Annotated in this window: 54 protein-coding genes and 4 pseudogenes (1 of these 58 cut by a window edge); 27 read left to right on the top strand and 31 right to left on the bottom strand. The window is 58.1% G+C overall.

The window, feature by feature from the left end; genetic code table 11:
* The 5 genes from RBB80_RS10485 to RBB80_RS10465 form a co-directional block, all read right to left on the bottom strand.
* Window positions 1-1,179, bottom strand: partial view of a TonB family protein gene (locus RBB80_RS10485; RefSeq protein WP_433968123.1) — the 5' portion only. 171 nt of this gene lie to the left of the window's left edge; only the first 1,179 of its 1,350 coding nucleotides appear in the window; it begins with the start codon at window positions 1,177-1,179; the stop codon falls past the left edge of the window.
* The gene (locus RBB80_RS10480; protein ID WP_433968122.1) at window positions 1,176-1,556 is read right to left on the bottom strand and encodes a BlaI/MecI/CopY family transcriptional regulator; all 381 of its coding nucleotides are present in this window, start codon (window positions 1,554-1,556) and stop codon (window positions 1,176-1,178) included. The genes RBB80_RS10485 and RBB80_RS10480 overlap by 4 nt, the downstream gene beginning before the upstream one ends.
* Window positions 1,557-1,694: 138 nt before the next feature.
* A complete protein-coding gene (locus tag RBB80_RS10475) occupies window positions 1,695-2,129 on the bottom strand; it encodes an LIC_13387 family protein (protein WP_433968121.1) in 435 nt (144 codons plus the stop codon).
* Window positions 2,126-2,653, bottom strand: coding sequence for an SRPBCC family protein (locus RBB80_RS10470; RefSeq protein WP_433968120.1), 528 nt, complete (start codon window positions 2,651-2,653; stop codon window positions 2,126-2,128). The genes RBB80_RS10475 and RBB80_RS10470 overlap by 4 nt, the downstream gene beginning before the upstream one ends.
* Window position 2,654: 1 nt before the next feature.
* On the bottom strand, window positions 2,655-2,960 hold the full coding sequence (locus RBB80_RS10465; RefSeq protein WP_433968119.1) for an ArsR/SmtB family transcription factor: 306 nt from the start codon (window positions 2,958-2,960) through the stop codon (window positions 2,655-2,657).
* 181 nt (window positions 2,961-3,141) lie between these two features.
* Between RBB80_RS10465 and RBB80_RS10460 the strand changes: the two genes are divergently transcribed.
* From RBB80_RS10460 to RBB80_RS10445, 4 genes are all read left to right on the top strand, one after another.
* On the top strand, window positions 3,142-3,363 hold the full coding sequence (locus tag RBB80_RS10460) for a hypothetical protein (protein WP_433968118.1): 222 nt from the start codon (window positions 3,142-3,144) through the stop codon (window positions 3,361-3,363).
* Window positions 3,364-3,425: 62 nt separating this feature from the next.
* Window positions 3,426-4,442 (top strand): arginase family protein, encoded by a 1,017-nt coding sequence (locus RBB80_RS10455; protein ID WP_433968117.1) that lies wholly within the window; start codon window positions 3,426-3,428, stop codon window positions 4,440-4,442.
* Window positions 4,436-5,398: an ABC transporter ATP-binding protein gene (locus RBB80_RS10450; RefSeq protein ID WP_433968116.1), complete on the top strand. Its 963-nt coding sequence runs from the start codon at window positions 4,436-4,438 to the stop codon at window positions 5,396-5,398. Before RBB80_RS10455 ends, RBB80_RS10450 begins: the two co-directional genes overlap by 7 nt.
* Entirely contained in the window at window positions 5,391-6,422 is a 1,032-nt protein-coding gene (locus tag RBB80_RS10445; RefSeq protein WP_433968115.1) for an ABC transporter permease, read from the top strand. Before RBB80_RS10450 ends, RBB80_RS10445 begins: the two co-directional genes overlap by 8 nt.
* 807 nt (window positions 6,423-7,229) lie before the next feature.
* On the opposite strand, the gene RBB80_RS10440 is transcribed toward RBB80_RS10445, so the two are convergent.
* The 5 genes and pseudogenes from RBB80_RS10440 to RBB80_RS10420 form a co-directional block, all read right to left on the bottom strand.
* On the bottom strand, window positions 7,230-7,364 hold the full coding sequence (locus RBB80_RS10440; RefSeq protein ID WP_433970152.1) for a hypothetical protein: 135 nt from the start codon (window positions 7,362-7,364) through the stop codon (window positions 7,230-7,232).
* Window positions 7,365-7,408: 44 nt separating this feature from the next.
* Window positions 7,409-8,262 (bottom strand): annotated as a pseudogene (locus RBB80_RS10435) (IS110 family transposase); the annotation flags it as partial.
* 234 nt (window positions 8,263-8,496) lie between these two features.
* Window positions 8,497-9,297, bottom strand: coding sequence for a hypothetical protein (locus RBB80_RS10430; RefSeq protein ID WP_433968114.1), 801 nt, complete (start codon window positions 9,295-9,297; stop codon window positions 8,497-8,499).
* 160 nt (window positions 9,298-9,457) lie between these two features.
* On the bottom strand, window positions 9,458-10,210 hold the full coding sequence (locus tag RBB80_RS10425; RefSeq protein WP_433968113.1) for a hypothetical protein: 753 nt from the start codon (window positions 10,208-10,210) through the stop codon (window positions 9,458-9,460).
* Window positions 10,211-10,613: 403 nt separating this feature from the next.
* Window positions 10,614-11,774, bottom strand: a complete 1,161-nt coding sequence (locus RBB80_RS10420; RefSeq protein ID WP_433968112.1) for an IS30 family transposase — start codon at window positions 11,772-11,774, stop codon at window positions 10,614-10,616.
* Window positions 11,775-11,958: 184 nt separating this feature from the next.
* On the opposite strand from RBB80_RS10420, the gene RBB80_RS10415 reads away from it, so the two are divergent.
* The 13 genes and pseudogenes from RBB80_RS10415 (at window position 11,959) to RBB80_RS10355 (ending at window position 23,290) form a co-directional block, all read left to right on the top strand.
* The gene (locus RBB80_RS10415; protein WP_433968111.1) at window positions 11,959-13,164 is read left to right on the top strand and encodes a DUF2252 family protein; all 1,206 of its coding nucleotides are present in this window, start codon (window positions 11,959-11,961) and stop codon (window positions 13,162-13,164) included.
* Window positions 13,165-13,619: 455 nt separating this feature from the next.
* A complete protein-coding gene (locus tag RBB80_RS10410) occupies window positions 13,620-13,775 on the top strand; it encodes a hypothetical protein (protein WP_433968110.1) in 156 nt (51 codons plus the stop codon).
* A complete protein-coding gene (nadC, locus tag RBB80_RS10405) occupies window positions 13,739-14,503 on the top strand; it encodes a carboxylating nicotinate-nucleotide diphosphorylase (protein ID WP_433969611.1) in 765 nt (254 codons plus the stop codon). The genes RBB80_RS10410 and nadC overlap by 37 nt, the downstream gene beginning before the upstream one ends.
* A gap of 7 nt (window positions 14,504-14,510) precedes the next feature.
* On the top strand, window positions 14,511-15,329 hold the full coding sequence (locus RBB80_RS10400; RefSeq protein ID WP_433968109.1) for a biotin--[acetyl-CoA-carboxylase] ligase: 819 nt from the start codon (window positions 14,511-14,513) through the stop codon (window positions 15,327-15,329).
* A gap of 26 nt (window positions 15,330-15,355) precedes the next feature.
* Window positions 15,356-16,176, top strand: a pseudogene (locus RBB80_RS10395) (type III pantothenate kinase).
* A 57-nt stretch (window positions 16,177-16,233) separates the two neighbouring features.
* Window positions 16,234-16,692, top strand: coding sequence for a hypothetical protein (locus RBB80_RS10390; RefSeq protein ID WP_433968108.1), 459 nt, complete (start codon window positions 16,234-16,236; stop codon window positions 16,690-16,692).
* 55 nt (window positions 16,693-16,747) lie between these two features.
* Window positions 16,748-16,948, top strand: a complete 201-nt coding sequence (locus RBB80_RS10385; RefSeq protein ID WP_433968107.1) for a hypothetical protein — start codon at window positions 16,748-16,750, stop codon at window positions 16,946-16,948.
* Window positions 16,945-18,237 carry a 23S rRNA (uracil(1939)-C(5))-methyltransferase RlmD gene (gene rlmD / locus RBB80_RS10380; protein WP_433968106.1) on the top strand — a complete coding sequence of 431 codons (1,293 nt, stop codon included), beginning with the start codon at window positions 16,945-16,947 and terminating at the stop codon, window positions 18,235-18,237. The genes RBB80_RS10385 and rlmD overlap by 4 nt, the downstream gene beginning before the upstream one ends.
* A gap of 235 nt (window positions 18,238-18,472) precedes the next feature.
* Window positions 18,473-19,750: a ComEC/Rec2 family competence protein gene (locus tag RBB80_RS10375; protein ID WP_433968105.1), complete on the top strand. Its 1,278-nt coding sequence runs from the start codon at window positions 18,473-18,475 to the stop codon at window positions 19,748-19,750.
* A gap of 23 nt (window positions 19,751-19,773) precedes the next feature.
* Entirely contained in the window at window positions 19,774-21,114 is a 1,341-nt protein-coding gene (locus tag RBB80_RS10370) for a ComEC/Rec2 family competence protein (protein ID WP_433968104.1), read from the top strand.
* Window positions 21,115-21,140: 26 nt separating this feature from the next.
* Window positions 21,141-21,416, top strand: coding sequence for a hypothetical protein (locus RBB80_RS10365; protein WP_183791313.1), 276 nt, complete (start codon window positions 21,141-21,143; stop codon window positions 21,414-21,416).
* A gap of 70 nt (window positions 21,417-21,486) precedes the next feature.
* Entirely contained in the window at window positions 21,487-21,996 is a 510-nt protein-coding gene (locus tag RBB80_RS10360; RefSeq protein ID WP_433968103.1) for a GNAT family N-acetyltransferase, read from the top strand.
* 103 nt (window positions 21,997-22,099) lie between these two features.
* The gene (locus RBB80_RS10355) at window positions 22,100-23,290 is read left to right on the top strand and encodes a glycoside hydrolase family 27 protein (protein WP_433968102.1); all 1,191 of its coding nucleotides are present in this window, start codon (window positions 22,100-22,102) and stop codon (window positions 23,288-23,290) included.
* Window positions 23,291-23,369: 79 nt separating this feature from the next.
* Here RBB80_RS10355 and RBB80_RS10350 read toward each other — a convergent pair whose 3' ends face one another.
* The 16 genes and pseudogenes from RBB80_RS10350 to RBB80_RS10275 form a co-directional block, all read right to left on the bottom strand.
* Entirely contained in the window at window positions 23,370-24,788 is a 1,419-nt protein-coding gene (locus tag RBB80_RS10350; RefSeq protein ID WP_433968101.1) for an NHL repeat-containing protein, read from the bottom strand.
* Window positions 24,707-25,312 carry a hypothetical protein gene (locus tag RBB80_RS10345; RefSeq protein ID WP_433968100.1) on the bottom strand — a complete coding sequence of 202 codons (606 nt, stop codon included), beginning with the start codon at window positions 25,310-25,312 and terminating at the stop codon, window positions 24,707-24,709. The genes RBB80_RS10350 and RBB80_RS10345 overlap by 82 nt, the downstream gene beginning before the upstream one ends.
* A gap of 44 nt (window positions 25,313-25,356) precedes the next feature.
* Window positions 25,357-26,556: an exosortase J gene (xrtJ, locus tag RBB80_RS10340; RefSeq protein ID WP_433969610.1), complete on the bottom strand. Its 1,200-nt coding sequence runs from the start codon at window positions 26,554-26,556 to the stop codon at window positions 25,357-25,359.
* Window positions 26,544-27,014, bottom strand: coding sequence for a hypothetical protein (locus tag RBB80_RS10335; protein ID WP_433968099.1), 471 nt, complete (start codon window positions 27,012-27,014; stop codon window positions 26,544-26,546). Before RBB80_RS10335 ends, xrtJ begins: the two co-directional genes overlap by 13 nt.
* Before the next feature lie 61 nt (window positions 27,015-27,075).
* The gene (locus RBB80_RS10330; protein ID WP_179636531.1) at window positions 27,076-27,267 is read right to left on the bottom strand and encodes a PExPT-CTERM protein; all 192 of its coding nucleotides are present in this window, start codon (window positions 27,265-27,267) and stop codon (window positions 27,076-27,078) included.
* 257 nt (window positions 27,268-27,524) lie between these two features.
* Entirely contained in the window at window positions 27,525-28,349 is an 825-nt protein-coding gene (locus RBB80_RS10325; RefSeq protein ID WP_433968098.1) for an ERAP1-like C-terminal domain-containing protein, read from the bottom strand.
* An 8-nt stretch (window positions 28,350-28,357) separates the two neighbouring features.
* On the bottom strand, window positions 28,358-28,588 hold the full coding sequence (locus tag RBB80_RS10320) for a hypothetical protein (protein WP_433968097.1): 231 nt from the start codon (window positions 28,586-28,588) through the stop codon (window positions 28,358-28,360).
* On the bottom strand, window positions 28,582-30,216 hold the full coding sequence (locus RBB80_RS10315; protein ID WP_433968096.1) for a M1 family metallopeptidase: 1,635 nt from the start codon (window positions 30,214-30,216) through the stop codon (window positions 28,582-28,584). The genes RBB80_RS10320 and RBB80_RS10315 overlap by 7 nt, the downstream gene beginning before the upstream one ends.
* Before the next feature lie 62 nt (window positions 30,217-30,278).
* The gene (locus RBB80_RS10310) at window positions 30,279-31,109 is read right to left on the bottom strand and encodes a methyltransferase domain-containing protein (protein ID WP_433968095.1); all 831 of its coding nucleotides are present in this window, start codon (window positions 31,107-31,109) and stop codon (window positions 30,279-30,281) included.
* A 244-nt stretch (window positions 31,110-31,353) separates the two neighbouring features.
* Window positions 31,354-32,403: a glucokinase gene (glk, locus tag RBB80_RS10305; RefSeq protein WP_433968094.1), complete on the bottom strand. Its 1,050-nt coding sequence runs from the start codon at window positions 32,401-32,403 to the stop codon at window positions 31,354-31,356.
* Complete coding sequence (pgl, locus tag RBB80_RS10300; RefSeq protein ID WP_433968093.1) at window positions 32,404-33,201, bottom strand: 6-phosphogluconolactonase; 798 nt, start codon at window positions 33,199-33,201, stop codon at window positions 32,404-32,406. It abuts the gene before it with no gap.
* A 167-nt stretch (window positions 33,202-33,368) separates the two neighbouring features.
* The gene (zwf, locus tag RBB80_RS10295) at window positions 33,369-34,916 is read right to left on the bottom strand and encodes a glucose-6-phosphate dehydrogenase (protein WP_433968092.1); all 1,548 of its coding nucleotides are present in this window, start codon (window positions 34,914-34,916) and stop codon (window positions 33,369-33,371) included.
* Between the two features lie 136 nt (window positions 34,917-35,052).
* On the bottom strand, window positions 35,053-35,679 hold the full coding sequence (locus tag RBB80_RS10290) for an HAD family hydrolase (protein WP_433968091.1): 627 nt from the start codon (window positions 35,677-35,679) through the stop codon (window positions 35,053-35,055).
* Complete coding sequence (locus RBB80_RS10285) at window positions 35,676-36,611, bottom strand: oxidoreductase (protein ID WP_433968090.1); 936 nt, start codon at window positions 36,609-36,611, stop codon at window positions 35,676-35,678. The genes RBB80_RS10290 and RBB80_RS10285 overlap by 4 nt, the downstream gene beginning before the upstream one ends.
* Before the next feature lie 214 nt (window positions 36,612-36,825).
* On the bottom strand, window positions 36,826-38,823 hold the full coding sequence (tkt, locus tag RBB80_RS10280; RefSeq protein WP_433968089.1) for a transketolase: 1,998 nt from the start codon (window positions 38,821-38,823) through the stop codon (window positions 36,826-36,828).
* Window positions 38,824-38,932: 109 nt separating this feature from the next.
* Window positions 38,933-41,322, bottom strand: a pseudogene (locus RBB80_RS10275) (glycoside hydrolase family 15 protein).
* A gap of 264 nt (window positions 41,323-41,586) precedes the next feature.
* Here RBB80_RS10275 and RBB80_RS10270 point away from each other — a divergent pair.
* Window positions 41,587-42,204, top strand: coding sequence for a superoxide dismutase (locus RBB80_RS10270; RefSeq protein WP_433968088.1), 618 nt, complete (start codon window positions 41,587-41,589; stop codon window positions 42,202-42,204).
* A 189-nt stretch (window positions 42,205-42,393) separates the two neighbouring features.
* Here the strand turns inward: RBB80_RS10270 and RBB80_RS10265 are convergent, their stop codons facing one another.
* On the bottom strand, window positions 42,394-43,461 hold the full coding sequence (locus tag RBB80_RS10265; RefSeq protein WP_433968087.1) for a hypothetical protein: 1,068 nt from the start codon (window positions 43,459-43,461) through the stop codon (window positions 42,394-42,396).
* Between the two features lie 307 nt (window positions 43,462-43,768).
* On the opposite strand from RBB80_RS10265, the gene RBB80_RS10260 reads away from it, so the two are divergent.
* From RBB80_RS10260 to RBB80_RS10245, 4 genes are all read left to right on the top strand, one after another.
* On the top strand, window positions 43,769-44,347 hold the full coding sequence (locus RBB80_RS10260) for a hypothetical protein (RefSeq protein WP_433968086.1): 579 nt from the start codon (window positions 43,769-43,771) through the stop codon (window positions 44,345-44,347).
* Window positions 44,348-44,785: 438 nt separating this feature from the next.
* Complete coding sequence (locus RBB80_RS10255) at window positions 44,786-45,166, top strand: MarR family winged helix-turn-helix transcriptional regulator (protein WP_433968085.1); 381 nt, start codon at window positions 44,786-44,788, stop codon at window positions 45,164-45,166.
* Between the two features lie 79 nt (window positions 45,167-45,245).
* Window positions 45,246-45,494, top strand: a complete 249-nt coding sequence (locus RBB80_RS10250) for a hypothetical protein (protein WP_433968084.1) — start codon at window positions 45,246-45,248, stop codon at window positions 45,492-45,494.
* A complete protein-coding gene (locus RBB80_RS10245) occupies window positions 45,494-46,861 on the top strand; it encodes a chloride channel protein (protein ID WP_433968083.1) in 1,368 nt (455 codons plus the stop codon). Before RBB80_RS10250 ends, RBB80_RS10245 begins: the two co-directional genes overlap by 1 nt.
* Before the next feature lie 688 nt (window positions 46,862-47,549).
* Here RBB80_RS10245 and typA read toward each other — a convergent pair.
* Window positions 47,550-49,382 (bottom strand): translational GTPase TypA, encoded by a 1,833-nt coding sequence (gene typA / locus RBB80_RS10240; protein ID WP_433968082.1) that lies wholly within the window; start codon window positions 49,380-49,382, stop codon window positions 47,550-47,552.
* Window positions 49,383-49,701: 319 nt separating this feature from the next.
* Between typA and RBB80_RS10235 the strand changes: the two genes are divergently transcribed.
* From RBB80_RS10235 to RBB80_RS10215, 5 genes are all read left to right on the top strand, one after another.
* Complete coding sequence (locus RBB80_RS10235) at window positions 49,702-49,842, top strand: hypothetical protein (RefSeq protein ID WP_433968081.1); 141 nt, start codon at window positions 49,702-49,704, stop codon at window positions 49,840-49,842.
* A 115-nt stretch (window positions 49,843-49,957) separates the two neighbouring features.
* Window positions 49,958-51,424, top strand: a complete 1,467-nt coding sequence (locus tag RBB80_RS10230; RefSeq protein ID WP_433968080.1) for a circularly permuted type 2 ATP-grasp protein — start codon at window positions 49,958-49,960, stop codon at window positions 51,422-51,424.
* Between the two features lie 12 nt (window positions 51,425-51,436).
* Window positions 51,437-52,423, top strand: a complete 987-nt coding sequence (locus tag RBB80_RS10225; protein ID WP_433968079.1) for an alpha-E domain-containing protein — start codon at window positions 51,437-51,439, stop codon at window positions 52,421-52,423.
* Window positions 52,424-53,434 (top strand): acyltransferase family protein, encoded by a 1,011-nt coding sequence (locus RBB80_RS10220; protein WP_433968078.1) that lies wholly within the window; start codon window positions 52,424-52,426, stop codon window positions 53,432-53,434.
* 39 nt (window positions 53,435-53,473) lie between these two features.
* Window positions 53,474-54,469, top strand: coding sequence for a transglutaminase family protein (locus tag RBB80_RS10215; protein WP_433968077.1), 996 nt, complete (start codon window positions 53,474-53,476; stop codon window positions 54,467-54,469).
* Between the two features lie 499 nt (window positions 54,470-54,968).
* Here the strand turns inward: RBB80_RS10215 and RBB80_RS10210 are convergent, their stop codons facing one another.
* From RBB80_RS10210 to rplT, 3 genes and pseudogenes are all read right to left on the bottom strand, one after another.
* Window positions 54,969-55,739 (bottom strand): SDR family oxidoreductase, encoded by a 771-nt coding sequence (locus RBB80_RS10210; protein ID WP_433968076.1) that lies wholly within the window; start codon window positions 55,737-55,739, stop codon window positions 54,969-54,971.
* A gap of 18 nt (window positions 55,740-55,757) precedes the next feature.
* Entirely contained in the window at window positions 55,758-57,110 is a 1,353-nt protein-coding gene (locus tag RBB80_RS10205; RefSeq protein WP_433968075.1) for an FAD-binding oxidoreductase, read from the bottom strand.
* 87 nt (window positions 57,111-57,197) lie between these two features.
* A pseudogene (gene rplT, locus RBB80_RS10200) lies at window positions 57,198-57,598 on the bottom strand (50S ribosomal protein L20).
* Between the last annotated feature and the right edge of the window lie 73 nt (window positions 57,599-57,671).

Raw genomic sequence — 57,671 nt, 5'->3', positions numbered from 1 at the left:
CACAATCACGTCAAGAACGACGGGCCCGTTCAGCGTATCCTTCTTCTCCTTCGCCTGCGCCGGGTACACCGGAGGCCTTTTATAGACAGCGTCCATCTTTTGCGCGGGTATCGTCACCCTCGCTGAACTCGCGTCCTGTGCCACTGCCGCAGGCGCAGGCGCCGACACCTCCATCCGCAATCCCAACGCGGATGCGCATGTCACCAGCCCCACGAACCCACAAGCCGAGGCTGTCAACAACCTCCGCACTCCTCGCAACTCCGCACGTCTTTCGCTCAGTCGCATAACTCTCCTCTCAAAGCTGTTGGCATCGAAGATTCCGATGGCGTGTAGTGTCTCGTCCTGCGCGCCCTTCACCAGCAGCGATGCCAGCCGCAGCAGCGATCGTGCATATCTCTCACTCCCTGCGACAGCCCCAGCAGCCATCGCATCGCAAACCATCTCACGGCTCTCCGCAACCCGCGCTCGTGTCAACCAAAGCGCCGGATGATAAGCCACCGGCAGCGACAACATCTCATACGTCAGGTTCTTCACAAAGTCCCGTCGCCGCATATGCGCAAACTCATGTGTCATCACCACGTCGAGATCTTCCTCTGCAATGCTGTCGATGAATCCAGGCGGCACCAGCATCACATCGCTCCAAACACCGACCGTCACCGGCCCGCCGATCACCTCCGACTCCGACACTCGCGCCGACGCGCAACCAAAAACCCGCCCGCATCGCTCCCAACGCTGCATCGCATCGCCAGTCAGCATGACCGCCTTCGCCTGCCGCTCCATCTGCCAGGTCCTGACCATCCTCCATCCCAGCCTTGCCGCAAAGTACAGCACGCTGCACCCGTAGGTCACCGCCACAACAGCCAGCACCTCATTCGAAAGCCACGCCATGCTCAGGCCACTCGTCACACCGGCACCAACGGCAACCCGTACCTCCCCGCCAGCCCCGCTCGATCGGCGCAGAATCAACCCAACGATCTCGTGAATCAAGCCTCCTGGCCGAAACCGGCATGCAGGCAACACCACCTGCAACAGGAGAGCGATCACCCACACGCGATGCTCCAGATCTGGTCCGCTCCGTCGCGCCATTCGCGCCGCGATCCACCCCGCTGCGAAGATAACAGGCACCTGCCACAACGAGTTCAACAGATACCCCAACACCCATCCCCCAGGTGCGCTCATCCCTCGCCTCCTTTCTTCTCCAACATCTTGCTCAGCCGTGCAATCTGCTTCGCATCGATCTGTTTGGTTTTGATCAGACTCATGACCAGCTCTTCGCTCGACCCGCCGAACATCCGCTCCACCAGATCCCGCACCGCATGGCCCGACGCCGCTGCTTCACTCACCGTCGCGCTGTACTCGAACGACCGTCCCACGAGAGTGCGCTTCAGCTTGCCCTTCTTCTCAAGAATGTTCAGCATCGTCTGCACCGTGGTGTAAGCCAGCCGCTGCTTCAGGCTCTCCTGCACCGCGCTTACGTTGCTTGCCCCCAGCCTCCAGATCGCCTGCATGATCTGCAGCTCCAGCTTCGTCAACGTGTCCTTCTTGCCTCGGCCCATCGCCTATCTCCTAAGTAATTAGGAAAATAGGCCGCGTGTCCGGACCTGTCAACTAAAAACTTAGGATTTAGACACAGATTGAGAGGAATAAACCTCGCGTATCCCCGAAGCACTCATCCTTCACACATTCAACCGCATTCACCCGGCCGTGATCTTCGCTGGCCGCACCGACACAGCCGCCACCAGAAACAAAAGAGCAGCCACAGCCGACAACACCGCAGGCACAATCGAAAAGTACCGCAGAGACAGCACAAAACCCACGCACTGCAGCACGAACATGGCCCATCCAATCGGGCGCGCTCTCATCTCACCAGCGCCAGCCATCGACCCCAGCGTCCAGGCCAGCCACGCGCTGAAAACATCGAACGCGGAGATAGACAGCCCAAAGCCGGTATAGAACCCGCCATAGCTGAACGTCTCGCGACCCGCAGATAAACGCACACTGTTCATCGCCTCCCACACGGCGCGGCCCTCCGCCGTATCCGGACGGAAGGCCAGAAAGCCGTACGTATGACCCACTGCAAACAGCAGCATCAGCACAGCCGCAGCGCGGAACCACACTACCGCTCTCACGACGCCTCGTCCGCCTTGGCTCCAAACATCCCAAGCAGAGCTCCCCATCCGCCCTCGGCGTTCACCTGTTCGCGCATCTTCGCGCCTCCCACGCCGTGGCGATGCAGATTGCGATGCTCCAGTTCCACCAGCGTCGTGCCGTCATCGGCCGGGGTAAACCTTATCTCCACCTCGCTGCACCTGCTCAGATCCGGTTCGAACTGCCAGTCCGGCTTTATCTGCCACGCCATCACAAACAGGTGAGGCGGCTCCCACGTCAGCACCGAGCCCCACGGACAGTTGGTCCCGTCCTCCTGTTCGCTATAGATGGCGCCCATCGGCCTGCCTTCGATCACAACGCGCTTCAAGGGCGAGCTGCCGATATGGTGCGTCCTTGGCCACCAGCTGTCCATCTCCTCGGTAAAGACGCGGAAGGCGCGGGCTGCATCGGCTCGCACGCGAATACTCTTGCGTACAGGCTCGATCACCTGAGCCTCTACCTCCATCGTCATCGTGTCCTGCGTATTCAGTTGTCTCTCCGGCATATTATTTCTCCTCTACCTTCGCTTGAAATGCTTCCAGGGCCTCGCCCCAGAAGTTGTCCAGATACGATCGCAGCGCAGCAAATCCCTTCGGATCCAAACTGTAATACCGTCGCGTTCCTGCCGCCTCATCGCGCACCAGCTTCGCCTCCTTCAGAACCCGCAGATGCTGCGAGACCGCCGGCCTGCTCACCGTCAAACCTCGCGCCAGCTCTCCCACTGGCAGCGGACCCCGGCGGAGCCTCTCCAACAACAGTCTCCGCGTCACATCGCCAAGTGCATCCAGCTGCTGTTGTCCGTAAGTATTCACTTACGGTAAGCTAATACTTACATAGACAAAGAGTCAAGCCTATTTTCTAAGAAATTTTCACTCCCTTATACCTTCCAGAACTGCACCCTCCTCCAACGAATCTTCCCCGGCGGCATTGTCACAATAAAGCCATAGTGGGGCAGTCTTTTCACCAGAACCCCAGCGATTTATCATGGAGGGTATGCCTTTTCCGATCAAAGTCTGCGCCATCTGCTCCGAAGAGTTCGAGCTAAAGCCGGATAAGCCCGGCTTCGCCAATCGTTGTCCGGAGTGCAGCGCCGAAGAGTCAACCGACCCCGTCACCAGGCAACGCATGGACGCCGACGAGCGCAAAAACCAGACCGAAGCCAACGCCGCCCGTCGCCAGGCGATGCGCGAACTCCTCTATCGCAAAGACAGCTAACGCTTCCCGCTTTTATCAGGTAAAACTTGTCTTCAGGACGCTTTGCTGCGACGAGGTGCTGAATGAAGCGACGAGAGTTCCTGACCACCGCGGGCGCAGCAGCCCTTGCGCTCACCCTGGACAGCACGTACGCCGATGCGCGACCAGTCCCTACCCCAGCTTCCCCGCTCCAACCGCCCCCTACCGCACAATCAGCAACTCCGACATACGTGATTCTCGGCGTTCCCCTTCGTGCGGGTTCGCTCTATCCCGGAAACGAGAACGACGCTCAGGCCTACCGCGACGCCGACCTGGTAAAGCGGCTCAACGATGCCGGTCGCAACGCCATCGACGCCGGCAATCTCCCGATACCCAGCTATCTTCCCCATCACTCCGTTCCTCCCATCAGAAACTGGCCAGCTCCGCGAATCGTCTGGGATCTCCTGAGCGAGCATCTGACCGAGATACTCAAACAACCCGGACAAACTCCGCTCTTGATCGGTTGCGACTGCAGCGTCGTCGTAGGAACCGCACAAGCCCTAAGCAAAGCCACATCAAACGACATCCACGTCCTCTACATCGACGGAGATTGCGACGACGCCGCGCCCATCTCTTCCCGCAGTTCGAGCGCCGCCACCTGCGCGGTCTGGTTTCTCACTCATGACTCCGCGTTCTGGAACGGTCCCCCGCTCAAACCTTCGCAGGTGTCCTTCGTGGGATGGACCACCCCTTCGCAGTCGCCGCAAACAGGCATTCAGTCCACCTCTCTGGCCGATCTGCGGCGCATCGGGATTCGACAATCGGCGCAGCAGATCCTCGCAGCGATCCCACCCTCCGCAGCAATCCTTTTGCACCTGGACATTGACGTCTTCCGCGGAAGCGACCTGACTGCCATCTACTTCCCGCACGAAGAGGGACTCAGCCTCGAAGAAGGCAAAGAGTTGATCGGCATACTGCTTCACGATTCCCGCATTCGTCACATCGAAATCAGCGAATATGCTGCTCTCCGGGACGTCGGTCAGAACTCCGTACACCAGCTGGTCCAGATCCTCGTCGACAAGCTGCCTCCCTCGAAGCCAAAGGCGACCTCTCCATGCTGACCGCGAAGCCGCAGGCCAACAGTCCATCGCTGCTATTGCGCGGAGTCCGCAAAACGTTCGCTGACGTCGTCGCCGTCAACCGCCTCGATCTCGAGGTCACACCCGGCGAGTGTTTCGGTCTGCTCGGCCCCAACGGCGCGGGCAAGACGACTACGATCGAGATCTGCGAAGGCCTCACCGCGCCCGACAGCGGCGTCGTCGAGCTCCTCGGCCTCAACTGGCGCACCAACGCAGACGAGCTTCGTCAACGCATCGGCCTGCAGTTGCAAGAGACCCAGTTCTCCGAGAAGATGACTGTCGAAGAGACTCTGCGCCTCTTCCGCAGCTTCTTCCGCCGCGGCATCACCGTCGAAGACTCCATCAAAACCGCGCAACTCGAAGAAAAGCGCACCGCCCGCGTCGGCACCCTCTCAGGCGGCCAGAAGCAACGCCTCGCCATGGCCTGCGCCCTCGTCGGCGATCCGGAGCTGCTCTTCCTCGACGAACCCACCACCGGACTCGACCCCCAGGCGAGGCGCAACCTCTGGGACCTCCTCGACCGCCTCAAGCAGGAGGGCCGCACCATCATCCTCACCACGCACTACATGGACGAGGCCGAGCGCCTCTGCGACCGCGTCGCCATCATGGATCACGGCCGCATCATCGCGCTCGACACCCCGCCGAAGCTCATCGCCTCCGTCGGCGGAGAGCACATCGTAGAGTTCGCCGCCATCAGTCACGACCACGGAGCTGGTCAGGTCGACCCAGCTCTCCTGACTGCGATTGAGGGAGTAGCCTCTCACCGCCTCACTGCCGGCATCCATCAGATCTCCGTACGCGAGCTGCATACCGCCGTGCCGAAGATCTTCTCCGTGCTCGCCTCGCAGGGGCTCCATCTCAGCGAGTTTCGCACCCACTCCGCGACACTCGAAGATGTCTTCGTAGGCCTCACCGGAAGGAACCTGCGCGATGAATAAGCTGGAGTTCAGCAGCCTCTATCAACTCACGATGATGCGCTTCCGTCTCTTCCTGCGCGAGCCCGAGGCGATCTTCTGGATCTTCATCTTTCCCATCCTCCTCGCCGCCGGCCTCGGCATCGCCTTTCGCAACCGCCCGCCAGACGTTCTTCAAGTCGGCGCAACCACGCTGCAACTAACTCAGGCGCTCAACACCGACAACTTACTCACGTCCACCACAATGGACGAGGCCACAGGCACGCAGGCGTTAGCCACAGGACGCATTCTGCTCCTCGCCGTTCAACGACCCGACACGACCGTCTACCAGTACGACTCCACCAACCCGGACGCGCGAACCGCCAAACTCCTCGCCGACCGCGCCATTCAAACCGCAGCCGGCCGACACGACGCCCTCCCCGCCAAAGAGGAGTTGGTGCACGAGACCGGCTCACGCTACATCGACTTCGTAGTCCCGGGCCTGCTCGGAATGAACCTCATGGGATCGGCCATGTGGGGCATGGGATTCGCCATCGTAGACGCGAGACAAAAGAAACTCCTCAAGCGTCTCGTCGCCTCGCCCATGCCTCGCTGGCAGTTCCTCGCATCGTTTCTCCTCTCGCGTCTGGTCATGCTCGTCATCGAAGTCGCCGCCTTCCTCGGCTTCTCCCGCCTCGTCTTCGGAGTGCCCTTCCGCGGATCGATCGCACAGCTCTCCCTCCTCTGCGTCCTCACCTCCCTTGCCTTCTGCGCCATCGGCCTGCTCACCGCCTCCCGCGCCAAAACCATCGAAGCCGTCTCCGGACTCATGAACCTCGTGATGTTTCCCATGTGGATCTTCTCTGGATGCTTCTTCTCCTCCACTCGCTTTCCCGCAGTCGTCCAACCCCTGATCCGGGCCCTGCCTCTCACCGCCGCCATCGACGCCATGCGAGGAAACATGCTCCAGGGCATGACCCTGCAACATCTCCTCGCCCCGGTAGCCATCCTCCTGGCCTGGCTCATCATCCCCTTCGCCATCTCCCTCCGCATCTTCCGCTGGCGCTAGTTATCGAGGGACGAAAACTATACGGAAAAACCGGTGGTGTGTCAGCTTCGAGTCCGGCCCAGAAGCTGCCGAAAACCCGTTTTGCGGGAAAAGGGTTTGGTAGGCTGTGCCTATGCAGGAGTCGAGTCCATCAAGATCAGCCATGCAGCCGACGAGAATGTCTGTTGGCGCGCAACCGATAGCATTTCTTGTCGCGAGTGTAGTTGGAGCGATTCTTTACGTGTTCGCGGCGTCGCGCGGTAGCTGGGCAATTCCAGAGGAACGGGCGGCGGGAATAAACACGACGACGGGCGAACCATTTGTCTGGTTCCTCAGCCTTCTTCCGATTGTCGCAATATTTTTGGTGATCAATATCGCTTGGACGATCATTCTCGCGCACCGACATTGGAGCGGTGGCCGCTTTTGCTGTTGGCAGCGGTCGTCTGGCTAGCGGCCATTGTGATCGATTTCGCACACCACTGAGCCGACATCCCGGGAAGTCTTAGTGCAAGTCCGCCTTCCGGCAAGCTCGAAACTGATCGGGTGCCCTGGTAGTCGAAGTTGCCGCAATGTATGGTCCGCCGTCTGACTGCAAGGGAAAAGTTGGTGGATGAAGAAAGTCTGCGTCAATGTATCCGACCTGTTGTGTGGAGAGGTGTCTCCTGGCCATGATGAGATACGCCGCGTACCTGTCCTTCGAAACCCCTCGGCCGTGTAAGGGCCATTTGAGCAAACAGGCTTCAGGTGCGCCGTTTTGACTGTTCTTTCATCCTTACTTGTCCGGTGCAGACCTCGGTGGGAGAACTTGATCTTGATGGTTACTCTTGCCTACGCAGCAGCTGGCTCTTGAACTGCCCGATAGTCCTGGCCACTCGATAGCACCGCCCATGCGATCCGCGCGAGCTTGTTGGCTGCCGCGACGATGAGCACGTTGCGTGGGGCTCTCGTTTCAAGAGCCGTCATCCACGCTCCCATGGGAATCCGCTCTCGCTTGCAGCGTAAGACCACGGCGCGTGCTCCATGGATGAGGGATCTTGCGTAAGTAGCGATTGCCTCGCTTACTGATGCCGTAGAGCTTTGCTTTGCCGCCAGTCGAGTACTGCTTCGGCACCAGTCCCATCCAGGCGGCGAACTCTCGCCCCTTGTGGAACGCAGCGCCGTTGCCGATCGAAGCCACGATCGCTGTTGCGACCAAAGGGCCGATGCCTGGGATCTGCCTGAGCCGTAGGCATGCCGCATCACTGGAAGCGATCAGCTCCACTTCATGGTTCAGATCGACCACCTGCTGCTCAAGATCCTTCCACTCGTTCCAAAGCAGAGCGAGCAGGTTACGCATCCGCGGAGTGAGATCTTCTTCGGCGTTCTCAAGGATCTCAGGCATACGCTCGCGCAGCTTGGCCGGGCTCTTCGCGAACACTAGGCCGCGCTCCAGCAGGAAGGCACGCAACTGGTTGATCACGGACGTTCGTCGTGTGATCAAGCGGTCGCGCACACGATGCAGCGCCTGCAGATCGAGCTGGTCATCTGTCTTGATCGGCACGAAACGCATGTTCTGTCGATCGACAGCCTCCGCGATAGCTTCTGCATCCAGGAAGTCGTTCTTGTTGGACTTCACAAATGGCCTCACGAACTGAGCCGGAATGAGCTTCACGTCATGGCCCTGTTCACGCAGAGCACGACCAAGAAAGTGCGCTCCGGCACATGCCTCCAAGCCGATCAGCGAGCTCTGCAGGTTCGCCGTGAACGTGATCAGCTGCTTCTGGGTGAACTTCTTCTTCAGCAGCACCTTGCCGTTATCGCCGAGCGCCACCAGGTGAAAGGTCGTCTTGCCAAGGTCAATCCCTACCGAACGAATCTGCATATCGATGATCCTCCTTGAACCTGCCTACAAGATCTTCCACCCTACGGTGAAGTTCAAGCGGCGGACCATCTCAGTAACCCCGTTTTCGTGAACTGAGGCTTACGTCTAGATCGGGAATTGGCCCTTGTCGTCCCGTGGGCTTTAGGGCAAGAGCACGTCACGGTAGGAATGCAAATGTTCGAATCGCAAGTGTCCCGAACAGCGAACCGAGGGCACTTGCTTGATGCGGAGTGGCTACTTCACGATAAGTGTCGCTGTAGTCGAATGCGATAGAGAACCGGAGGTTGCGGCAATAGTGAGTGTGTAGGTTTGCGCCGACGAACCTGAACCACCGCTGCTGCTGCACCCCGTCAAGCCTGCAATCATGGCCACGCTGGATAAGCCAAGTACTATCATCCAGCTCATCCTGTTCATGCGCCCCGCAGCTTTGCGCCAGTTACCTGCAAATGGGAGCACGAGCAGACCCAGTGCCACCGGCAACGCGCCTCTGCCAAATGGACTTCTGAGCGGGTGCGCCGCCGATTGGGTTGGCAAGGTGACCAGCAGAATCGCATTTGTGGTTGCAGCACCGGCCGATACTGTAGATGGAGAGAAGACCGCCGTTGCTCCCGTAGGCAACCCGGTCACGCTAAGGCTGACTGCTCCCGGCATTCCCGTGCCACCGAGCGGTGAAATCACGAACGGATAGACCGCCTGTCCACCGGCAGAAGAAGTCACCGAGGGTGTTCCGCTACCGGGCGAGGTGATTGCGAAGTCGCGACTTACCCCACTGGCCTGCCCCAAGCCCTGCACGGAACCCGAGGCAATTACGCTTCCTGAGTTACTCACAAGCTCCACGGAACCGTTGCGAGTTCCTGCCGTCGTCGGTGTAAAGACAACATCCACTGTGCATGTGTCGCCGATGTTGTACTGGGATGATGTTCCATTCGTAGTGCAGCTTCCCGTGCCCGCATCGGCAAAGTCCAGCCCAGTTGCACCTTGGTTAACACTACCGGCGTGCCGATTGTGCCAGCCGTGTCGAAAGTGAAGATCCACGACATCTTCGTGCTGGGGCTGCCAACATTCACCGTACCGAAGTTTCCACCCGACGGCGTCTCCTTCAGAACACGGTCATTAAAGGAATCGGCGATATAAACATTTCCGCTTCCATCCACAGCAACAGCAGAGGGATAATCCAGGTCGTTGCCGATCGTGCTTACGGTGTAGCTTCCCCCGATAGCGTCTCTTTGAACACGTGGCCATTGGGTGAAATTGGTTCTGTAAAATACAAGTTACCGCTGGAGTCTATAGCCAATGGTCCTTCGCTGGCGTAGGTGGAGACAGCAAAGAGTTTGCTCTGGATAAAACTTCCGTTCGACGGCGTCTCCTTCAGTACTGCCAAAGCGATTCCATCGACAAAATAGACGTTCTTGTTTCCATCAACCGCGATGCCTCGAGGGTAAATGGAACCGCTGACTACAACGCTCTGCGTGTAACCGCCCGATGACGGGGTCTCCAGCAGCACCCCATTGCCTGGAACTGCAATATAGACGTTGCCGCTCCCGTCTACTGCTACCCCCGATGGAAAACCCAAATTACTGGCTACTGTGCTTTGGGTGTATCCGCTGCTCGACGGCGTTTCTTTCAATACCGAGCTGTTTTGTGTGTATTCGATAATATAGACGTTGCCGCTTCCATCGACCGCAAGCCCAGTTACGGCGTTAAGGCCGCTGGCAACAGTACTTTGAACATAGAGTCCATTGGCCGTCGGGGTCTCCTTGTAGACCGCGTTGTGGTCTTCATCACTGATATAGACATTTCCGCTCGCGTCCACCGCAACCCCGCCGGGTTGATATTGACCGCTTGATCCAACGATGCTTTGGACACCAGTGAAGTGGGCCGTCTGTGCCGCGGCGACAGCCCCGATGCAGCACGTCAGCGCAACCAGAACACCGCAGCGCGTGGTCATCTGACCGAGTTGGGATCCACGGTTGGAAATACGAGAAGAAATGGTGGAAGGAAGAATAGAACAGACAGACGAATGAATTGAAAGCACCGCAGTATTGCCCCCGGGGTCAAGATAGGTCGGTTTGCCGATCTACCTTTGTTATTTAGTAAATAAATAGCAATCAGTGCAGAATACGGAAGCCTGCATGACTGCAAACATCCGGGATCACTTGTTGTTTGAGAAACATGCAAAGACTACCATAAGCAGATGATCGCGTCTTCAACTGAACTTCTTCCGGTTCCACTGATCTGCGATTGCGAATTACGTCATGACATTCGTATATTCATGGATCACCTTCGAAATCAATAATGTGAAGTTCGCTTGGCGGAAGTGATCTTCGTAGTTCCTGCAAAGTCAGGCGGGCTCAACCGGTCGATGCAACACTGGCTTGCAGTTTACTCGCCGGAGTTTCAAAGCCCAAAGTTTGTCGCGGGCGTTGATTGAGGCGCAGAGCTACCTTGTTGAGATCGGCTTGAGAGTGGACGGACAAGTCGGTCTTCTTGGGGAAGTACTGTCTTAGTAGGCCGTTGGTATTTTCATTGGTGCCGCGCTGCCAAGGGCTCTGCGGATCACAGAAGTAGACCTTTACATTGGTGTCTACCGTGAAGCTCTTGTGTTTTGCCATCTCGTGCCCCCGGTCCCAGGTCAAGGAGCGCCGCAGGGTCGCGGGGAGTTTAAGCACATGCTTGCTCAGCGCGGCGACGACCGTCGCGGTGTCTTTGCTGGGCACTTTGACCAGCATGGTGAAACGCGAATGCCGTTCCACCAGGGTTGCGATATGACTGTTTTTGCTGCCTGCGAGCAGATCGCCCTCCCAATGACCGGGAATAGCGCGGTCTTCAACCTCGGCAGGTCTTTCGCTAATAGAGATGGCATCGACGATCTGACCTCGATACTGTCCCGCAGCCCGCGAGTGCCGTGAGCGACGTATAAGCCGCTTGGACCTGAGGTGCTCAACCAGCTCTTTTTTCAGCACTCCGCGGGCCTGGATGAATAAGCTGCGGTAGATGGTTTCGTGGGACACACGCATGCTCTCGTTGCTGGAATAGTGGACCTTCAGCCATTTCGAAATCTGTTCCGGCGACCAGTCCAGGATCAGTTTACTGGCCACGATCGTCCGCAATGTCTCATGGTTCGCAAGAAGACACACCTTGGGTCGCAGAGCCGACTCCCAGGCCTGACGATCGGCTTCACTGGCTCGATAGAGTGGCCGCCCGCCATGACGCACCACCTCCCGGCTCACTGTCGACACAGGCCGTTGCAACCCGCTGGCTATCTCCCGAATCGACGAACCGGATGCAATTCCACGTGAGATGTCTTCCCGCTCGGCCAGCGTCAGCGTTCGCGGTGAACGCCGACGAGCAGCAGGAACGATCCCGCCGCGCTGCGTCAACAGGAACCGAATAGAACCATGCCCCTTACCGAAGGCGCGCCCAATGTCATGCAATGACTCGCCCGACTTCCAACGGCGCCACATGTCGATCCGCTGCTCAGTGGAAAGCCTGTTCCGTTTTCCTTGTGCCATAAACACCACCTTTAGAAAATGAATTCATATCAGATGGTGTTGCACCGACCGGTTGAGACCGCCCAGGTTTTCGGCAATTTGAGACGTTCACATCAAACTGACCAACTATCGAAAAACTTTCACTCAACGCATATCTCGGCCGCAAGACACACTACGAATGTTAATTTTCTGATAATACTGGTAGATGCGGAAAAAAGTAGTTCAGATCAACCCAGCCGACCGCCAAGCCATCCTCGAAGAACGTCGTCGCCTCAAGATGGCACGCTCCGCCCACGCCTATGTTCGTGGAAACACCCTCAAGTTCTACGAGTGGCTCAAGGCAGACTCCGCCCGCAAGCTCCCCCAGGGTCCTCCCGTTTGGATCTGCGGCGACTGCCACCTAGGTAACCTAGGCCCGGTCGCAAACTCCGAAGGCAAAGTCGAGATCGAGATCCGCGACCTCGACCAGACCGTCATCGGCAATCCAGCACACGATCTCATCCGCCTCGGCCTCTCCCTCGCCACCGCCGCCCGCGGCTCCGACCTCCCCGGCGTCACCACCGCTCTCATGATGGAGCAGATGGTCCAGGGATACCGCAGCGCCCTCATCCCGCAACGCGCGAAGAAGATAAAGAAGGACCCTGAAAACCTGCGCCCCGTCGAGACCGTGCTTCATCAGGCCGTCAATCGCGAGTGGCGGCACCTGGCACAGGAGCGCATCGAGGACGTCAAACCGACCATCCCCCTTGGCGACCGCTTCTGGGCACTCTCCGACGAAGAGAAGGCGGAGATCACAAAACTCTTCGAAACCGAAGACGCACGCAAGCTCATCACCTCGCTCAAACATCGTGACAACGACGCCAAGGTCCGCGTACTCGACGCCGCCTACTGGATGAAAGGCTGCAGCTCCCTCGGCCGCCTTCGCTACGCCGTTCTGCTAGGCGTAGGCTCCAAGAAGGACAAAGAGTACTGCCTCGTCGATATCAAGGAGGCAGTACGAGCCGCCGCACCCGCAGCCAAGAACGCCGACATGCCCAAAGACTTCGCCCAGCGAGTCGTCACCGGCGCATCGAACCTCTCGCCCTTCCTCGGCGAACGAATGCTGGCCGCAAAGTTCCTCGGCCGCCCCGTCGTACTGCGCGAACTCATGCCCCAGGACCTCAAGCTCGAGATCGACCGACTCACCCGCGAAGAGGCCGTCAACGCCGCAAGCTACCTCGCCTGCATCGTCGGCAAAGCCCACGCCCGCCAGATGGACACCGCCACCCGCAAGCGCTGGGCCGCAGAGCTGACCAAAAACCAGTCAAAGACCCTCAACGCCCCAAACTGGATGTGGACCAGCATCGTCGAGCTCATCGCCAGCCACGAAACCGCCTACCTTGAACACTGCCGTCTCTACGCCACGGCCTAAGTGAAGAATGACCTTGCGGGCAGCCCGCTACGCGCGGTGCGGTCACTTCGTGACGTGTATACCCCTTCGGTTGGCGCTCCCGTTGGTCGCGATGAAATATCAGCCGACCATCGGGAGGCAGGGCGAAGCCGGTATACACCCCACGAAGTGGCGCCGCCCGCGCAGGGCAACCCAAGGCAGATCTCGATCTTGAGAGGTAGGCTTTAGCACCCGCACAAATCTTCTTCTCTCCCAACCAAAGATTTTCCACAGAAAAATCTCTAAAAGTTGGCGTATTCTCTGCCTCCCAAAAACACGCATCCAAAGACACCACGTTTCACCACCCATTCACCACGATCTCGCCAAAACATCCACTTTTCCCAAAACCCCTCGAAAACAGCCCAAAAACGGCAGAAAACTCCCCGCCACCACGCCCAGATTTTTTTCTAAGAAAACAAGAGGTTTAGGATTAGAGAATGGACTGGAAGAGCAAACGGATTCGCACCATCCTTGAAGCTGCCCTGGCTGAAGACAAAGTCGCCAACGACGTCACCACCGCTCTCACCATCCCCCCAATCTCCGCGCCTCCGGCACCATCATCGCCAAGCAGGCCTGCGTCGTCTCCGGATTAGGCTGTATCCCAGTATTTCTCGATATCTTCGCAAAGATGTCCCCCGCTCCCGTAGGCCGATTCGAGGTCATCAGCCACCCCGAGATCTTCGACGGAGTAAGCGTGAAGAAGGGCCAAACCCTTGCCGTTATTCGTCATAACGCTGCAGCCATCCTCTCCTGCGAGCGCGTCATCCTCAATCTCATGCAGCGAATGAGCGGCATCGCAACGCTTACCAACGAGTTCGTAAAAGCAGTCGCCGGCACCAAGACAAAAGTCCTCGACACCCGCAAAACCATACCTGGCCTTCGCGTTCTCGATAAGTACGCGGTATGCTGCGGCGGCGGTGTAAACCACCGTCTCGACCTGCAGGACGGAATACTCATCAAGAACAATCACATCTCACTCGGCGGGGGCCTCCCAACAGTGCTCGAACGTGCACTCCAAGGCCGCAAGTCTGGCCAGGTCGTACAGGTGGAAGTCCGTAGCCAGACCGAACTGGATCAAGCCATCACCGGTGGCGCGGAGTCCATCCTGCTCGACAACATGACGCCATCCCAGGTAAAGAAAGCGATCAAGCAGATCCGAGCCACCCGGTCCAACGTTCCCATCGAGGCGTCCGGCAACATGAATCTAAAGACGGTGCGCGCCTACGCCTTAGCCGGAGTGGACTTCGTCTCTGTCGGCGCGCTCACACACTCAGCCGCGGCAGTCGACCTGAGCATGCGCATCACAGCAGACATCTACTGAGGGCTGAGTGGCCGATTCGTTCGATCTAACCTCTGTTGAAGCTGCACTCGTCCGCACTCCTTTCGCAGGCCATTTGCAGCACCTTCCAACGGTCGGTTCCACAAATCTGCTGGCGCTTGAAGCCGCACAAGCAGGCGCATCGCATGGTAGTGTGTGGATAGCGGATGAGCAAACGGCCGGGCGAGGACGTGGCGGCCACGTCTGGCATTCCATACCCGGTGATGGCCTCTACCTCAGCGTGCTTCTGCGCCCGAGGATGGCTCTGATCGACGCACTCTGGCTGTCCCTCGCAACCGGTCTCGCGGCACGAGCGGCCATCGCTGCCGTCAGTGGCCTGCAACCTGACATTCGCTGGCCCAACGATCTTCTGATCCACGAAAAGAAATGTGGCGGCATCCTCGTCGAAACCTCCGCCATCCCTTCCCAGGCGGACGCCCCGACGATGCTGCGGTACGCCGTCATCGGCGTCGGCATCAACGTAAACCACCGCACCTTTCCAGAAGAAATTGACCCCTTCGCCACGTCTCTACGCCGCGAAAGCGGAGATCCGTATCCACGCGAACGCGTACTGATCGAACTCTTAAGCGCTTTCGATCAAGAGATTCATCTTCTCGAAGACGAGCTACGCGGAGCTTCCACTCGCCCCCGGCTGTTAGAGAGATTTGAGGGAGCCTCAAGCTGGGTGCGAGGCAGACGCGTTCGAGTTGACGAGGCCGGCGGCTATACTGGCGTGACGACAGGCCTCGACCCGCGAGGATTTTTGCGTGTCGCAGGAGACGATGGAGAGCTGCATACCGTACTCTCCGGTGGAGTTCGTCCGTTCTAGACGGAACAGGGTGGGAGACTCAAACCATGCTACTGGCAATGGATGTGGGCAATACCAACACGGTTCTCGGGCTCTACCGGTTAGCAAACGAAGCAGCGCCACCGGCAACGGGCCCAGAGTTGGTGGCGAACTGGAGAATCACAACGCCCTCGTCGAAGCAAACCAGCGATGAGTTCGGCATTCTCCTGCGCAATCTTTTCGGCTTGAAGGGACTCGAGATCGGTGTCGTCGACGGCATCGCCATCTCTTCGGTGGTGCCTCCCCTAGACTCGACTCTGCGTCAGGTCTGCGAACTCTACTTTCATGTGAGACCAGTCTTCGTCGAACCCGGAGTGAAGACTGGTATCCCTGTCTTGACTGATAACCCCGCGGAGCTCGGTGCCGACAGGATCGTCAACTGCATCGCGGCCTTCGAGCGTTTCGGAGGACCCTGCATCGTAGTGGATATGGGTACGGCAACGACCTTCGATGTGCTCTCAAAAAAGGAGAGTTCCTTGGTGGCGCCATCGCACCCGGACTTGGCATCTCCGCTGACGCATTATTCTCGCGTGCCGCCCGGCTACCGCGAATCGATATCAAAAAACCCGCGAAGGTCATCGGAACAGGAACTGTCGACAACATCCAGATCGGCCTTTATTACGGCTACATCGGACTCGTCGACGGCATCCTCGAACGCATGATCGCCGAGATGGGACCCGAGACTAAAACCGTTGCCACCGGCGGCCTCGCGAAGCTCATAGCCAGCGGATCGAAGTACATCGGGGCAGTGGACGAGATGCTGACCCTTACCGGTTTGCGCCTGATCTACGAGCGCAATTTCGACCGACACAAAAAGCGTGTGACCTAACCGGAAAGTACGTTTAGGCACAACTTGTCCGCATTGGCTTAAGCTATAGAAGAGCGAATGCAGAACTACTTCAATTACTTTACTGAAATCGAGGAGCGGTTTCAGCAGCGTCGCGGCTCGCTCCTGATGCTGTCGACCCTGGACTGGGCGCTGATCGAGACATGGCGCGAGGCTGGCGTCCCTCTAGAGGCGGTGTTACACGGAATCGACGACGCCTTCGACAAGCATGACGCGAAGGCTCTTCGCGGCACAACAAGAACACGCAAGGTGAACGGCCTGGCGTGGTGCGCACAGAGCGTGATGGAGGCCGTCGAGCAGGCGATGGAAGCCTCTGTCGGTGCCCCTTCCATCGCTGCGGCCCAAGCGGCAGAGACCGGCTTCGAAGCGGAGCGCGTCGGACGTTACCTGGAAGATAATGCTGTCTCTATCGAGTCGGCGAAGCTGTCCCCCCGCCGATTCAACAGCAGCAGAAGTTGCAGGCAGACTTCGAGCACTGGCCGTAGGCCTTCGGGTTGAACCGGCGCATTCTCTCGAAGAGCTCGACCGAACCCTTAGCGTCCTCGAAGAGAAGATGTTTGCAGCTCTAATGACGGCAGCACCGGAGGATGAGTTGGTGGCTCTGCGCGAACAAGCTACTCGCGAACTCGCACCCTACCGAAGCAAGATGAAGGCCGTTCAAATTAAACAGGTGCAGCAGCAGTTTCTCCAGAAGCGATTGCTGGAAGCGCGAAAACTACCTCGACTAAGCCTGTTCTATATGAGCCACGGATGAAGTTACAGATTGAAGGAGCGATCTATGGCGGAGCCGGCCTTGCTCATCAGACCGATGGCGAATCTATCTCTGTACCTTTCGTTCTGCCCGGCGAACTGGTCGAGGTCGATATTCGTCATAAAAGAAAGAACTTTGAGGAAGCTTCGTTACTGCGGGTGTTGAAGGATTCGGAAGACCGTGTCCAGCCAACATGCATACACTTCGGAGAGTGCGGTGGATGTCAGTACCAGCACTCCCAGTATCCCGCACAACTAAAGATGAAGGAATCCATCCTTCAGGAGACACTCGAACACGCTGGGTTGAAGACACTGCCTGTGATCCAGAGCCATACCGCGTCTCCCTGGGCGTACAGAAACCGTGTGCGTTTGCGGCTTGAAGAGGTGGGCTCCACCTTGAGAGCTGGCTACAACCGGCGCGGCACCAATGAGTTTCTTGCGATTCAAGAGTGTCCCATCACCGCGCCGTTGCTGTGGCGCGCGGCCCAGAGCCTCTTGCAAGTAGCGGCCGAGAACCCTGCCAGTCGAAGATGGCTTAGCAATGCCGTAGAGATAGAGTTCTTCACAACAGGCGACGAAAAGAAGTTGCAGATGACCGTGCTGGTCCGGAAGGATCAACCGGGGCTGGCCGCATTGTGCGAGCGTATGAGACGGTTCGTGCCAGAGCTTGTAGGGGCTGGCAGCGCTCTTCTCAAACGCGCTGGCCCACAAAGGCAAATACAGAAGCCGCGTCCCCTGGAAAATTGGGGAACGCGGGGCCTGAGTTATCAAGTAGGAAACGAAGACTATTGGGTGAGCCGCGGCGGTTTCTTCCAGGTCAACCGCTTTCTCATCGATGAACTTATTAGAATTGTCGCAACCAATCGCCAAGGGTTACTAGCGTGGGATCTGTATGCCGGAGTGGGATTGTTTTCTCGAGCACTGACGAACGGATTTCAGCAAGTCGTGGCAGTCGAGGCCGCCGGCGCTGATCTGATCAACTCCTTCAAAGGAGCAGGCAGACGCGCTGTCGAATCCACCACAGTGGAATTCCTGCGGAAGGCAGTCGTGCAACGGGAACGCCCTCAGTTGATCGTCATGGACCCTCCACGGGCGGGCGTTGGGGCAGAGGTTTGCTCGCTCCTGGCGAAAGTTTTGTCTCCCCAGATCGTCTACGTCTCCTGCGATCCTGTGACTCTGGCTCGCGACCTTAAGCTGCTGGTAGACGTGGGCTACAGGCTGGATGAACTTCATCTGGTGGACCTGTTTCCTCAGACGTTTCATCTGGAGACGATCGTGGTTTTGAGCAGATAAACGTGCCTACGTTGTGGTGAAATGGTTGGTAAGTGCGGTCAGCAGGCAGAGCATTGAAGACCGGAAGAACGAGCGAGCCGAACCCTGATCTCTGGCCGAATGCGGTCGCACGCGTTCCCACGCTCGCATTCCGTCGCGCTCCCCTCCTGACAGCGGTCTGCTTGTTCGCGGTGGGCGAAGTGATGGCACGGAATGACGCGCCAACGGTCATGCTGTTCCTTGCCATGTTTCTGTTGTGCGGCCTGACGCTGGCAAGCCTGCGATGGTCCCTGCGGATCGCAATTGTGCCTCTGGCGGCCGTCTGGATGGCGCTTGGCCTCTTCTGCGCAGAGGTGCAGCCCGCACCACCAACGCAACACGCTCTGAAAACGTATGCAGATGGCCTGAGCCGGCAGGTCAGAGGACGCGTCGTACGGGTTCGCGAGCTGGCCCCCAACAGGAAAACTCGGATCAGGATAAGGAAGCAGGTTGGTGGGCTGAGAAAGAGGAGAACGAGGAGGCCGCCGCCATAGGCGCGCTTTCGGTCGATGTTCTAGTCGACGCGGTCGAAGAGGTGACGCCGGACGTTGCATGGATGGCACCCGTCAACGGTGGCGTGCGCATGAATGTCGTTCCCGACAAGCTCGCAAAAAGCGCCTCCGTGACGGGTCTCGCCGTATCTGCCAGTCAGCCTCTTCCAACGCTGAGGTGCGGCGACCTGGTGCAAGCTCCCATGCGCATGAAGGTTGCAGAGTACTATCGCGACCCTAGTGCCTGGCAGTACGCCGACTATCTCCTTGCGCAGGGGATCGGCGCTCATGCCAGCGTGCGCGCCTCGAAGGTCTCCGTCCTCGACCAGGCAAGCTCGGGACTTGCGGCAGCCAAGTCCGATTACGCAGCACAATGGCAGTGCAAGATCTTCACTGCACAAAACTGGGCCTCTGGGCGCGTGCTTGGCTATGTACATTCGAAGGCGAACCGTGGACTTCCAAAGATCCTTCGGCTCAGCCCGGACGATGCCGGCATGCTCAACGCGATGTTGTTTGGCGACCGCGCCGGTTTGAATAAGACCCAGCGAGTGGGCTTTGAACGAACAGGCTCATTTCATCTCTTTGTCGTCTCCGGAATGCACGTCGGCTTGCTTGCGGGCCTTGTCTTTTGGCTGGCGCGCCGGCTCAAATTGAGCGACCTGCTCGCGACACTGTTCACCATTGCTTTGACCTTTGGCTACGCGCTATTGACCGGCTTTGGCGCTCCGGTACAGCGAGCTCTCTTTATGACTACTGTCTTTCTCCTGGCTCGTCTGCTGACCCGCGACCGCAACGTACTCAATGCCTTGGGCGCGGCAGCGATGGCTGTACTAGTGTTGTCTCCAAACGCCTTGTTCGAAGCCAGCTTTCAGATGACCTTTCTCGCGATCGTCGCGATCGGCGGCATCGCAATTCCGCTAGGGGAGCGCAGTTTCCTCCCCTACGCCAGAGCTGCGGATCACCTGTGGGATAAGTGGGTCGATGCTGGCCTCCCCCTCGGGTAGCGCAGTTTCGGCTGATGCTGCGAATGGGTAGCGAGGCAATTGCGAACCTGCTGGGCCAGTGGTCCAGAAGACTCTTACCGTTGGCTATCCGTTGGTTCCTTTGGGCGTTGGAGCTGTCGCTGATTGGCGTAGTCGCTGAGATGGTGATGGTCTTACCGATGGCAGTCTACTTCCATCGCGCAACAATGTTCGCCGTCCCCACCAACATGTTGAGCGTGCCGCTCGTGGCCATTCTCGCTCCAACCGCGGTCGTTACCTTTTGCGCCTCCCTCGTCAGCCCATGGTTCGCGTTGCTGCCGGGAGCGATGACGGCTTTACTGCTCCACGGAGTCAGGGGAGTAATCGGCCGCGTCAGCGCCCTTCATGCAGCCGATCTGCGCGTCCCCGCTCCAGCGTGGTGGATCGCTATCCTGGCAGTCGTTGCATGGGCCTTCTGTTGCTGGGCCGTGCGACGATCCCGTAACTGGGCGTGGGCTGCGGTCGTCACGCTGCCACTCGTGGCCCTAATCGTACTGTGGCCGGAGCACTCGATCGTCTCACCAGGCATGATGGAGGTTACGGCGATCGATGTCGGTCAGGGCGATTCTATCTTCATCGTGGCGCCGGACGGGGCGACGATGCTGATCGATGCCGGCGGCCCCGTTGGCGGAGTCACCGAGGCCGCCGAGGCAACAAACCGTTTCGACGTTGGCGAAGAGGTCGTCTCGCCGTATCTCTGGTCGCGCAGATTTCGTCGGCTCGATGTCCTCGCCTTGAGCCACGCCCACAGCGACCACATGGGCGGCATGCCCGCAATCCTTCGCAACTTCCGCCCCCGCGAACTATGGGTCAGCATCGATCCCAACTCGGATGCGTACCGCTCGCTGCTCGACGAAGCAAAAGATCTTGGAGTCACTGTGCGGCATTTTTACGCGGGCACCCAGCTTGCCTGGGGAGGAACGCAGATAACGATGCTCGCCCCCGAGGCCGGTTACGCCAACCCTCGAGAGCCCATCAACAACGATTCGCTCGTGATGCGGATGCAATACGGCAACGCTTCTGTGTTGTTGGAAGGCGATGCCGAAGCCCCGAGTGAACGCGAGATGCTCGCACATCAGAGAATCGCACCCGTCACGCTCTTGAAGGTCGGCCATCACGGCAGCCGCACCTCGACGACCCAGGAGTTCCTCGATGCCGCCGCTCCAAAAGACGCGGTTGTGTCAGTCGGCAAGGGGAATACATTTGGTCACCCCCGCTACGAAGTGATCGAACGAATCTCGGAGGCTCGGACTAAGCTGTATCGAACGGATGAGTTTGGCTTGACCACATTCCTGCTCGGAAGGGATGGAAAAATCCGTGAGCTTGTCGATGCGTCTAATCCATGAGTAGCTGACTTGATCGGGAGGTTTCGATGGAGTTGAATGGGCCAAATGCTGAAGCTGTCGTGATCAGTGCAGAAGAGCGGGCAGAAGAGCAGAAGCTGATCCGCAGAATGCAGATGATGATGAACATGGTGATGCAGGTCATCGCACAGGACGGGTCGCTGACGGTGGACGAGGCAGCCCAGATGATCGCGGACAGCAGAAAGGCTGCCTTAGCCATGTTCCCCGGCAAGGAATTAGCCTACGACCTTATTTGGCGTCCTCGTTTCCAGCGCCTCATGCGCGAACGTTTTCGAATTATGTAGCTTCAGTTGTCCTGCGCTCCAGCGCCACATCAAAACTCCATTTCGCCGCTCCTGTTAAGCTGGAAAGACGATGGAGATCCGGCTGGCAACACAACTTGATCTGCCAGCGCTGACGAGCCTCGTCCGGCGGGTCGTTCCCCTGATGCGCGCGACAGGAAATCTGCAGTGGGACGAGACCTACCCAAACGACGCTGTCTTTCAGCGCGACATCGACCTGAACCAGCTCTGGATCGCCGAAATGAACGGTAGCATCGCCGGCGTCGCTGCAATCACGATGGATCAAGAGCCTGACTATACCCAGGTGGGTTGGGACATTACTGAACCCGCAATCGTAGTGCACCGACTTGCGGTCGATCCCGCATTTCGTGGCCAGGGAGCGGCTGGCGCGCTCATGCGAAAAGCTGAAGAGATCGCAGTCGAACGCGGCATCACCGCCCTCCGCGTCGACACCAACACCCAGAACGAAGCGACGCAGCGGCTCTTTCCGAAGCTTGGCTACGTGCTGGCCGGAGAGATCACCCTCGAGTTCAGGCCAGGACTGCGTTTTCTCTGCTACGAAAAACGGCTATCCCCCACCTGATTCTCTCGTGACACCGACCCACGCGATTGCTTCCATACTAAGGTTAGAATTTCGTGGAGCTCGCAAAAGGTATCGCGCAGGTTCCGAAGAGGAGTGCATTTAAATGGGTCGAACTCGTTTCGTTGTGAAGATGTGTTTGGTGATGTTGGCGGTCGTCATGATACCGGCCTTTGGACGGGCTCTCGACAACGGCCTCGCAAAGACCCCGCCGATGGGATGGAACAGCTGGAACAAGTTTGGCTGCCAAGGTCTCAATGAAAAAGTCGTACGCGAGACCGCGGACACTATGGTGAGCAGCGGCATGAAGGATGCCGGCTATCAGTTCGTCATTCTCGACGATTGCTGGCAGACCGGCCGCGATACCTCGGGCAATATCGTCGCCGACGCAGAGCGCTTCCCCTCGGGCATCGAAGCGCTGGCCGACTACGTTCACTCGAAGGGCTTGAAGTTCGGCATCTACACCGACGTCGGCACAATGACCTGCGCCAAGCGTCCCGGTAGCATCGGGCACGAGTACCAGGACGCAAAACAGTACGCGAACTGGGGCGTCGACTATCTCAAAGAAGACTGGTGCAACACCCTCCCCGGACAGAACAGCGAGTCCTCCTACACCCTCATGCGCAACGCGCTAGCCGACTCCGGGCGTCCGATCGTCTTCAGCATCTGCGAGTGGGGATCGACCAAACCATGGCTGTGGGCGGGATCGATCGGAAATCTGTGGCGTGCCACCGGCGACATTCAAGACTGCTGGGACTGCAAGAAAGACTGGGGCGGCAACGGCGTGACACAGATCATTGACCAGATGAATGGATTGGAGACCTACGCCGGCCCCGGCCATTGGAATGATCCCGATATGCTCGAGGTCGGCAACGGCGGCATGACGAAGGAGGAGTACCGCGCGCACTTCAGCATGTGGGCGATGTTCTCCGCGCCTCTGCTAGCGGGAAATGACATCTCCAACATGACTCCCGACACCAAAGAGATTTTGCTGAATAAGGAAGTTATTGCAATCGATCAAGACCCTCTCGGACACCAGGCACGCAGAGTAAAGAAGACCGGCGATCTCGAGATCTGGTCGAAGCAGCTACAGGATGGCGGCCGCGCCGTCGTGCTTCTCAACCGCAGCCCCGCAGCTGCAAAGATAGCCGTCGCATGGACCGACATCGGCTATCCCGACACCCTCTCTGCCTCGGTACGGAATCTGTGGAACGCGAACGATCTTGGCAAACAGAGCGGAGGCTACTCCGCCGACGTACCCAGCCATGGCGTGGTGATGCTGACGATCAAACCATAGCTTTGAACCAAAGCAAAAGAGGCTATCGCTTGTATCGTCGCAAGCGATAGCCTCAACTTTTCGCAATCAAACTGCGGCGCTAAGGGGTCTGAGGCGGTCCCAGAACAGGAGTCTTCACTGGCGTCGCCAGTCCAACGATCTCAGTAAGTGTGCCGTTGTTGAAGTCCGTGACCCAGAGATTCCCGCTGGCATCAACCACGACCGCATAGGCCTCCGTGAATCCGGCGTCGGACGCATAGCCTGCAGTCGGAGACAAAATCGCTCCGGGCGAAGCTGCAGCCGAACCTGCCAGCTCCGTAATCGTGTGACTATGCAGGTTTGCGACCCATACATGACCCGATCCGTCGATCGCGATCCCTTGCGGAGCAAGGATGCTGGCCTTGTTATCGCTATAGCCGCTCGAGACCACGGTTCCATCATTCGCGAGTTCAGTAATGCTGTTACCTATCTGATTCGCAACCCATACATAGCCGCGTTGATCGACCGCAATGCCGTCCGGGCCGCCGACACTCGGGAAACTGGCAATCTGACTCCCATCAGCGGAGACTTTGCTGACAGTATCGTTGCCAAAATTCGCCACCCACCCGTAGTGATTGGAATCGAGTGCAACCGCAAGCGGAAAGCTGAACTGCAGCGACTCATATCCGTTTGTACCCGAGAGCGGTTGACCACTGCTCGAGAGCAGGGTGACTCGCGAGTTGCCATAGTCGGGTATCCACACGGTCCCGTTTTCATCAATCGCGATCGCCGTCGGATAGCTGATACCACCTGCACTGTATCCCGTAGCGCCTGAGAGTACCTGGCCGCTCGAACCAAGCTCAGTCACGCTGCCAAAACCGCCGTTGACCCCAGCGCTTGCTCCATCCGGTACCCAGATGTCCCCCTGCGGGTCCACGGCGAGCGCATCCGAGTGGCTCAAACCACCACCAGTGATGCCGCTCGGAAACAGAGGAGTGCCCGTCGTCGAAAACTCAGTCACGATGCCCGAGTAGGTCGAAACCCAAACATTGCCGGCAGCGTCCACACCCAGTCCGGACGGCGATTTACTATCAGTCGGCGCCCCATCGCCGATACCCCCGCCATGGTAGCTGATGTACAGCGTCCAGTCCGCCGGCGCGGCGGGCGGCACCGGAGTAAAGGGTGCACCGCTGGCGGGCAGCTGCGCAAATAGTGTGGCAACGTTACTCCCTGGATTGCGAACCAGGTTCAGAACCGCATCCAGCGTATTGTTCGGAGCCGTTACTCCATTCGGCGTAGTCGCAGAGAAGAGCGCGCCGCACCCCGAGGCTGTGGCGGTACAGTTGTTTAGCAGATCAGCAACTGCGTTGATCTTCGCAGCCGGAGAGACACCTGTCGTCGGAAAGGTCGCCCCCAGCGAAGCTCCGGTTGTAAGGTTCGCGAGATTCGCAACCGTGGCTACAGCATTGGCCAGTCCCTGGGCGTTGGTCGAACTCGCTCCAAGATTTCCCCCGTGCCAAAGAACTGAGCAAGTCCCCACGCAGTAGCCGCAGTCGTCACCTCGTTGACTGTGAACTTGGATCCGGCAACTATCTGGTTGCAGGCGCCAGGTGCGCTTCCGAGGGTAATGGCCGGATTCGCGGCAGCGCCCCCGACCTGCCCACCGCGAACGAGAACATAGATCTCCGATGCGGCAAGAGGACATGCGTAACCCGCGGGCACAGTGAACGCTCCCGCGGCATCGGTGGTGAGTGGACTCGTAAGCATCGCCGTCGAAGCCGAGCCGCTCCCGGTGGCTCCAGCCGCGTAGAGTTGGATGGCCGCTCCTACAATCGGTTGAGAACCCGCCATCGCTTTTCCTGAAAAACTCACGCCGGGATTGGTGACTACTGGCGGTGGAGGTGGAGTCACAGGAGGTGGGGTGACCGGAGGCGGAGCGACCGGCGGTGGAGTGACAGGCGGAGGTGTGGGAGCGGTCGGGGTCGAACCGCCGCCGCATCCCGCAAGCGAGCAAGCCAGAACCCCGGCCATCGCCACACTGAAAAGTCCCTGAAAGTTGCGCAAAAGTAATCTCACTGGAGGGCCAAGAATATCAAAGGTGGATTCTATTACTGTCGGTAAGGCTTCGTCAGTCCGTCCAGATCCACCGAGCCGAGGAAAGAGCGAAGATCGGTCGTCAACTGCTGGCGTGCCACCTCCACCGGAAGCGTTGTGTCTATCGTCTCCACCTTCAACAGAATCGGGATCGGCCGCTGTGTCTGCTGGGATAGCAGAGACTGAGAGGTCGGCTTGCTGTAAACAAATCCGAAGTGAGTTCGGTCGCTCGAATATTCTCCGCACGAACCACTATTGCAGATCGTGGTCGCCTCAAGATATTGGGTCGCGCCGTCGGTGAAAAAGGAGCCCGAAAAACCAACCGCGCCTTTCGCGGTGGGCATCGAAAGCTGGTCTCGCCAGATTGGATCCTCCCCGCGCGCAGAGTGGCAAATTAGCGTATCGTGAGACCCCATCACCGGCGAAACCCCGATCGACACGTGAGCCCCGCCATCCGTCGGAGCGTACTCCGCCCAGTGATAGATCAGAGGACCCGTAAATAAATTCTCGTTCCAGGCGCGCGCCAGAGTGTAGCTCCCGATACGCTCGGGGAACTGTCCGGGCGCTTTCTCATCAGCCCTCCTCTGAGCGGCCGCGCTACCACTGTGCGTGCTTACATAGGCGCGCGCGACGCCAACACAGCTCCACAACACCAGCGCAAGCATTCCGAAAAAACGAAGGTAGAAGGAGCGTCCTGTAACTGCGCCTTCCGAGTGAAGCAAAGTCAGCGCCGGGGGCTTGATCTGGCCGGGCGATTCGCTCAAACGACGCACCACATAGAACAACAGGAAGGTCCCCAGAAGAAAGAGGCACGCGCCGATGACGTAATCCCCCATCTCGGCTTTGCTCCGCAGAGAAGGAATCCGCAACGCGACCAGATAATACAGAACCAGAATGCAAAGGCGAGCGAAGTTGAAGACGTAACCCAGAAGGACCGCACCTGCCACCACCGCAGCATGGGCATACCAGCGAAAGCGATAGACATAGCCGGCAATAAGCGCAATGAACCCCATCGTGACGGCGCCCCGAATTCCATTGCACCCCGGAGCGATGAACATACCAAACTCTGGAGTGAACATCAGCCGCAGTTGATCCGGGCTCAGCGGCTGACCCAACGCAATCGCGAAAGCGCGAGCGACGTGTGCCGAGGCGCGCTGCAACGGCAAATCGACAAACACGTTGAAGATGTGAGGAATCGGATTTACAAACCACAGAAGGATGAGCGGAAACAGTGATGCCCGGAACAGGCGTGTCCCCCAAACAGCAGAACCACCCCGGCACCATACGCGAAGGCAACAAGCGAGTGCGGCGGCACGTAAACCGACCACTTAGGTGAAAAAACAAACACCAAAACCGCCTGGTCCCGAATATGCACGGCCGCGGCCGTGACGACCAGGACAACCAATCCCCACCAACTGCCCTCCATCTCCCATCCAAGTGAGCGCCACGCCCGCAGGACGAGCACAAAGCTGACCAGCGGGATGAACATCCCGATCGACTTAAGAGCGTCCGTAGTCCAAAGGTTCCAAAGAGCACCCACGGTCGAAAAAATGGTGGACAGACCGAGCACCGCGACAATCGCCGCGAGTCCTGCAGCCCGGGATAGGGCCAGCCCCTCCGCTCCAGCCGATCGGAGTGGGCTGACTTCAGCGGTAGCAGGTAAAGTTGGCATTCAGGTCTTTGATCCAGGCAGCGCACCAGGGGAGTATTAGGTGGCAGATCCCAGTGGCGCGTTACTTGGAAGAGTTACGACGAGCCTTGATGCGAGCACGTACCGAAACGAAAAATGCACCCGCGGAGCCAACGACAGCAAGAATCGCCGTCGGATTTTCCGGAGAGTTCACGCAACCGTCTTGAGCGTAGAGCGGGAGGGCGACGGAAGAGAGGAGGGCGATGCCGGCTAGTAAGAGACAGGTTTTCTTCATTGGTGTCCTCAATTGGGAAGGTACCGTTACGAAAGTTGAAAGTCAACGCAGAATGACTTCCAATTCATAACACTTTTGGGTACCCTGATCACTTTTACCGTCAGTCTACAAAATCTCACAGACGGCATCTCGACTTCAACGCCGTCTTGCCGCAAACAGACGCTCCAAAGGACTTGCCGCTTGTTTCTCCACCACCTGCATCGAAACTGCTATGTCCCAACTCTGCCTGGACTTAAGTTGTACAGACCGCGCCTTCGTCATTTTGACTGAAGCTGAAGCCAGGCATGCAGCTTCGACTCCTGAAGAGACTGCAATTTAATGCAGTCATTGATACTATCAACAGCCTTTGCGAGGGTCCGTTCGGTTGCCGGAACCTTGTGGGTAGCAAAGAAACCGGTCACTTCGTCCCTTTGTCTGACCGTGCAAAACGCCCCGGTGGCTCCCACCACCTCAGCCCCCGACGACACGGTGAACTGGGCACTCACCTTCTCCCAGTTCTGCCGCATATACTCCCAGGCCTGATCGCGGACCGCCCGATCCCGTAGCAGCTCCGCCAGCATGGTCCAGCTATCCTGATTTCGAACCTCTCCCGAAGCAATCAGGTCGAGCGTACGTCTTACCAGCGCAGGATCGCGGAATCGCGCCAGCAGCCGCAGCGCATCGGTCTGTTGTTCCGGATCGCTGAAGTTCCTGCTCACCGCAAGCACTTTGTCGTATAGCCCCGCATCGCCATTGGCGGCGCTTACCTGCACTGCCGCGTCCGCCAGCGTCGGATCCAGAGTCTTATCCTTCTCGTTGTCCACTGCGAAGACCCGCGCGGTCAGCAGCTGCGCCTCAGCCAGAACAGAGGTGTCGTGAGCCTCCCCCAGCAGTTCAAACAGCGTCCCGCGAAGCTGCTGCCGATCGAACGACTCCTTCTTCATCGGGCTCCCGAGCTTCGAATACACCGGGCCGAACTGCCGCCGCACCACTGCGGCCAGTTCGGCGCGATCCTGGTCACTCGCAATATCCGAATCGATCTTCTCGATCGCGTGATGCGCCGTATCCAACACAGCCGCACTGGAGTCATCCTTCAAGGTCATTACCAGATTTAAAAATCCCCCACATCTCCCTGCCCCGACTGCACTAACGCCCAGCGATCGCCCAGCAGCCCGATCCGCTCCGGCGGCATCATTGAACTCTCTGCCTTCGCATCAATCGCGCTGAACTGCGCCGCAGTGTAAACCGTCCGGTAGTACCCCTTCGCCGCAGCATTGCTATAGAAGAACGGCAACCCGGCATCCACCGGCAGCGGAAGGCTGGAGTCACCCGACGTCAGCACCCGGCAGATCGGCCGGTCAGTCGTCTTGAGACACACCGGCACCGTCCATTCCTGCACTCGTCCGTCCACCGGCGGATTCGTCTCCCCATCTGACAGAAAAACCTGCTCTGCATCACCGGAACACCCCCTGCCTGCCTCTCAGAAAACGTCAGCAGCGGCACACCAGGTTGCGTCACAAAGCTCGACATGATCTTATCCACCGGCAGGTGCGCATTCGCGGTCTGCGCACTCCAGAAATCCTCTGCCGTCGCGTTCGCGTACAGATGCGCCTGCAGATAGTTATGCACTCCTTGCCGGAAGACCTCCTTGCCCAGGTAGTTCTCAACCATGCCGATCACCGCTCCGGCCTTGCCGTACGCGATCTCGTCGAACATTTCGTTGATCTCATCCGGAGTATTCGCCGTTGCGCGTATCGTCCGCGTAGTCCTCTGAGCATCGAGATTCAGCGTCTCGTTCAGCCCTTGCGCGTCGTCCTGGTCGAAGTTCCACTCCGGGTGCCACACCGCTACCGGCTTGGTCTCCATCCATGTCGCGAAACCTTCGTTCAGCCACAGATTGTCCCACCACTGCATCGTCACCATATCGCCAAACCACTGGTGCGCCATCTCATGCGCCACCACCGCCGCAACCCGCTTCTTCGCGGGAATATCCCCAGTCTTCGCGTTCACCAGCAAGTCCGTTTCGCGATAGGTAATGCAGCCAAAGTTCTCCATCGCGCCCGCTTCAAAGTCCGGCAACGCGACCATATCCAGCTTCGGCATCGGATACTTAATCCCGAAATAAGTGTCGTAATAATGCAGAACGTACCTCGCCGACTCCAGCGCAAACCGCGTCAGTTCCACCTTGTCCGGCGTCGAGCAGACACGAATCGGCACTCCATCCGACTTACCTTCCGTGCATTTGAAGTCGCCCACTAAAAACGCAACCAGATAAGTCGACATCTTCGGCGTCGTCGCAAATCGAATCGTGTGTTTCCCCGCAACCGGCCCTGCTTTATCCGAGATCATGTTCGAGTTCGAGATCGCCGTATCGCCCCTATCGACGACCACCGCAATGTCATACGTAGCCTTCAACGCAGGCTCATCGAAGCCTGGGAACGCGCGCCGCGCATCGGTAGGCTCAAACTGCGTCACGGCATAGTTGCGCGCTTCAGTCTTCGAAAGATAAAACCCACGCAGCTTATCGTTCAACACCCCCGAATAGCGGATCGCCAGCGTGACCCTGCCCGCAGGCAGCTCTTCGGCAAAGCTAAACGTAGCCTGCTCCTTCTCGCCGTCGAGCGTCACCGTCGCGATCTGCGGATGCCGATCCGCCTCGATCGGATTCAAGGGCTTAGGCTGCGATCCCAGCTTGCCATACGAGTACGCAGCCACAGGCAGAACATAGGCCTTCACCTCTCCAAACCTAAGCTCCGCCGCATTCAGCGTGATTCGCTTGCTGGGAACATCCAGCACAACATCGATCGTCTCTTCGCCACCGAAGGTCGCCGACTTCAAATCCGGCGTAACCGTCAACCCATAGTGCTCGGGGTGTACCTCGACGGGTAGCCGCTGTGCCTGCGCTCCAACGGTTGTGAGAAGAAAGAGCGCGAAGGCAGAAAGGATAGAAGCAGAGTCACGAACGAACATCAAAGAAGGCCTCGAAACGAAGAAAGGTATTTTCTAAAAGGGAGCAACGTCGTGGAATCCGTTTACTTAACACGTCCCACGCAAAGCCGCGCCGGACGGTGCTCCGTAATGGAGACAGCCTCCGCGGCAACCTCTGCAGCAGCGCACAGCCTTCGCCAGTCCTCCACGACGAAGCTGCGCCGGATCGACACCGGCCCATCGTTCTTCACGAACGGGTGCCAGTTCGCAAACCGCGCCCACAACCGAAACAGGTGATACGGCACCGGCTTACGATGAAGATCGTCGATAAACCATCCCCGCCGCGCCGTCTGCTCCATCCAACGCAAAAACAGCACGATCTGCGCGTTCGTCAGGTGGTGTGTCAGCAGAGAGCAGATGACGACGTCGATCGGTCCCTGGGTGTGATCGGCCAACGCATCCCCCACCAGCCACTCTATCCGCTGGCTCGACGGAGTCGCCTCCCGCGCGGCTCGAATCGCATCCGGATTCAGATCGATGCCCGTCAACGTTACGCCAACTCCACGCCTGGCTGCCCATCGATCGATCATCCGCAGCGTATCTCCATAGCCGCAGCCAACATCCACCACGCGCAGCGGAGCCGCTGAAACAGGACGTGCAGCCACCAGCCCCTCCAGCCAGCCAAGCGTAGGCCGCTGAGCAAGCGTGAGCCGGTTGACGCGGGCAATATCATGCAGGCACGCGCGAAGCTCCTCATAGGAACACGGCAGATCCATCAACTCGATCAGATTGGCGCGCTGTGAAAAGTCCAGCCCGTCCGCCACCGCCGGCGAAGGAAATGCTGCTAGCGGACCTACTGCAATGTCTTCGGAAGAAAGTGCATCGAGAATTTCTTGCGACGAGATTTCGGGGGAGATGATAGAAGTGGTGGGCAAGAGGGTCTTCGATCAGTATAACGGCTTGAGAGAAAACGGCTTCTGGGAAACCTGCCAGATAAAAAGAAGTCGAAGCGCCCGAATACCTGCAGGATCACGCCCTCTCCTCTGACTCGATCTTCCTAGCAAAGGAAGCATATTCCAGAAATTTCATCCCCACAGCCTTCTGTCAACCCCCGAAGGCGATAGATCGTACTTAATCACGCAGGCGCGGATGCCCTGTTAAATTGCCTACGGAAATTGACTAGGAAGAAGCCTTGACCGAAGCAGCGCGTTCCGAATAACCGGAATTCTCTGACGCGCGAGCCTCAGCGTACGCCGCGGCCCCCAGCAGGGCGCACGTATCATCCAGGATCACCCGAACAGGTACCGATTCGACTAGCGGCGACAATCGCCCCTTGTCGATGAAGGCCTGGGTGAAGGTGCCGTTCTTCAACGTCTTCAAAATCTTCGGAGCGATACCCCCGCCGAGGTACATCCCGCCCGTCGCAAGCACCTGCAGAGCAATATTGCCCGCCTCCGCCCCATAAGCTCCAGCGAAGATCTTCATGGTCTCAAAGCAAAGCGAACTCGAACCATCCTCGGCGCACTGGCCAATCACCGCGTTCGGATCCTCCGTCTGCATTCGGTCATGCAGCCACCCCGGCTCTGCAATCTTCTCCACGTCACGCAGAAAAGCATAGATGTTCTTGATGCCGAGACCAGAGACCACCCGTTCCCAGCTCACCCGCCCCTTCAACGTATCGCGCAAATACTCCAGCAGCGCGATCTCGCGATTACTCCGCGCCGCAAAGTCGGCATGTCCGCCCTCGGACGCAATCGGGCGGTGCTTCTGACCATCCCAGATCAGCAGCGCCTGGCCGAGCCCCGTACCCGCAGCCATCAGGCCGGCATGTCCGGTAGCCTCAGGGTCACCCTCATGCAGCGTAAAAATGCTCTCCGGCGCAAGCTCGGGGATGCCATAACCGTTCGCCTCGAGGTCATTGATCAGAGAGATATGAGGAATCGAGAGAGACTTCACCAGGTCCCGAGTATCCAGCGTCCACGGCAGGTTCGTCAGCTTCAGGCGCCCATCGCGAACCGGCCCCGGACACCCGAAACAAGCCCCAAAAATATCCCCTCCCTGCGTTGCATTGGTCCCGTCTCCAGCAAGAAACTTGTGAACGACATCGTCCAGGCTCGCGAACTCATGCGCCGGGAACTTCTGGTCGCGGATCGGGTGCAAACGCCCATTGGCGAAGTCGTACAGTGCAAGGTGAACTTTTGTTCCACCAACGTCCCCAGCGAGAATCATCTATTTGAGCTCCAAAGTTCCGGTCGAATCGGAATTCGCCGGTGCAGGCAGCTTAGACGCTGCAGCCGAGTCGAGCAAGAGGGTCAATTGTCCGCTGGCCGGTCGAATCAACTGCGAGGGATAGGTCTCCGGCTGGTAGGCTCCCAGAAAAACGTCATGCAGAACTTGCGCCTTCCCCGCGCCCTCGATCAAAAACGCCACCTCCCGGCCCTGGTTGATAACAGGCCAAGTCAAGGTGATGCGCCACGTATCCTTCTGTGGAACGTGGTTTGGAACCACGATATGGCTCATCTCGTTCAATGCCTCCGTATGGGGAAACAGCGAAGCCGTATGCCCGTCATCACCCATACCCAGCAGCACCAGGTCGAACGTAGGAGTCTCCGCACCCTCAAGCTTGAACGTATTTCGAATCGTCGACTCATACCGCGCCGCAGCAACATCCGGCGGAAGCTCGCCCTCCATCCGGTGAACCCGCCCCGCCGGCAACGGAACCTTCGAGAGCAGAGCCTCCTTGGTCATGCGGTAGTTCGACTCCGCATTGTCAGGCGGCACGCAACGCTCATCAACCCAGTAGAGATCGAGCTTGTCCCACGGAACCTGCATAAGAAAGGGCTCCGCCGGATCCGCCAGCAGACCGAACATCGTTTTCGGGGTCGTGCCGCCCGAGATGGCGATGCGAGCCAGCCCACGCGACGCGGCGGCCTTCCCCGCGGCTTCTGTGAAAAGCTGCGCAGCGGCCCGGGCCGTGGCTGCCGGTGTTGGCGATACGCGATACGTAACCGAAACTGGACGGGGCATAGGACTCTCGCAGCGATGAAATGGAAGTACGGACTACCCTGAAACGGATGGACTCCGGGATAAGTTTCAAACGCTCTGGAGTCCAGCCGAATACTTGATGCATAACATAACCAGTGAATCCGGCACGCTGAGGAGACCTGCTGAACAGCGTGCCGTACGACTCTTCCTTACAGCTGCTCCCACTTCCGGCCATCCTTCGCCAGAAGCTCATCCGCGCAGTCCGGCCCCTCAGAGCCCGCTGCATAGTTGGGGAAGTGCTTGCCTTCAACCTTGGCCCACGCCTCCAGGATCGGCGTAAACAGCGCCCAGGTCGCCTCGACGCCATCGCGGTGCGCGAACAACGTCGCGTCGCCCAGCATCGCATCCAACAATAACCGCTCGTAGCCGTTGGCTGAGGACTTGCCGAACGCATCCGCATAGCTGAACGCCATGTTCACCTGCGCAAGATTGGTGGTCGGCCCAGGAACCTTCGCGCCAAACTGAAGCGAAATCCCCTCATCCGGCTGAATGCGCATCTTGATGATGTTCGGAGCAATATTGTCTTCGCTGCTGTTGGACTTGAAGAGGTGCAGCGGTGGTTGCTTGAAGACGATTGTCACCTCTGTCACGCGTTTTTCCAGTCGCTTCCCGGCGCGCAGGTAAAACGGAACGCCGGCCCATCGCCAGTTTTCAATCCCCAGCCGAATCGCCGCAAACGTCTCCGTGCTCGAAGCCGGCGACACACGATCCTCCTGCCGATACCCGACAACGTCCTTGCCATCTACCTTGCCCGGACCATACTGTCCACGCACGGTATTGTTCACTGGAATACCCTCAATCGCACGCCAGACCTTCAGCTTCTCCGTACGAACCGCCTCAGCCTCAAACGAGTCTGGCGGTTCCATCGCCACAAAAGAAAGAACCTCCATCACATGGTTCTGCAGCACATCGCGAACGGCGCCCGCCTTTTCATAGAACGGCCCACGCCCTTCAATCCCAATCGATTCAGCCGCCGTAATCTCGACGTGGTCGATGAAGTTGCGATTCCAGACAGGTTCGAAGATCCCATTGCCAAAGCGAAAGACAAGAATATTCTGAACCGTCTCCTTACCGAGATAGTGATCGATGCGGAAGATCTGATCTTCGGCCAGCACGTCGTTGATCTCATCGTTCAGCTTGCGCGCCGACTCCAAATCAGTACCAAACGGCTTCTCGATGATCACCCTTACCCAGTGCTTATCCGCAGCCTCAGGCCTCGCCATGCCATGCTTACCCAACCGCCGCGTGATGTCCGCAAAGAACTCTGGCGCGACCGCAAGGTAGAACAGGCGATTGCCCTTGGTGTTGAATTTGCCATCAAGCTCAGCCAGATGCGCCTTCAACTTATCGAAGCCCGCATCGTCATCAAACTCCGTCGCGAAGTAAGAGACGCGGTCCATAAACGGCTTCAGCTTCGGATCATTCTCCTCTACCCCGCCGCCCTTCATAATTCCGTCCTTCATATCAGGTCCAAACGTCGCACTCAGATCGCGCCGCGCCACGCCGACCACCGCGAAATCTTTCGGCAAAAGACCCGACTGGTCAAGGTGATAAAGCGCCGGCAGAAGCTTCCGCTTCGTGAGATCGCCCGAGGCGCCGAAGATAACAACAATGCAGGGCTCTGGAATGCGCTCGCCCTTTTTGGTGGCATCCACCGCCGCCGCTGATACGCCAATTGGTAATGTGCTCGTACTCATAATCTGCTCCTTACAAACCTTCCATGCTGTGCCGACCGATAAAATTCGCCAGGCAGATGAAATTTAAGGTCCATGCGAGGAGTCAATGCTCCCTCACACGTCCAGCAAAACTACGACATTCTGAAATCTTCCTTCCTTATGCGGCCCGTAAGCCAAGTTGTGCGAGCTCATCTCTGAGCTGAGCGGGTGACTCAAAACAAATCGTCTGCATGCCAAGAGCTTCCGCGGCATCGCAATTTTCCACCTTGTCATCGATAAACAACGCGGTCTCCGCAAGATGGCCCGAGATCTCGATCGCCGCGCGATAGATGCCCGGATGCGGCTTCATCTCATGCACGTAGCCCGAGCAGATAAAGTAATCGAAAAACGGTCGCAGCCGAAACGCATTCAGCCGATGCTCGTTCAACTCACGGCTCTCATTGTTAAGCGTGGCCAGCATATATCGTCCGGAGGTAGCGAGCTCCCCAAGAATATCGAAGCTCTCAGGATGAAGAATCTTGCTCTCCGCGCAGACCTGCGGCCAGAGCTCATCAAATGTCAGATTCGGATTCTGGTTCAGAACCGTCACGTTGAAGAAGTGCTCAGCAGTAGACAGTCCCCGCTCCCAGAAGTAGTTCGCTTCTTCATGACGCGACTCGTAGTCGACCAGATCAACATCGAGCCGAGTCAGAACCTCCGTACGCTCGTCTTTGTCCCACCCATTCGTGAGCAGAACCCCGCCGAGGTCCCAGAAGATCGTCTTGATGTACGTGGAAGAACTCACTCACCCTCCGGAAAATCTGCGCCCGCAGTCACCTGCTCCCATGCCGCGATCTCTTTCTGCCAGCTGTCCAGCTTGCCCCTGAATCGTTGCAACGCGCTCGCACCCAGCAGTAGATGCAAGGGAGGATCCTCAGACTCGACGACCTGCATCATAGCCTGCACCGCTTTCAGCGGATCACCTGCCTGCTTGCCGTCATTCTCCACAAAATACTTCCGCATATTCGCGGCCGTCCTGTCGTAGTCAGCAATTCTAGTCTTCGCAATCACGCCAGAACGACCTAGAAAGTCAGTACGAAACGGACCAGGTTCAATCACGGTAACGCGGATACCCAACGGCGCCAGCTCCGCCGCTAAAGCCTCGGACAGCCCTTCAACAGCAAACTTCGTCGCGTTATACATCCCGATGCCCTGCCCGCCAATCAGCCCGCCGATCGACGAAAGATTGAGAATATGTCCGCTGCGCTGCTTGCGCAGATGAGGAAGAAACGCCCGCGTCACCTTCAGCAAACCGAAGACATTAGTCTCGAACATCGGCATAAACTCCGCCTCTGAGACCTCTTCAATCGCGCCCGCGACTCCGTAGCCCGCGTTGTTGACCAGTACATCCACTTGTCCGAACAGCGCAGACGCCTGCGTCACTGCCGAATCCACCTGGCCGGCATCCGTGACATCCAGGGCCAAAGCCTTTGCATTTTGCGGATACCGTTTTTCAAGATCTGAAACCTTGTCCAGCTGGCGAGCGGTCGCAATCACTTTACCGCCAGACTTCAGAACCTCTTCGGCTAGCAGACGGCCAAAACCGGTCGATGCTCCCGTGATAAACCAGACACGTTGAATCGATTCAGTCATCATCTCCAATACTCCAAAGGCTACGTTCGTGTGCTGAATCAAGGGAAGAGGCCGTTCGAGGGTCGCAGCATTTATCGCTGCCAATCATCCCGACGCCGTCCAGGCGGTACATGATGCGCGATTCGCCCGCAACCAATCCACCTCAAGGCACCGCCCTTGGAATCAACCTTCATAGCGTTCAGGCTTAAGATGCTCGGGCGGTGTCACAAGGCGCAAATGAGTCGTAATCAGGCTTGAGTAGACATGGAGTTTATTGCCAGACCATGAAAAGGCGGGGTGATCAACCCCGCCTCTTCATTTACTTCTTTACCAGCTTCTTGGCATGGTCGACCACGTTCGCAACGGTGAACCCCAGCTTCTCGAAAGCGACCGCTCCCGGAGCCGAACCACCGAAGCGGTCCAACCCAATCACTCCTCCGTTGTGGCCGACGTATTTGTACCAACCCAGCGTCGCACCTGCCTCCACCGCTAGCTTCGGCGTATTTTCGGGCATCAGCTTCGCCTTGTATTCGTCACTCTGCTCGTCATAGACATGGAAGCTTGGCATCGAAACGACGGTCGCGTTGATCCCAATCCCCTTCAATTCCTCAGCAGCCTTCCTGATAAGTCCAACCTCTGAGCCGGTCGCAATCAGAATCAAATCCTTGCCGTACGAAACCACCTCATACGCACCAAACCGCGCACCCGCACGAGCTATCGTCGCATCGATCGTCGGCAGATCCTGACGCGACAACGCCATGAAACTCGCACTCTTTCGCTCGAGTGCAAGTTGCCAGCACGCTGCCGTCTCATTCGCATCCGCGGGACGGAAGTCCGTGAGATGAGGAATAGCCCGAAGACTCATCAGATGCTCAACCGGCTGGTGCGTGGGTCCGTCTTCACCCAGCCCGATCGAGTCATGGGTGAAGATGAACAGGGAATGCAAGCTCATCAACGCGGCCAGACGCAGCGCGTTACGGCAGTAGTCCGAGAACGTGAAGAACGTCGACCCAAACGGAATCAATCCGCCGTGTGCCGCCATGCCATTCACCATCGCGCACATGCCAAACTCACGCACGCCGAAGAACACATTGCGCCCCGCCGGGTCCACGTGAAAACTCGGTGAATCTTTGAAGATCGTCTTGGTCGAAGCAGTCAGGTCCGCCGCGCCGCCAAACAGCTCCGGCACCACGTTCTCAATCGCCTGCATCACAGCCTGCCCCGCGTTTCGCGTTGCCATAGGCTTCTCAGTCGGGAAGGTCGGGATCTTCTGCTCCCAGCCATCGGCCATCTTTGCCTTGATCGTACGGTCGAACTGCGCCGCCGGCTCAGGATATGCCTTCGCGTACTCTTCAAACTCCGCGGTCCACGAAGCATGCAGATCCTTGCCTCGCAGCTTGATTGTGTCCCAGTTCTTGCGAGCCTCATCCGGAACATAGAAGCTCTTGTCCTCGGGCCAACCCAGGTTCTTCTTGGTCTCCTTGGTCGCCTCCGGTCCAAGCGCCTCGCCGTGCACCTTGTTCGTGCCGGCCTTCGGGCTGCCATAACCGATCACCGTGCGCACGCGAATCAACGAGGGCTTCGACGTCTCCGCCTTGGCCGCAAGAATCGCCGCCTCAATCGCCACCAGATCGTTGCCATCGGCAACCTGCTGCACATGCCAGTGATAAGCCTCGAACCGCTTCGTCACATCTTCCGTGAAAGAGAGCTCCGTCGGCCCATCGAGCGAGATCAGATTGTCGTCATAAAGCACAATCAGCTTGCCCAGCGCCAGCGTTCCCGCCAGCGAGCACGCCTCATGCGAGATACCTTCCATCAGGTCGCCATCGCCGCAGAGCACATACGTGTGGTGGTCAACGATGTTGTACGTATCTCGGTTGTAGACCGCAGCCTGATGCCGCTCCGCAGTCGCCATGCCCACAGCCATTGCCAGGCCCTGCCCCAGCGGACCAGTCGTAACCTCAACTCCTGGAGCCTCGCCATACTCGGGGTGGCCGGGCGTATGCGAACCCCACTGCCGGAACTGCTCCAGCTGCGAGATCGGCAGATCGTACCCGGACAGGTGCAGTGCGCCATACAGCAGCGCCGACGCGTGCCCATTCGAGAGTACGAAACGATCCCGGTCAATCCACTTCGGATCCGAAGGATCGTGCTTCATCAGCTTGTGATAGAGCAAATAAGCGATCGGAGCGCATCCAAGCGGAGCTCCGGGATGTCCGGACTTCGCCTTCTCCACGGCATCGACGGCGAGAAAGCGGAGGGCGTTGATGGAGATCTGGTCAATTTCTTGCTGCTTCGAATCCTGCTGTTCGCTCATGCTATTCCTTTGCTCTTTCAGGAGACTCGCGCGCCGCTTGCCGACGCTGAATCTGGAAGATTTGGTCAAACTATAACAGTGTACTAGCGGGGCCCGGCTCGCTGCATCCTTACACCTTGGTAGATGCCGGAACTGGATCGACGGAGACATCAATATTTCGCCCCAGCCAGCGATCCTGCTGTCCCTCCACCGGCCACGCCAGCGTAAACGTAATCTTGCCTACCTGACCCTCGCCCGTCGGAATATCCACAAACGATCCCGAATATCCAACCGACAGCGACTCAAGAGTGAGCGTCGTGGCCCAGTTGTCATAAGTGTAGACGACGCGAAAATGCTCTCGATCCACAACGCGTAGCGTATGTCCCGAGTAGAGCGAGCAAATCGGTCGCCCCGGTTCGAATATCTCGATATGGTTCGTAAACGAGCGCTTTTCCTTCACGACGGCATAACGATCTTCCACCGCCTGAATCCGGTCAAACACCCGGCCATCCGCCGCCGAGCGCAGCAACTTCAGATACTCCGCATGCGCCCAAACCAGCGGCTGAGCCGACCCCGCCGACCGGCCGCGATACATCCCCCGCGAAGGTAGATCGTCGTAGTCCCAGACCTGTTCCGGAAGCATCCCTCCAACCGAACTAAACTGTTCGATCGCCTTGACGTACTTGCTGAAGTCGTTCCCCGCGCAGAGCTCGTAGTGGCCTCTTTCGCCCGTCAGAATCGGCCATGCGCGACCCTGCCCCGACCCGTCATACGCCCCCCATCCTTCTTCTGTCCATACCCATCATGGTTGTATCGTCGCCACGAATCCCCAAACGGCGTCTCGATCTTCAAACAGTGATCGACAACCTTCAGCGAATCGACGATCAAAGGATCATCAGCCCTTCGAATCCCATACCGCACCAGCTCCAGGAATCCGCCATCGATCACCTCGCGAGCCTCGAACACATTCCTCTCCCCAGGTTCGCGATTATTAATTCGAATCATCCCCGGCGGCAGACTGTCGTCATGAAACGGCTCACCTTTGGCCGGCGGACGAATCCGCATGTAGTGATACTTCACATCCGGGTGCAACACGCCTTCAGTCGTCGTCGTCCACTCGTCCAGATGCGACTCAATCCAATCCGCATAGGTCTCCAGGTAGTCCGCCAGCTCCATTGACTCCCGTGAACGAACAATATCAGCCGCGCAGATCAGCCCCGAGATCACAGCCGCAAGCGTAGACGGCGAGTACCCCGCGGCCTCCTCCCACCGCTCCTGCTGGGTCACAGGCGCATACCGCACCAGAAATGCCGCCGCCCGCTCGACAAACGGAAACACATCAAAGCTCCCCAGCCCATCCTGCTTCCAAAGCCGCCACGCCAGAATGATCGGAAACGCCACCTCATCCAGCTGAATTCCCGTCCAGTACGGCGTCCCGTCGATCCAGAAGTTCTGCGCAAAGCTCCCATCCGGCTTCTGCGTGCAGGCCAGATAAACCAGCGCCCGCAACGCCGTATCCGTCCTCCCGCACGCCAGCAGAGCGCTCGCCGTCTGAACCATATCCCGAGTCCATACCAGGTGATATCCGCCCAGGTCCGAGTCCCCCTTCGACGCACCCCACGGCACCGAAGCCGAAGCAATAAATGCGCCCGAGTACGTCTTGTCCTCATGCGTCAGCAGCACGTTCTGGCTGATCCGCATCAACCTCCCGCCATCCGTCGAGACAGCCGCAAAACCAACCGGCGGGTTCACTCTCTGCCACTGATCCACAAACCTCTTCCGGTGTAACTCATAAGGTGAAGCCAGCGTCTGCATCATCTGCGCGATCGCCGCATGATGCCCATCCCCAAACGAGATCGCCACCGTGAACTCACGATTCCGCGAAATATCGATCTCTCCCATCAATGCGAGATTCCCATCCAGAGCCTGCCCAAACTGCCAGCTCATCCTCATATCCTGTTTCAGATTCTGGTACCCATCGCTGGTCCCGGCATAGCCGCACGAAGACCGTACAAACCCGCAATCCGTACCAAACGCCAGCGAAGTCTCGCCCTTCCACGCCAGCAAACAGCGCTGCCCCGCCACATCGATCGACCGCGCCGAGTTCCCCGCCCCACCGCCGTTCAAATGCGGCGCCAGCAGCGCATAGCACTTCAGCCGCGACAGAATCTCCTCATCCCCGGAGATCGTCACATTCATCAACACCACAGGATGATGCGGATCGCAGATGAACTCCTTGGTCACCGTATAACGTCCATCCAGATCGCTGGCCACCACCCGGACCGCGGGAGCAGCCGCATCGATGTAATGAAAGTCATACTCGAAGTTGCGCTTCTCCTCATGCACAAAGGTCTCGCCATCGCTGAACAGCAACTCCATATCGCGAGTCTGCGGACGATCGATCGTCGGATAATAGATCTCGTTCAACGTCCCATGCGAGACCGTAAACCAAACCCGGCTCGAAGCCGCATAAGCAGTCGAAACAGCATCTTTTTCGCTCGAAGTCCAGCGCGGTTCCATCCCAGGAGCCCCGAATGCGGGTCCATCGTCGTCAAGCCAGCGGTAAGAAGCAGTGAGGTCGTTCATTGGTTCCTATTAGAGCGCAAAACTCCTTACTCGGTTTCATCCCTCCATCAAAGAGCGATGAATCCGCAGGTAAGTTATGATTCCTGAGGTTGTGCAGACTCCCCCAGGTGCATCGCGCACCCTCCGGACAGCATCGAACTCACTCAGGCAGTCAGGATCCTCCTGGCTGACAAAACGAACGACGACAGGAGAACTACTGTGGCCTACGAACTACCACCTTTGCCATACGATTACGCGGCGCTTGAGCCCTTCATCGACGAAGCCACCATGAAGCTCCACCACGACAAGCACCACCAGACCTACGTCACCAATCTGAACGGCGCGGTAGAGAAGCACGCAGAGATCGGCAAGAAGTCTCCCGAGGAGCTCCTCAAGGATCTCGCCAGTATCCCCGAAGACGTTCGCAAGGTCGTCCAGAACAACGGCGGCGGCCACGTCAACCACACCATGTTCTGGCAGATCATGAAGCCAAAGGGCGGCGGAGAACCCACCGGCGAGATCGCCGCACAGATCAAGGCCGACTTCGGCAACTTCGAAGACTTCAAGAAGCAGTTCAACGAGACCACCGCCAAGCAGTTCGGCTCCGGCTGGGGCTGGGTGATCTTCGAAGGCGGCAAGCTGAAGATCGTCACCACCGCCAACCAGGACAATCCCCTCTCCCAGGGCCACTATCCGATCCTGGGCAACGACGTCTGGGAGCACGCCTACTACCTCAAGTATCAGAACAAGCGCCCCGACTACCTCGCCGCCTGGTGGAACACAGTCAACTGGGAAGAGATCAACAAGCGCTTCGCCACCGCCAAAACCCACAAATAGTCTCCCCCGACCAACGGGAGGGCCGCTAACCCCGGGTCCAGCCGAGACAAGGTATACAAGTCACGAAGTGACCGCCCTCCGCGCAGGAGGCCCGTCCGGCAGGACGTCTTTCCAACCAAAAGAAAACCGGTGCAACGTAGCCTTCACGTTGCACCGGCGACTTCGAACTTCCGATCGATTTGATGCGTTCTACCCCTTCGGCCCAGGGCCAGGATCGCTTACGGCCGTAGGAGTAACGGTCTCCGTGCCACTCCACGATCCCGTCCAGTTCGAACCTCCACCACCTCTCGCCCCACCGATCACAAACTGCTTCCAGGGCTGATTCCTGTTATTGACGCCCTCAGGTGTGCCGGCGTGATCCCCGCTGCTCTGCCCGCAAGCCGTCTGGTGCCCAGCCTTGACTCCAAGAGAATTCGGGTCAGTCGCGATGCTGGAATAAACTGCAGCACCCCACTTCCAATCAATCGACATCCCAGGCGCCCCCGTCGTATCAAACACTCCGCTCCATGTAACGTTGATCCCTCCAAGCACCCCACCCGACGGCACAGGTATCGCCACACCGCTCAGGAAGATCTCGTCGTCGCCCTTCAGGGGAACCGTGGTGATCCATGTATTGGTCATCGTACTGAACGTCGTCGAACTGCAGGTCGCCGTCGGCGAGAACGTGATCTGGGCATTCGGAGCCGCACTGGTAAAGAGCGACCCGTTCTCCACATCCAGAATCTTCGACCCCGTGAAGGTAATCACACCTCCGGTCTTGGGAATGTTCTTCACACTGAAGTTGCCGTTAAACCAAACATAGTCCCCCGACACGAGCGGCGTCCCATTAAAGCTCGCCGTGTCGATTCCCTTGCCCGAGTTGGGCGGCGGCGGAGGAGCTCCACAGGAGATGCTCGTAGGCGAAAACAGGATCGGAACCGTATTATGCCCCACCAGGCTCGCCGTGCCGGTGAAGTTGTAAGTCCCGATCAAAGCCGGAAACGAACCCCACACCGTTGCCTCGAAGGTGGTAGTCGAAGTTGCAGTCAATGGAATAGTGCCGGTAATCGGAGCGCCGGCATACGGCGAGGTTTCAATCGTATAGCTGATCTGATACTTCGTTCCCGGTGACAGCGCCGAAGCCGCTACCGAAAAGCTGTACGCGTTGCAGGTCACTGTAACGTTGGCAGTGTCCACATGATTGGCAAAAGCTGGAGTCGCACACAAAATAGCGAAACCCACAATCGTGCAATAAGTCCTTCGAAGTCCGTCAAGCATGATCACGCCCTCTCTTTGGCTGGCTTCCTCAACTTCGATTCACGCTGCCTGGAGTCGCTGTCCCTCAAGCGTCCCTGCGAACCCATCCCACTATGCGGTCACCCCGGAGTAACTGCACTACAACTTTGTAGTGATTGCTAAACCAGTCAAGCCTCTACCCCCTCAATCCGGCCGTCTTACGGTCAAACCCCGGAAGCGGTTCCATCGGAACAAGAGACCAATCTGTTCGCAATCGACCCCTAACGCGTCGTCCTGTAACATCGTGCACGCATCCCGGACGACCAATCCCGCGCGTCAGGATTCGCCCATGCACACGCCTTCGATCCCAAAGGAGGACACCGGCACACAGTCTCCGCCCCGCGCAAACGTGCCGCTCATCGACTCCCGCTACCGTGCACCCTTCGTCATGGTCACCGCTCTGTTCTTTCTGTGGGCGATGCCGAACAACCTCAACGATGTCCTCATCCGTCAGTTCCTCATGTGGTACATCAGCCCCAACATCCTCATGGGAACCTTTGCCCTCACCAACGTCCTCCTCCTCGCCGTAGCCATCACAAAGCCCGGCTGGATCGGCCTCTGGGCCATCATGGCCACCAGCTTCTGCATGTCGCTCATGTACCCAACCATCTTCGCCCTCGGACTCAAACAGCTTGGCCCCAACACCACCCTCGGCGCCTCCATCCTGGTCATGGCCATCATCGGCGGAGCAGTCCTCACACCCGCAGTCGGCTGGGTCGCAGAGCGCACCCACAGCATGGCCGACGCCTTCCTCGTACCTCTGCTCTGCTATCTCGTCGTAGCCTGGTTCGCCTTCCTCGGATCAAGGATTCGCGTCTCCCAAGCCGACGTCCTTCACCAGGAAAACCTGCACTCCGGCACCATCTAGCCATAGAAGAATGAAGTTACAAAACCGCTCCGACCGTGTTTCCTCATCCCGCCGACCCGCTGTAATTCAAGTTTCCGTCTCCAACAAACGGCACCCCTTAAGCGTCATCTCGACCGAAGTCGCGCGGTCCCATCGCACGACGCAGTGGAGAGATCCCCGTATTTCTCCCGTATCTCCACAGTTGCCGACCAACCCACAAAACGAATCCCCTACCGCAATCCAGAATGGCGTTGATGTGGGGGAGCTCTTCTATCCCTTGCCAGCACCACCAACGCGCCGATCATTCCAACAAACGGCAGCAGGAGAAAGATAAACACATAGATGTTCATCATTTGACACCTCTTAGACCCCGAGCGCAGAACCCGAGAAGCTGCTCAGCGCGACCGCCAGATTCCATCGCAGATCATATCGTGTTACGATACTCTTAGAGTGAAGCCCGTGTCCAGAAAAATTGATCGCAATGAGATTCAACTGCTGGCCAGGTTTCGATCCGAAATTCGACGCTTCCTCCAGTTCAGCGAACAAGCCGCAGCAGCAGCCGGCCTGCAGCCGCAGCAGCACCAGCTCATGTTGCAGATCGCCGGAGCGCCCGACGACACCCTCGTCACGATCTCTCACATCGCCGAAATGATGGGCCTGCGACACCACACCGTCGTCGAACTCAGCAAACGATGCGAGCTGGCAGGCCTCGTGCGCAGAAGTTCCGACCAGAACGATCGCAGGTACGTAGTGCTCGAGCTCACCCCCAGGGCGAGGAGGCTCTTCGCCTGCTCTCCGAGACCCATGCTCGACAGCTGCGCGAGCTGGCCCCTGGTCTGATCCAGGCCCTCACCCGCATAGGCAACTCAAATGGGTCACACCCCGATCAGGAAACCATCCAGAAAAGGAAAGGCAAATCTTGAAGTCAGAACCATCGATTCTCAGGGATTTCACGGTTGATAAAAGGGTCTGGCTGCTCTCCGGTGTCTCCATCGGCATCGGTCTATGCGCCACCCTGTTCGCCGTTGTGCTCCTGCGCTGTATTGCGTTCTCAACAAACGTCTTCTACTACCATCGCTTCAGCCTTACCCCGGTCTCTCCGGCCGGAAGTCCCCTGGGACACTGGATGGTGGTAGTGCCCGTCATAGGGGCCTTCTCGTTGGCCTGATGGCCCGCTTCGGTTCGGATAAAATTCGCGGGCACGGTATCCCGGAGGCCATTGAAGCGATCCTCCTGCATCGCGCTAAAGTTGCTCCGAAGATCGCCCTTCTGAAACCCATCTCCGCAGCCATCGCGATCGGATCGGGCGGCCCGTTCGGAGCCGAAGGCCCCATCATCATGACCGGCGGAGCCGTAGGATCGCTCATCGGACAATGGATGCATGTGACCGATGCAGAGAGAACCACACTCCTCGTCGCCGGTGCGGCAGCAGGTATGTCCGCAACCTTTGCTACGCCGGTGGCTGCCATTCTGCTTGCCGTAGAACTCCTGCTCTTCGAATGGCGCCCGCGAAGCCTGGTCCCCGTAGCGCTTGCAAGTGTCACCGCAGCACTTTTCCGGGTCTATTGGCTTGGCGCAGGACCGCTCTTTCATATGCCGGTCATCACGGGAACACATGGTGCTTCCTTCGCGATCGGCGCTCTCTGCCTGGGTGCCCTCATCGGCCTCATTGCGGCAGGCATGAGCCGCATGATGTATGCCTTTGAAGATCTGTTCGAGCACCTGCATATCCACTGGATGTGGTGGCCGGCAATCGGCGGGATCGGGATTGGAGTGGGTGGCCTGTTCTTCCCGCGCGGCCTTGGAGTCGGGTACGACAACATCGCCGAACTGCTTCACGGCAGCCCCTCGATTGGCCTCATCGTAGGAATTCTGTTCGCGAAGTCGCTCATGTGGGCCTTTTCCCTGGGATCAGGAACCTCCGGCGGCGTTCTTGCGCCTCTGCTCATGATCGGCGGAGCCGTGGGCGCACTGGCAGGGCATCTGGCTCATGCCCCCGCCGAAATTCAAGCGTTCTGGGCTTTGATCGGCATGGGAGCTATGCTCGCAGGATCGCTCGGTGTTCCTCTCACCGCCATCCTGTTCAGCCTGGAGGTCACTCACTGTCTACCCGCCCTGCTCCCCCTTGCCGTAGCCTCTATCGCGTCCTACCTCATCACCGCTCTCATCATGCCTCGATCGATTCTGACCGAAAAGCTCAGCCGGCGAGGCTACCATTTGACCCGGGAGTACGGCGTAGACCCGCTTGAGCTGGTCCTCGTTCGCGAGGTGATGTCGCCCCTCGCAGAAGGCGCCCCGGCCGTACCGCTCCCGGGCTCTTACTCCTACTCCGACTCGACCACCCGCGGAGCCGCAGAGCTGATGGCGACCGAAGGTCTGGAAACATTGCCGGTAGTAGACCGTTCCAACGGGCAGGTGTGCGGCGAGATCTCGCTCAAAGATCTGCTCCGAGGCAGAGAACGTTCTCTCGAACGCGAAAGCGAGCGCCTGCGGCTCTTCAGCTATGTCCCCACCGAACAAGGCGGCCACAACTAACCGTAATAACGGCTTTCGCTGAGCTAAAGTTTTGTCCTCCGAACAAGGCATGGCGAACCGCCTACTCCGCACCGCACACCTCGGACGGCTGCCATCTTGCCGTCGTATGGAGCTGGCGACGCCGGATCACTCGCGCTGGCGACGCCGGATCACTCGCGCTGGCGACGCCGGCTTACTTGCGCTGGCGACGCCGGATTACTTGAACTGGCGACGCCGGACTACGCCTTTGCTGTCATCCTGAGCGCAGCGAAGGATCCCGACGAACTCCGTCCCGCCCAAACCGCCTGTCCCTTTCCACCCACCCTCTTCACGCCGTTGTCTGTTCTTTATCGCCCCCTGCAAGATGCTGCATCTGCAAGGTCAATCCTGCGTGGCCGTTCGCCTCTTGGGATCAGAGAAGGTGTCTGCGCGCACCAGCAAATACGCGAGCCACCTGCTCCCGTCAGTAGCCCGAAAATAAACTTCAAAACCGTGTCACTTTTTCAGGCGCCAGAAAAGTGGATGTCTAAACTCCACGTCCACCACGCAAAAATTCTCACCACCAAAAAACCACATCAAAACACCCGTTTTTCTCAAAAACCCCTGTAAAAACCACACCCCACCACGAATAACTTTTTTCTCACACCACAAAAAAACTACGGCCGAACCTCGAGAGGTCCGGCCGTAGAAAAACCATCTTTGCAACTCGTTATTCGCTGCCGCCCTTGCGGGGACGACGATTCGCCTGCAACACCTTCTTACGCAGACGCAAAGACTTAGGCGTAACCTCAACCAGCTCATCATCCGCAATGAACTCAATACACTGCTCGAGCGTCAGCTGCTTATAAGGAACCAGCCGCACGGCATCATCCGAGCCAGAAGCCCGCATATTCGAAAGCTTCTTCTCGCGAACGCAGTTGACGTCAAGATCGTTGTCTCGCGAATGCTCTCCAACTACCATACCTTCATACACTTCCACGCCGTCCGCAACAAACAGAACGCCGCGATCCTGCAGCCCTTCCAGCGCGTAAGCAGTCGTAGTTCCCTGACGATCCGAGATCAAAGCACCCGACTGACGCTGCGGAATCTCCCCTTGATAAGCGATATACCCATCAAGAATCGAGTTCATGATAATCGTGCCGCGCGTCTCGGTAAGCATCTCCGAACGCAGGCCAATCAGACCACGCGAGGGGATACGAAACTCCATACGAACACGGCCTGAGCCGTGATTGATCATTTTGACCATCTCGCCTTTTCTCGGCCCAAGACGCTCAATAACAGTACCAACAAAGTTTTCAGGAACGTCAATCGAGAGATGCTCCACCGGCTCCATCACAGCATCATCGATCTTCTTGGTAACGATTTCGGGACGGCTGGCCATGAGTTCGAAGCCTTCGCGACGCATCATCTCGATGAGGATGCCGAGCTGAAGTTCACCGCGGCCCAGCACCTTGAAGGAATCCGGAGAGCCGGTGTCCTGCATCTTGAGAGAGACGTTGGTAAGAAGCTCTTTCTCAAGGCGATCGCGGAGATTTCGTGAGGTAACAAACTTCCCCTCGCGGCCCGCAAACGGGGAGTTATTCACGTTGAACTGGATAGCGATTGTCGGCTCGTCGATAGTGATCTGGGGAAGCGGCTGCGGATTCTCGATGTCGCAGAAGCTTTCTCCTATGAAGATGCCGGGAATACCGGCGATGGCAACAATGTCGCCTACCTGTGTCTCTTCAATGTCGGTGCGCTTGAGTCCTGAGAAACTAAAGAGTTTTGTGATCTTGTGCTTGGTGAAAGTGCCATCGATCTTAGCAACGTTGTACTCCTGGCCGGTGCGCATGGTGCCGTTGAAGACGCGACCGATGGCGAGACGGCCAAGGTAGTCGGAGTAGTCGAGGTTAGTGACGAGAATCTGGAGGGTGCCTTCGGGATCGCCCTTGGAGACGGGAATGGTCTGGACGATCTGCTCGAACAAGGGCTGGAGGTCCGTGCCGGGGGTCGCAAGATCGTTCGTCGCGGTGCCGAGCTTTCCGTTCGTGTAGAGGACGGGAAAGTCGAGGACTGATTCGTCGGCATCAAGGTCGATAAAGAGGTCGTAGACTTCGTTAAGAACCTCCTGGGGACGCGCGTCGGGACGGTCGATCTTATTGATGACGACCATCGGCGTTAGGCCAGCTTCCAGGGCCTTCGAGAGAACGTAACGGGTCTGCGGTAGGGGACCTTCTGAGGCATCGACGAGCAGGACTACGCCGTCGACCATCTTGAGCGCGCGCTCCACTTCCCCTCCGAAGTCGGCGTGGCCCGGAGTGTCGACGATGTTGATCTTGTTGTCGTGATAGTAGAGGGCGGTGTTCTTCGCAAGAATGGTGATGCCGCGCTCTTTTTCGAGATCGTTGGAGTCCATGACGCGGTCGGTGACGGCTTCGTTGGAGCGAAAGGTTCCGGACTGTCGAAGCATGGCGTCGACGAGGGTGGTCTTGCCATGGTCAACGTGGGCGATGATCGCGATATTAAAGATAGGCTTAACGGCTATTGCGGTTGAGTTGCTCACTGCGTTTATGTCCTGTCTGTGCGCTTAGGGGTGGTGTTTTGGGGAAAGTGCGCGTCCTTACTATTTTAGCCTAGTTGGACTCACATTGGCCTCTAAAATGTGCGGAACGGCGAGAAGATACGGTGAATGGTGAAGCGTAAGACGCTGATTCGAGGAAGCTCGAATGCGCAGGAAGCTACTTGACGATTTGTAAATGTTCAGAGAAGACGTGAACCCTTCTTGTTATTGGACCTCAATCAATTAGATGTTTATCGAATTATGGCCAACAGGAGAACGACACTGCTGAGCATGCTGGCAGGAAATGTAGCGGCGGTGACAGGTGCATACGGAGGCGACAACGACGCTCGGAGTTATTGCGCACCCGGAGGACATCGCGACGGCGGCTGTGTTCTTTGCTTCCGACGATGCAGGTTTGGTCAAGGGCTTGACGCTGATGTTGGCCGGTGGCAAACGGATGTAAGTTTGCAGCTTCACGTAGAGCCCGGCTGGGGCGGTCCTTTCTTTTTTGATTTTCGAAGACTCGGCTAATTTGGGTTTGGATGCGTCCGGATGTCCCGCTATACTCAAGGCTCCTAATGCATCCAACTCAGTCATCCCAGTTCGAGCACGCGGCCCTGAAAAACTATCTGCTGGACCATGCCTATGACGAGATGTTCACCGGGCTTGGCGACCTGCATCAGCACTGCGAGCCGCTTCTAGAGCACTTTTCGGCTCTGCCTTCGGAAGAGTTACAACGTAGAAAACAGGCGGCGGACCTTAGTTTCCTGAATCAAGGAATTACGTTTACGGTGTACGGCCGCGAAGAAGGAACGGAGAAGATCTTTCCCTATGACCTGATTCCGCGAATTATTACCGCAGCCGAGTGGGCGACGGTTGAGCACGGGCTGACGCAGCGGATTACGGCACTCAATCTTTTTCTCAAGGACATCTATAACGAGGGACGAATTCTGGATGACGGAATCGTGCCGCGCGAGGTGGTCTATAGCTGCAAACACTACAGGCGGCAGATGATGGGATTGCAGGTTCCCCGGAATGTGTACATTGCTGTCTGCGGGACCGACCTGATCCGATTGGAGAGCGGCGAGTTTGTGGTGCTGGAGGATAATCTGCGCGTGCCTAGCGGGGTCAGCTATATGTTGACCAATCGCAGGGTGATGAAGCGGATCTTTCCTCAGCTGTTTCGAAGCTACAACGTGCGGCCGATTGAACAGTACACACAGTTGTTGTTGGGAACATTGCGATCCCTGGCGCCGGAGGGACGACCGGAGCCGAATATTGTGCTGCTGTCGCCAGGAGTTTTCAACTCTGCTTACTTTGAGCATGCGTATCTTGCGCGACAGATGGGGATCGAACTGGTTGAAGGACGCGATCTGGTAACGCACGACAACCTTGTGTATATGCGGACGACGATCGGGCTGCGGCGGGTGGATGTGATCTATCGGCGCGTGGATGATGACTTCATCGACCCGCTGGCGTTTCGCGGAGATTCGATTCTCGGAGTGGCGGGTCTGTTCAATGCTTACCGTGCTGGGAATGTGACACTGGCAAATGCGTTTGGTACAGGTGTGGCCGATGACAAGGCCTTATATGCGTACGTTCCGGAGATTATCAAGTACTACCTGAGTGAAGAGCCGGTGCTGAAAAATGTCGAGACGTATCTGTTGACCCGGCCTAAGGAACAGCAACATGTGCTGCAAAATCTTGACAAGTTAGTGGTAAAAGCGGTCGGCGAGAGCGGCGGGTACGGAATGCTGATCGGGCCGCAATCGACAAAAGCGCAGCAGGACGAATTCGCACAAAAGATCGTCGCGGATCCAAGGAACTACATTGCGCAGCCGACCATCTCATTTTCGCGAGCACCGTGTCTAATCGGGGACGAGCTGCAGCCGCGGCATGTGGATCTACGGCCTTACGTGTTGTATGGGGATAAGGTGACGATTGTGCCGGGTGGATTGACGCGTGTGGCACTGAATCAAGGATCGTTAGTGGTGAACTCGTCGCAGGGTGGCGGCAGTAAAGATACGTGGGTGCTGAGTCAGTGAAAGGAGTGGCCAATGCTGTCACGCGTCGCGGATAGTTTGTACTGGATGAGTCGGTATCTAGAACGCGCTGAACATACAACGCGGCTGCTGGATGTGAATTTGAATCTGATGCTTGATGAGAGCCCGATCAGCGCAGAGCGGCGATGGCAGCGGGTGCTGCAAGCGCTGGGCAAGCCGAAGAATATCGAATGGACAGGTGAGCCCTATGCGCTGACACAGGCGTTGACCTTTGACACCGAAAACAAGGCTTCAATTCTGTCCTGCATCATTGCGGCGCGCGAGAACTCGCGCCATGTGCGGGAGCAGATTTCTACAGAGCAGTGGCATCGGCTCAACAGTCTTTATTTGCAGGTGACGCGGCCAGAAATGCAGCATCGGACTCAATCTGAGGCTTTGGGGGCGGGGATGACGCAGCCTAGCGAGTTCCTGCAGTCTGTGATGGAGGCGGCGCATCAATTCCAGGGGGTGACAGACTCAACGATGAATCACGGCGAGGGCTGGCAGTTCATTCAGGTCGGGCGCTATATCGAACGGGCATGCGCGACGGCGTTGTTGCTTCAGGCGTACCACATCGATCTTTGGGGGCACCCCGAGAGAGTGGCCGATGGCAATGAGTACCTGGACTGGATGGGGCTGTTGCGTTCGGCGACTGCGTTTGAGGCCTACTGCAAGGTGTATACGGCCGACCTGACACCGGATCAGATCTTCGAGTTTCTTCTGCTCGATGAAGAGTTCCCGCACTCGGTCCGGTTTTCGATCGACAGCCTGCAGTGTGCGCTCGAAAAGATACAGGGAGACAGCGGGAAGAGCCGCGCCGAGGGTTTGCGGCGGTTGAGTGGGCGGCTGCAGTCTTCTCTGAGCTATAGCAGCGTGGATGAGATTTTGAGCGTAGATGTGCTGGGGTATCTGGGCAGCATTCAGGCACAATGTCGAGCGATCCATGAAACGATCTACGAGTTGTACGTGGACTATTCCATTCAGGCAGCGCTGGCAGGGTAAATGATCGAGCGGGGACAGGCCGCAGCCCAGACATGGGAGCCGATTACCAGTGGGAGGCGGTCAAATCTGGTGGACCTTGTTAAAGGTCTTGCGATCCTTCTGGTGGTGTATGGCCATACCTCACAGGGCGCGGCACATCGGGGATGGTGGACTGGACCGGGGATGGCGTTCTCTAAGAACTTTATCTACAGTTTTCACATGCCCGCGTTTTTCTTTGCTTCGGGTCTGTTTGTCCTAGGTAGCATTGGTCGGCGAGGAGCCGGCAACTACACGTTAGAAAAATTAAAGACCATTCTGTATCCCTATCTGCTGTTCGCAGTCATCACGGCAGCGCTCGGCCCTTTGACACGACGATTTCAAGTGACGTACTCGCCGTTTAACTGGAAGGCGTTTCTGCTGAGCGTCGCGGACGGGGACGTTAGCTGGTTTCTGTTCACGTTGTTTTTTTGTTCGATGTTGGCGTTGCTGACGGCTCGGCTTCCGAACTGGCTGCGGTTTTTGCTCGCGGTGGTGGCGGGGGTATCGCCGATCTACGGTTCGTACATCAGTGACCGCGTGTTGCGGGAGTTTTGCTTTGTGGCTGCTGGGATGTGGGTTGGGAATCAGATTTTTAAGCTGGAGCGCCTTGAGAAGACGAGGGCCGCAGTGGGACTGGTGATGCTCGGTGCGTTTCAGGTGGTGACCATTTACTTCTATGGCTATGTGGGCCGATGGAACTATATCTTGATGGGCCTGACCGGGACGGCCGCGCTCTTTCTGCTGGCACGACTGCTTGAGAATCATAGGGTGGGCGACGCGCTGGTGTGGCTAGGACGGGCGTCGCTGGCGATCTTTCTGTTGAGCTCGTTTGCGCAGGGAGCGACGAGGGTTGTGTTGTCGAGCTTGTTCCATACGAACAATCTGTGGCTTCAATTGTTGTTGCCGACGGCGTTCGCGGCAGTTCTACCTGCTATTGTTTGGTATCAGCGAGACCGATGGCGGCTTGGGTGGCTCTTTCACTGGCCGTTTTAGCAGATGCACCATATCCCGCGAGACCGAAAGGGACAGGCTATGTATTATTCAATTCGTCATCTGACGAAGTTCCTGTACAGCAACCAGGTCAGCGAGAGCATGATGGAGACGCGGATGCATCCGCGTAGCGATCAGAATCAACGCTGCCTGACGTTTCATCTTTCGGTGAGCCCGCGATGCAGAGTGTTCAGTTATCGCGATCATTTATCGAATCACGTTCACCACTTCGATATTCCGGGGATGCATGGGCAGTTGGTGATTGTTGCCGAGTCGCTGGTGGAGGTACAACCGGCGGCGCAGGTTCCGGCGTTTCTGGCGCCGGATGCGTGGGCGGACCTGGATGCGATGGTGGAGCAGGGGGACTACTGGGAGATGCTGCTGCCTAGCGAATTTGCTGCGCCGACGCCAGCGCTGGACGCTTTGGCTGTGGAGCTGGATGTGCGGCGCAGAGACGATCCGCTGATGGTGCTGCATCACTTGAATCAGCAGATCTATGAGCACTTCGACTACAAGCCGAAGTCGACGCAAGTCGATTCACCAATCGATCTGGCGTTAGGTACCAAAGCCGGGGTCTGCCAGGACTTTGCGCACATCATGATCACGCTGGTGCGATCGAAGTTGCGGATCCCCTGCCGGTATGTGAGCGGGTATCTCTTTCACGGCGAGAGCGATATGGACCGGTCGGTGAGTTCGGCGACGCATGCGTGGATCGAAGTGTTGATTCCTCATCTTGGGTGGGTGGGGTTTGACCCGACGAACTGGCTGGTGGCGGGGGACCGTCATATTCGTACGGCGATCGGGAGGGATTATTCCGATGTTCCGCCGACGCATGGAATCTTTCGGGGTCGGGCGGGGAGCGAGCTGACGGTGGCCGTGCGGGTGACGCCGAGTCTGGGAACTCCTTCGCTCGATCAGGAGTTGCCTGTGCCAGAGGACTGGTCGATTCTGGTTGAGAAGGCGACTCAGCTGCCGGAGCAGCCACCTCCGCCGACTCGCCAGCAGCAGATGGCGCAGCAGCAACAGGAAAACGTCTAGGGTACCCCACCCCCTGGGGGGTTGTAGCTGCTAAGTTTTCTCTATTGATAGACTTACGATTTCCACAGACTGTAAAATATTCATTCCAAACTGGTTATAGGTAAATTCGTCTTTCTAAAAGAGTTAGCTCGGTCTAGGTTGGAAAAGCCCCGGTGGATGCCGGGGCTTTCTTTACTGTCTCTTTCTAGTATAGCGGCTGGAGCATAACTCATACGCCACGCGAATCTGCTGGATTGGCGCGGGGTTTGGTGAGTTTGGGGCTTGACAGGTTTTTAGGGAGCTGTCCTGCCGGACGGGCCTCCTGCGCGGAGGGCGGTCACTTCGTGACGCGTGTACCTTGGTTTTGGCGCAACATGCAGCGATGCTCCTCCCGTTGGTCGGAAGGAAGATCGAGCCGACCAACGGGAGGCCCCCAGGAAGCTCACCCTGCCAAGACCGGTATACAAGTCACGAAGTGACCGCCCCACGCGCAGTGGGCCCGTCCGGCAGGACAGCGCCTTCAGAGGTTGAGCTTCTTGAAGATGCGCTCGGGGATGTTGCGGATGATGAACATGATGGGCTGCCATTGGAATGGGACGTAGAGGATGTCTCTGCGCTTGTCGATGGCGCTGACGATCGATTCCGCGACTGAATCGACGTCGGCGAACTTCTCGCTCTTGGGCATCCCCGCCGTCATCGCAGTTTTGACGGGGCCGGGTTTGATCGTCAGGACGGTGACCCCTTCGCGATCAACACGGTTTCTCAGGCCGCCGAGGAATGCGGAGAGGCCTGCCTTTGAGGAGCCGTAGACGTAGTTGGACTTGCGGCCTCGGTCGCCGGCTACCGAGGAGATCACGGCGAGGGTGCCGGAGCGACGCTGGACGCAGAAGTTCGCGAGCCAGGTGAGGAGCGAGACCGGCGCCATGAAGTTGGTGTGGAGAATATGGGCAGCGGTGTTGAAGTCGCGCTCCGCTTCGGTCTGATCGCCGAGGACGCCGTGGGCCAGGTAGGCGATGTCCATGCCGGTGAGAGAGTTGATAGCGTGGGCCAGGAGCGAGGGGTGCTGGTCGGTGTCGTCGAGGTCGGCGACGGCAGTGTCGATGTAGCTGGCACCGCGGGTTTTGAGGTCGGCGGCGACGGCGGCGAGTTTTTCGGCGTTGCGCGCGACGAGGAAGAGGCTTGCTCCCTGTGAGGCCCAGATGCGGCAGGTGGCTTCGGCGATGCCAGAGGTTGCGCCGAGAACGAGGATCTTGCGGGTAGTTGTAGAGGTCGATTGCGGGGTCGTGCTCATAGCTTACGGTGTCCGGTCTTATGAATTTGGAGTGACGCGCTCCCAGAAGCTCGAGGTGAGCAGGGGGTCACGGTACTGGGCGAAGTGTTGCCATTGAGGGTAGAAGGCCTGGAACTGAGGGGCCGTCATGGCGGCGTCTTTGGCGGGATAGAGGCGGCCGCCGAACTCGAGGGTCATATCGGCGAGGCGCTGAAAGAGCGGGAAGCTCTTGTCGGGCTTGATGGGAAAGTCGAGGGCGAGGGTTATGCCGGGTTTGGGGAAGCTCATCATGCCGGGCGAGGGGACGTCGCCGAAGGCTTTGAGCACGGCGAGAAAGCTGGCGAGACCGGATTTGGCGACTTCGCGGAGGATGGCGACAGTTCCCTCTTTGGCGTGCTCCCAGGGGATGACGTACTGGAATTGGAGGAGGCCGCGCTTGCCGTACATGCGGTTCCAGCGGAGGACCTTGTCGAGCGGATAGAAGAAGGGCTCGTAGTCCTGGAGGGCGACGACGCGTTTGCGGATCTGCTTGTGGAAGAAGGCTGTGTTGAAGAGGCTGACAGAAAGGGCGTTGAGGGCGAAGCCGGGGGCTTCGAAGGGGAAGATCAGCTTTGGTTTGGGCGAGGGTTTGAGATCGTCCTTCTTCGCGGAGTGATCGCCTTGCATGAAGACCCCGCGGGCGAAGTTGCGGCCGGTGGAGGTGACATCGACCCAGCTGACGGTGTACTCGACGTCCTTGGCCTGATTGGTGAGGTCGAGGAACTCGTCGATGCCGTGGAACTGAATGCCTTCGTAGTCGATCTTGCGGGAGACGATCGGTTTGAGACGGAGTGTGGCCCAGGTAATGACGCCGGTGAGGCCGAGGCCGCCGATAGTTGCGGCGTAGAACTCAGGGTTCTCGGTTGGCGAGCAGAGCATATGGGAGCCGTCGGAGCGGACGAGCTCGAACTGTGCGATGTGGCGGCCGAAGGTTCCGGCGGTGTGGTGGTTTTTGCCGTGGATGTCGTTGGCAATTGCTCCGCCGAGGGTTACATATTTTGTGCCGGGCGTGACGGGAAGGAAGAAGCCACGGGGAACGGCAAAGTCGAGGATCTGGGCCAGGGTGACGCCGGCTTCGGCTGTGAGGAGGCCGGTTTCGGCGTCGAAGTCGATGAGGCGGTTCATTGCGGTGGTGACGAGGAGGTTGCCGTCTTTGAGGAGGCAGACGTCGCCGTAGCTGCGGCCCATGCCGACGGGGAGCGCACCGTTGTGGAGGTTGGCGGTGAGTGCGGGAAAGTCGCTCTGCCAGTGGAGCGGAAGGAGTTTTGCGCCGTAGTTAGGGTAGCGGCCCCAGGATTCGAAGGGAGATTGCACTGGGGAGATCGCTTCCTCTGTTGCGGTTGGATCTGGCATAGGGACAGGATACTGGTTCAGAGCGGTGGCGGAATTAAAGCAAGAGGCACAGCGTGTGCCGTGCCTCTTCTGAAACTGCTGTGCTTTTTAGGCGGCAGCGGTGCTGCGATTTGCGGCGTGCCTGTCTGCTGCAATCTTCAGGGCTGACTTTGCCTGCACGGTAAGAGCGGCAAAGCCAGCTGCGTCGTTGGCGGCGATGTCAGCAAGGACCTTGCGGTCGAGCTGATTGCCGGCGAGCTTGAGGCCGTTGATAAAGGTCGAGTAGCTCATGCCGTTGATGCGGCAGGCTGCGTTGATGCGGACGATCCAGAGGGCGCGATACTGGCGCTTCTTCTGTTTACGGCCGGTGTAGGCGAACTTGAGTCCGCGCTCGACGGCTTCCTGAGCGGCCTGATAGAGCTTGGATTTGGTGAGGAAGTAACCGCTCGCGCGCTTGAGGATTTTTTGCGGCGATCGTTGCGTTTTGTACTCCGTTTTACACGGGGCATCTTGCTTCTCCTTTTGCGTACTTCGTTTGAGCGGCTGGAGGTAAGGGTCGCATTCCCGTCTCAATCAGAACTA

The organism is Tunturiibacter gelidiferens (assembly GCF_051013345.1).
In the GTDB taxonomy this organism is placed as follows: domain Bacteria; phylum Acidobacteriota; class Terriglobia; order Terriglobales; family Acidobacteriaceae; genus Edaphobacter; species Edaphobacter gelidiferens_A.
The sequence above is the reverse complement of the archived record's forward strand: the minus strand, read 5'-3'. Positions and strand labels throughout refer to the sequence as shown.

Coding starts and splice junctions, on each gene's coding strand:
- RBB80_RS10480 (WP_433968122.1), bottom strand. CDS start 1,556: ATGGGCCGAGGCAAGAAGGACACGTTGACGAAGCTGGAGCTGCAGATC.
- RBB80_RS10360 (WP_433968103.1), top strand. CDS start 21,487: ATGGAGATCCGGCTGGCAACACAACTTGATCTGCCAGCGCTGACGAGC.
- RBB80_RS10205 (WP_433968075.1), bottom strand. CDS start 57,110: ATGCCAGATCCAACCGCAACAGAGGAAGCGATCTCCCCAGTGCAATCT.
- RBB80_RS10455 (WP_433968117.1), top strand. CDS start 3,426: ATGAAGCGACGAGAGTTCCTGACCACCGCGGGCGCAGCAGCCCTTGCG.
- RBB80_RS10355 (WP_433968102.1), top strand. CDS start 22,100: ATGGGTCGAACTCGTTTCGTTGTGAAGATGTGTTTGGTGATGTTGGCG.
- RBB80_RS10220 (WP_433968078.1), top strand. CDS start 52,424: ATGATCGAGCGGGGACAGGCCGCAGCCCAGACATGGGAGCCGATTACC.
- RBB80_RS10315 (WP_433968096.1), bottom strand. CDS start 30,216: ATGTTCGTTCGTGACTCTGCTTCTATCCTTTCTGCCTTCGCGCTCTTT.
- RBB80_RS10470 (WP_433968120.1), bottom strand. CDS start 2,653: ATGCCGGAGAGACAACTGAATACGCAGGACACGATGACGATGGAGGTA.
- RBB80_RS10390 (WP_433968108.1), top strand. CDS start 16,234: ATGCAGAACTACTTCAATTACTTTACTGAAATCGAGGAGCGGTTTCAG.
- RBB80_RS10440 (WP_433970152.1), bottom strand. CDS start 7,364: ATGACGGCTCTTGAAACGAGAGCCCCACGCAACGTGCTCATCGTCGCG.
- RBB80_RS10410 (WP_433968110.1), top strand. CDS start 13,620: ATGGACTGGAAGAGCAAACGGATTCGCACCATCCTTGAAGCTGCCCTG.
- RBB80_RS10225 (WP_433968079.1), top strand. CDS start 51,437: ATGCTGTCACGCGTCGCGGATAGTTTGTACTGGATGAGTCGGTATCTA.
- RBB80_RS10415 (WP_433968111.1), top strand. CDS start 11,959: ATGCGGAAAAAAGTAGTTCAGATCAACCCAGCCGACCGCCAAGCCATC.
- RBB80_RS10230 (WP_433968080.1), top strand. CDS start 49,958: ATGCATCCAACTCAGTCATCCCAGTTCGAGCACGCGGCCCTGAAAAAC.
- glk (WP_433968094.1), bottom strand. CDS start 32,403: ATGATTCTCGCTGGGGACGTTGGTGGAACAAAAGTTCACCTTGCACTG.
- RBB80_RS10325 (WP_433968098.1), bottom strand. CDS start 28,349: ATGACCTTGAAGGATGACTCCAGTGCGGCTGTGTTGGATACGGCGCAT.
- RBB80_RS10460 (WP_433968118.1), top strand. CDS start 3,142: ATGCCTTTTCCGATCAAAGTCTGCGCCATCTGCTCCGAAGAGTTCGAG.
- RBB80_RS10260 (WP_433968086.1), top strand. CDS start 43,769: ATGCACACGCCTTCGATCCCAAAGGAGGACACCGGCACACAGTCTCCG.
- RBB80_RS10385 (WP_433968107.1), top strand. CDS start 16,748: ATGTTTGCAGCTCTAATGACGGCAGCACCGGAGGATGAGTTGGTGGCT.
- RBB80_RS10215 (WP_433968077.1), top strand. CDS start 53,474: ATGTATTATTCAATTCGTCATCTGACGAAGTTCCTGTACAGCAACCAG.
- RBB80_RS10245 (WP_433968083.1), top strand. CDS start 45,494: ATGGCCCGCTTCGGTTCGGATAAAATTCGCGGGCACGGTATCCCGGAG.
- RBB80_RS10265 (WP_433968087.1), bottom strand. CDS start 43,461: ATGCTTGACGGACTTCGAAGGACTTATTGCACGATTGTGGGTTTCGCT.
- tkt (WP_433968089.1), bottom strand. CDS start 38,823: ATGAGCGAACAGCAGGATTCGAAGCAGCAAGAAATTGACCAGATCTCC.
- RBB80_RS10420 (WP_433968112.1), bottom strand. CDS start 11,774: ATGGCACAAGGAAAACGGAACAGGCTTTCCACTGAGCAGCGGATCGAC.
- RBB80_RS10330 (WP_179636531.1), bottom strand. CDS start 27,267: ATGAAGAAAACCTGTCTCTTACTAGCCGGCATCGCCCTCCTCTCTTCC.
- RBB80_RS10425 (WP_433968113.1), bottom strand. CDS start 10,210: ATGACCACGCGCTGCGGTGTTCTGGTTGCGCTGACGTGCTGCATCGGG.
- RBB80_RS10445 (WP_433968115.1), top strand. CDS start 5,391: ATGAATAAGCTGGAGTTCAGCAGCCTCTATCAACTCACGATGATGCGC.
- rlmD (WP_433968106.1), top strand. CDS start 16,945: ATGAAGTTACAGATTGAAGGAGCGATCTATGGCGGAGCCGGCCTTGCT.
- pgl (WP_433968093.1), bottom strand. CDS start 33,201: ATGCCCCGTCCAGTTTCGGTTACGTATCGCGTATCGCCAACACCGGCA.
- RBB80_RS10365 (WP_183791313.1), top strand. CDS start 21,141: ATGGAGTTGAATGGGCCAAATGCTGAAGCTGTCGTGATCAGTGCAGAA.
- RBB80_RS10450 (WP_433968116.1), top strand. CDS start 4,436: ATGCTGACCGCGAAGCCGCAGGCCAACAGTCCATCGCTGCTATTGCGC.
- RBB80_RS10210 (WP_433968076.1), bottom strand. CDS start 55,739: ATGAGCACGACCCCGCAATCGACCTCTACAACTACCCGCAAGATCCTC.
- zwf (WP_433968092.1), bottom strand. CDS start 34,916: ATGAGTACGAGCACATTACCAATTGGCGTATCAGCGGCGGCGGTGGAT.
- RBB80_RS10370 (WP_433968104.1), top strand. CDS start 19,774: ATGGGTAGCGAGGCAATTGCGAACCTGCTGGGCCAGTGGTCCAGAAGA.
- RBB80_RS10335 (WP_433968099.1), bottom strand. CDS start 27,014: ATGCCAACTTTACCTGCTACCGCTGAAGTCAGCCCACTCCGATCGGCT.